37 protein-coding genes are annotated in these 43,425 nt (G+C 69.8%); 7 read left to right on the top strand and 30 right to left on the bottom strand.

The window, feature by feature from the left end:
• Positions 1-64: 64 nt before the first annotated feature.
• The 3 genes from ACFV4K_RS14130 to ACFV4K_RS14120 all read right to left on the bottom strand — a co-directional run bounded on the left by ACFV4K_RS14130 (position 65) and on the right by ACFV4K_RS14120 (position 6,211).
• The gene (locus ACFV4K_RS14130) at positions 65-2,218 is read right to left on the bottom strand and encodes a 3-hydroxyacyl-CoA dehydrogenase NAD-binding domain-containing protein (RefSeq protein WP_379274931.1); all 2,154 of its coding nucleotides are present in this window, start codon (positions 2,216-2,218) and stop codon (positions 65-67) included.
• A gap of 37 nt (positions 2,219-2,255) precedes the next feature.
• A complete protein-coding gene (locus tag ACFV4K_RS14125) occupies positions 2,256-3,467 on the bottom strand; it encodes an acetyl-CoA C-acetyltransferase (protein ID WP_379274929.1) in 1,212 nt (403 codons plus the stop codon).
• Between the two features lie 257 nt (positions 3,468-3,724).
• Positions 3,725-6,211: a DNA polymerase III subunit gamma and tau gene (locus ACFV4K_RS14120; RefSeq protein WP_379274927.1), complete on the bottom strand. Its 2,487-nt coding sequence runs from the start codon at positions 6,209-6,211 to the stop codon at positions 3,725-3,727.
• Between the two features lie 400 nt (positions 6,212-6,611).
• Here ACFV4K_RS14120 and ACFV4K_RS14115 point away from each other — a divergent pair, with 400 nt between their 5' ends.
• Positions 6,612-7,445, top strand: coding sequence for a hypothetical protein (locus ACFV4K_RS14115; RefSeq protein WP_379274925.1), 834 nt, complete (start codon positions 6,612-6,614; stop codon positions 7,443-7,445).
• 105 nt (positions 7,446-7,550) lie between these two features.
• Positions 7,551-8,846, top strand: a complete 1,296-nt coding sequence (locus ACFV4K_RS14110) for an ammonium transporter (RefSeq protein ID WP_379274923.1) — start codon at positions 7,551-7,553, stop codon at positions 8,844-8,846.
• Positions 8,847-8,904: 58 nt separating this feature from the next.
• Here ACFV4K_RS14110 and ACFV4K_RS14105 read toward each other — a convergent pair whose 3' ends face one another.
• A complete protein-coding gene (locus tag ACFV4K_RS14105; protein ID WP_379274921.1) occupies positions 8,905-9,834 on the bottom strand; it encodes a neutral zinc metallopeptidase in 930 nt (309 codons plus the stop codon).
• A gap of 529 nt (positions 9,835-10,363) precedes the next feature.
• Between ACFV4K_RS14105 and ACFV4K_RS14100 the strand changes: the two genes are divergently transcribed.
• On the top strand, positions 10,364-11,965 hold the full coding sequence (locus ACFV4K_RS14100) for a DUF2207 family protein (protein ID WP_379274919.1): 1,602 nt from the start codon (positions 10,364-10,366) through the stop codon (positions 11,963-11,965).
• 210 nt (positions 11,966-12,175) lie between these two features.
• Positions 12,176-12,976 carry an immunity 49 family protein gene (locus tag ACFV4K_RS14095; RefSeq protein ID WP_379274917.1) on the top strand — a complete coding sequence of 267 codons (801 nt, stop codon included), beginning with the start codon at positions 12,176-12,178 and terminating at the stop codon, positions 12,974-12,976.
• Between the two features lie 21 nt (positions 12,977-12,997).
• Here ACFV4K_RS14095 and ACFV4K_RS14090 read toward each other — a convergent pair whose 3' ends face one another.
• From ACFV4K_RS14090 to ACFV4K_RS14065, 6 genes are read right to left on the bottom strand one after another with little or no spacing between them, the layout of a single operon-like run.
• On the bottom strand, positions 12,998-15,694 hold the full coding sequence (locus ACFV4K_RS14090; protein WP_379274915.1) for a fumarate reductase/succinate dehydrogenase flavoprotein subunit: 2,697 nt from the start codon (positions 15,692-15,694) through the stop codon (positions 12,998-13,000).
• Complete coding sequence (locus tag ACFV4K_RS14085; RefSeq protein ID WP_379274913.1) at positions 15,694-16,455, bottom strand: ABC transporter ATP-binding protein; 762 nt, start codon at positions 16,453-16,455, stop codon at positions 15,694-15,696. The genes ACFV4K_RS14090 and ACFV4K_RS14085 overlap by 1 nt, the downstream gene beginning before the upstream one ends.
• Complete coding sequence (locus ACFV4K_RS14080) at positions 16,452-17,315, bottom strand: ABC transporter permease (RefSeq protein WP_379274911.1); 864 nt, start codon at positions 17,313-17,315, stop codon at positions 16,452-16,454. Before ACFV4K_RS14080 ends, ACFV4K_RS14085 begins: the two co-directional genes overlap by 4 nt.
• A complete protein-coding gene (locus ACFV4K_RS14075) occupies positions 17,312-18,700 on the bottom strand; it encodes an ABC transporter substrate-binding protein (protein WP_379274909.1) in 1,389 nt (462 codons plus the stop codon). The genes ACFV4K_RS14080 and ACFV4K_RS14075 overlap by 4 nt, the downstream gene beginning before the upstream one ends.
• A gap of 22 nt (positions 18,701-18,722) precedes the next feature.
• Positions 18,723-18,950: a ferredoxin family protein gene (locus ACFV4K_RS14070; protein WP_379274908.1), complete on the bottom strand. Its 228-nt coding sequence runs from the start codon at positions 18,948-18,950 to the stop codon at positions 18,723-18,725.
• Positions 18,951-19,733 (bottom strand): GntR family transcriptional regulator, encoded by a 783-nt coding sequence (locus ACFV4K_RS14065; RefSeq protein ID WP_379274906.1) that lies wholly within the window; start codon positions 19,731-19,733, stop codon positions 18,951-18,953.
• Between the two features lie 714 nt (positions 19,734-20,447).
• Between ACFV4K_RS14065 and ACFV4K_RS14060 the strand changes: the two genes are divergently transcribed.
• Positions 20,448-21,722 (top strand): ROK family protein, encoded by a 1,275-nt coding sequence (locus ACFV4K_RS14060; protein ID WP_379274904.1) that lies wholly within the window; start codon positions 20,448-20,450, stop codon positions 21,720-21,722.
• Positions 21,723-21,766: 44 nt separating this feature from the next.
• Here the strand turns inward: ACFV4K_RS14060 and ACFV4K_RS14055 are convergent, their stop codons facing one another.
• Complete coding sequence (locus ACFV4K_RS14055) at positions 21,767-24,109, bottom strand: ATP-binding protein (RefSeq protein WP_379274902.1); 2,343 nt, start codon at positions 24,107-24,109, stop codon at positions 21,767-21,769.
• 148 nt (positions 24,110-24,257) lie between these two features.
• Between ACFV4K_RS14055 and ACFV4K_RS14050 the strand changes: the two genes are divergently transcribed.
• Entirely contained in the window at positions 24,258-24,569 is a 312-nt protein-coding gene (locus ACFV4K_RS14050; RefSeq protein WP_379274901.1) for a hypothetical protein, read from the top strand.
• Positions 24,570-24,724: 155 nt separating this feature from the next.
• Here ACFV4K_RS14050 and ACFV4K_RS14045 read toward each other — a convergent pair whose 3' ends face one another.
• The 19 genes from ACFV4K_RS14045 to ACFV4K_RS13955 all read right to left on the bottom strand — a co-directional run bounded on the left by ACFV4K_RS14045 (position 24,725) and on the right by ACFV4K_RS13955 (position 42,479).
• The gene (locus ACFV4K_RS14045; RefSeq protein WP_379274899.1) at positions 24,725-25,861 is read right to left on the bottom strand and encodes an LLM class flavin-dependent oxidoreductase; all 1,137 of its coding nucleotides are present in this window, start codon (positions 25,859-25,861) and stop codon (positions 24,725-24,727) included.
• Positions 25,858-26,667: a DUF1684 domain-containing protein gene (locus tag ACFV4K_RS14040; protein WP_379274898.1), complete on the bottom strand. Its 810-nt coding sequence runs from the start codon at positions 26,665-26,667 to the stop codon at positions 25,858-25,860. The genes ACFV4K_RS14045 and ACFV4K_RS14040 overlap by 4 nt, the downstream gene beginning before the upstream one ends.
• Complete coding sequence (locus tag ACFV4K_RS14035) at positions 26,664-28,028, bottom strand: NtaA/DmoA family FMN-dependent monooxygenase (RefSeq protein ID WP_379274896.1); 1,365 nt, start codon at positions 28,026-28,028, stop codon at positions 26,664-26,666. Before ACFV4K_RS14035 ends, ACFV4K_RS14040 begins: the two co-directional genes overlap by 4 nt.
• 12 nt (positions 28,029-28,040) lie before the next feature.
• A complete protein-coding gene (locus ACFV4K_RS14030; protein WP_379274894.1) occupies positions 28,041-29,117 on the bottom strand; it encodes an LLM class flavin-dependent oxidoreductase in 1,077 nt (358 codons plus the stop codon).
• The gene (locus ACFV4K_RS14025; RefSeq protein WP_379274892.1) at positions 29,117-30,739 is read right to left on the bottom strand and encodes a dipeptide ABC transporter ATP-binding protein; all 1,623 of its coding nucleotides are present in this window, start codon (positions 30,737-30,739) and stop codon (positions 29,117-29,119) included. The genes ACFV4K_RS14030 and ACFV4K_RS14025 overlap by 1 nt, the downstream gene beginning before the upstream one ends.
• Positions 30,739-31,614, bottom strand: a complete 876-nt coding sequence (locus ACFV4K_RS14020; protein ID WP_379274890.1) for an ABC transporter permease — start codon at positions 31,612-31,614, stop codon at positions 30,739-30,741. Before ACFV4K_RS14020 ends, ACFV4K_RS14025 begins: the two co-directional genes overlap by 1 nt.
• Complete coding sequence (locus ACFV4K_RS14015) at positions 31,607-31,780, bottom strand: hypothetical protein (protein ID WP_357087937.1); 174 nt, start codon at positions 31,778-31,780, stop codon at positions 31,607-31,609. The genes ACFV4K_RS14020 and ACFV4K_RS14015 overlap by 8 nt, the downstream gene beginning before the upstream one ends.
• The gene (locus tag ACFV4K_RS14010; protein WP_379274888.1) at positions 31,773-32,732 is read right to left on the bottom strand and encodes an ABC transporter permease; all 960 of its coding nucleotides are present in this window, start codon (positions 32,730-32,732) and stop codon (positions 31,773-31,775) included. Before ACFV4K_RS14010 ends, ACFV4K_RS14015 begins: the two co-directional genes overlap by 8 nt.
• A 4-nt stretch (positions 32,733-32,736) precedes the next feature.
• On the bottom strand, positions 32,737-34,371 hold the full coding sequence (locus ACFV4K_RS14005) for an ABC transporter substrate-binding protein (protein ID WP_379274886.1): 1,635 nt from the start codon (positions 34,369-34,371) through the stop codon (positions 32,737-32,739).
• Complete coding sequence (locus ACFV4K_RS14000; RefSeq protein ID WP_379274884.1) at positions 34,368-35,438, bottom strand: LLM class flavin-dependent oxidoreductase; 1,071 nt, start codon at positions 35,436-35,438, stop codon at positions 34,368-34,370. The genes ACFV4K_RS14005 and ACFV4K_RS14000 overlap by 4 nt, the downstream gene beginning before the upstream one ends.
• Complete coding sequence (locus tag ACFV4K_RS13995; RefSeq protein WP_379103416.1) at positions 35,435-35,938, bottom strand: GNAT family N-acetyltransferase; 504 nt, start codon at positions 35,936-35,938, stop codon at positions 35,435-35,437. Before ACFV4K_RS13995 ends, ACFV4K_RS14000 begins: the two co-directional genes overlap by 4 nt.
• Positions 35,935-36,921: an ABC transporter substrate-binding protein gene (locus ACFV4K_RS13990; RefSeq protein ID WP_379274882.1), complete on the bottom strand. Its 987-nt coding sequence runs from the start codon at positions 36,919-36,921 to the stop codon at positions 35,935-35,937. Before ACFV4K_RS13990 ends, ACFV4K_RS13995 begins: the two co-directional genes overlap by 4 nt.
• A 25-nt stretch (positions 36,922-36,946) precedes the next feature.
• Positions 36,947-37,711, bottom strand: a complete 765-nt coding sequence (locus ACFV4K_RS13985) for an amino acid ABC transporter ATP-binding protein (RefSeq protein ID WP_379274880.1) — start codon at positions 37,709-37,711, stop codon at positions 36,947-36,949.
• A complete protein-coding gene (locus tag ACFV4K_RS13980) occupies positions 37,704-38,585 on the bottom strand; it encodes an amino acid ABC transporter permease (RefSeq protein WP_379274878.1) in 882 nt (293 codons plus the stop codon). The genes ACFV4K_RS13985 and ACFV4K_RS13980 overlap by 8 nt, the downstream gene beginning before the upstream one ends.
• 46 nt (positions 38,586-38,631) lie before the next feature.
• The gene (locus ACFV4K_RS13975; RefSeq protein ID WP_379274877.1) at positions 38,632-39,180 is read right to left on the bottom strand and encodes a flavin reductase family protein; all 549 of its coding nucleotides are present in this window, start codon (positions 39,178-39,180) and stop codon (positions 38,632-38,634) included.
• 112 nt (positions 39,181-39,292) lie between these two features.
• The gene (locus ACFV4K_RS13970; protein ID WP_379274875.1) at positions 39,293-40,006 is read right to left on the bottom strand and encodes a hypothetical protein; all 714 of its coding nucleotides are present in this window, start codon (positions 40,004-40,006) and stop codon (positions 39,293-39,295) included.
• Between the two features lie 205 nt (positions 40,007-40,211).
• On the bottom strand, positions 40,212-40,931 hold the full coding sequence (locus ACFV4K_RS13965) for a hypothetical protein (RefSeq protein ID WP_379274874.1): 720 nt from the start codon (positions 40,929-40,931) through the stop codon (positions 40,212-40,214).
• Between the two features lie 157 nt (positions 40,932-41,088).
• Positions 41,089-41,787, bottom strand: a complete 699-nt coding sequence (locus tag ACFV4K_RS13960; protein WP_379274872.1) for a hypothetical protein — start codon at positions 41,785-41,787, stop codon at positions 41,089-41,091.
• A 116-nt stretch (positions 41,788-41,903) separates the two neighbouring features.
• On the bottom strand, positions 41,904-42,479 hold the full coding sequence (locus tag ACFV4K_RS13955) for an HhH-GPD-type base excision DNA repair protein (RefSeq protein WP_379274933.1): 576 nt from the start codon (positions 42,477-42,479) through the stop codon (positions 41,904-41,906).
• Positions 42,480-42,554: 75 nt separating this feature from the next.
• On the opposite strand from ACFV4K_RS13955, the gene ACFV4K_RS13950 reads away from it, so the two are divergent.
• Positions 42,555-43,397: a methyltransferase domain-containing protein gene (locus tag ACFV4K_RS13950; RefSeq protein WP_379274870.1), complete on the top strand. Its 843-nt coding sequence runs from the start codon at positions 42,555-42,557 to the stop codon at positions 43,395-43,397.
• Positions 43,398-43,425: the final 28 nt, after the last annotated feature.

The following is a 43,425-nucleotide window of genomic DNA, read 5'->3' as shown; positions in this document are numbered from 1 at the left end:
GGCCGCGAATTCCGCGACCCGGGTCTCGGGGTTTCAGTGCGTCAGTGGTCAGACCACCTCGGGATTACTTGCGCAGCGAGGCCGGAACCTCGAAGCGGCTGCCGAACTTGGCGGCCAGCTCGTCGGCGCGGGCCACGAAGGCTTCCTGTCCACCCGGGTAGCCGACGATGAACTGGTGGGTACCACCGGTCCAGGCCGGGAAACCGATGCCGAAGATCGAGCCGATGTTGGCGTCGGCGGTCGAGGTCAGCACGTTCTCGTCGAAGCACTTCTGGGTCTCGATGGCCTCCGCGAACAGCATGCGGTCCTCGAGATCCTGCAGGGTGACGCCCTCGGGGAGGGCGGTCGAGGTGCCGAAGGTGGAGCGCAGCTCCGACCACAGACCGGTGGCCTTGCCATCGGTGTAGTCGTAGAAGCCCGCGCCGCCGGCCTTACCCTTGCGGTCGAACTCGTCCACCATCTTGTTCAGGATCTTGGCGGTCGCGCCCGAGGCGGCGTCGATCTCGCCACCGGCGGCCACGACGGCCTCGGCGGTCTCCTTGTAGATCTTCTGCATGGTCGTGAAATTCAGCTCGTCCGACAGCTTCAGCGGCGCCGCCGGGTAGCCCGCCTGCAGACCGGCCTGCTCGATGGTCTGCGGGTCGACGCCCTCACCGAGCATCATGATGGCCTCGTTGATGAACTTGCCGATCACGCGCGAGGTGTAGAAGCCGCGCGAGTCGTTCACCACGATCGGGGTCTTGCGGATCGCGAGGGTGTAGTCGTACACCCGGGCCAGCGCCTCGTCGGAGGTCTTCTCACCCTTGATGATCTCGACCAGCGGCATCTTGTCGACCGGCGAGAAGAAGTGGATGCCGATGAAGTCCTCGGCCCGCTTCACGCCGTTGGCCAGCAGGGTGATCGGCAGGGTCGAGGTGTTGGAGCCGAGCAGCGCGTCGGCGTCCACGATGTCCTCGATCTCGCCGAAGACCTTCGCCTTGAGCTCCGGGTTCTCGAACACGGCCTCGATCACGAAGTCCACGCCCGCGAAGTCGGCCGGGTCGGCGGTCGGCTTGATGCGGTCCAGGAGGGTCTTCGACTTCTCCTCGGTGGTCTTGCCGCGCGAGAGCGCCTTCTCCTCGAGCTTGACCGAGTAGTCCTTGCCCTTGTTGGCGGCCTCGATGGTGACGTCCTTGAGGACGACGTCGATGCCGGCCTTGGCGGTGACGTACGCGATGCCCGCGCCCATCATGCCCGCGCCGATGACGCCGACCTTCTTGATCTCACGCTTCGGCACGTCCTTGGGACGCGAACCGCCGTTGTTGATGTGCGACAGGTCGAAGAAGAACGCCTGGATCATGTTCTTGGCGACCGGTCCGGTCAGCAGGGACACGAAGTAGCGGGACTCGATCAGCGACGCGTTGTCGAAATCGACCTGCGCGCCCTCGACCGCGGCGGCCATGATGGCCTGCGGGGCCGGCATGTTCTGGCCCTTGAGCTGCTTGCGCAGGTTGGCCGGGAAGGCCGGGAGGTTGGCGGCCAGCGCGGGGCTGGACGGGGTGCCGCCCGGGATCTTGTAGCCCTTGACGTCCCAGGGCTGCACGCCCTTGTCCGGGTTGGCCTTGATCCACGCCTTGGCGGCCGGGACCAGCTCCTCGATGGAACCGACGACCTCGTTGATCAGACCGGTGGCCTTGGCCTTGGCCGGGGTGAACTTGTTGCCCTGCAGCAGGACGCCCATCAGGCCGTTGGCGATGCCCAGCATGCGGGTGATGCGGGTGACGCCGCCACCGGCCGGGAGCAGACCGAGGGAGACCTCGGGCAGGCCCAGCTGCACGCCCTTCACGTCCGCGGCGATGCGGTAGTGGGTGGCGAGGGTGATCTCCAGGCCGCCGCCGAGGGCAGCGCCGTTGATCGCGGAGACGACCGGCTTGCCCAGCTTCTCCAGACGACGCAGATCCGCCTTGATGGTGGTGAGCTCTTCCATGATGTCGGCCGCGTCCGCGGGGGTGGTCTTCATCATGTTCTTGAGGTCGCCACCGGCGAAGAAGGTCTTCTTCGCGGAGGTGATGACGACACCGGTGATGTCGTCCTTCTCGGCCTCCAGGCGATCGACGGTCGCCTTCATGGAGTCCTTGTAGAGCTGGTTCATGGTGTTGGCGCCCTGGTTCGGGTCGTCCATGGTCAGCACGACGATGCCGTCGGCGTCCTTTTCCCAGCCGATCATGTTCTCGGTCATAGTGTTTCGTATCTCCTGAAGAAGTCTCGGGTGGGCGTCAGACGCGCTCGATGATGGTGGCGACACCCATGCCGCCGCCGATGCACAGGGTCAGCAGGGCGTAGCGGCCGTTGCGGCGCTCCAGCTCGTCGACCATGGTGCCCAGGATCATGGCGCCGGTGGCGCCCAGCGGGTGGCCCATGGCGATGGCGCCACCGTTGACGTTGAGCTTCTCGTCCGGGATCTGGAGGTCCTTCTGGAACTTCAGGACGACCGAGGCGAAGGCCTCGTTGATCTCGTAGAGGTCGATGTCCTCCGGCTTCAGGCCGGCCTGGGCCAGCGCCTTGTGCGCGGCCGGGGTCGGACCGGTCAGCATGATGGTGGCGTCGGCGCCGGAGGTGGCGGCGGCGACGATGCGGGCGCGCGGGGTCAGGCCCGAGGCCTTGCCGGCCTCCTCGTTGCCGATCAGCACCAGGGCGGCGCCGTCGACGATGCCGGAGGAGTTGCCACCGGTGTGGATGTGGTTGATCTTCTCGACGTAGGTGTAGCGCTGCATGGCGACGGCGTCGAAGCCGCCCATCTCGCCGATGCCCTCGAAGGCCGGCTTCAGCTTGCCGAGGTCGGCGGCGGTGGTGCCGCGGCGCATGTGCTCATCGTTGTCGAGGACGGTCAGGCCGTTCATGTCCTTGACCGGGACAACCGAGCGGGCGAAGTAGCCGTTGTCCCAGGACTTGGCCGACAGCTCCTGCGAGCGGACGGCGTAGGCGTCCACGTCGTCGCGGGTGAAGCCCTCGATGGTGGCGATCAGGTCGGCCGAGATGCCCTGCGGCACAATGTAAGCGTCGTAGCTGGTCTTCGGGTCCATGAACATGGCGCCGCCGTCGGTGCCCATGGGCACGCGGGACATGGACTCGACGCCACCGGCGATCACCAGGTCGTCGAAACCGGCGCGGATGCGCGCACCCGCGAGGTTGACGGCCTCGAGGCCCGAGGAGCAGAAGCGGTTGAGCTGGACACCGCCGACGGTGTCGGGCAGGCCCGCGGTCAGCACGGTGGTGCGGGCGATGTCCGCGCCCTGGTCACCGACCGGCGAGACGACACCCAGGATGATGTCCGAGATGCGAGCCTCGTCCAGGTTCGGGAAGCGCTTCCGCAGCTCCTGGACCAGACCGGTGGTCAGGTCGATCGGCTTGACCGAGTGCAGCGCACCGCCGCGGTTCTTGCCGCGCGGGGTGCGGATGGCCTCGTAAATGTAGGCCTCTGTGGTCATATCGGAGTTTTCCTCTCTTGGGTGCGCCGTCACCGCGTTGTGCGGGCCGTGCCGTAGCCATACCTCGCCGACCGGCCCCACGACCGATCGCCTTTGACGCTGTACAAACAACGTCCCGAGCCGGTTTGTTGACGCTCCGGTAACCCGTACGCCTGGGCATACCTTAGAACCTCGCGAAACCGATACTCACGGCCACCCGATCATAGTACCGAACTATGCGAACTCCGGTTAACTTAAGTTGGCACCCGAGGGAACTGTCAACCCTCCAGAGGTGTGGCGCCCAACTCCTGCACCAACAACGCTAGGGCCACCTCATCCGGGTCGCGGCGCTCTTCCGGAGGCACCGGCTTGGCCGACTCCTCCAGCATCTCGCGCTCCTCCTCCGGCGTAGTAGCAGGTGGGACGCCGTCATAACCTACCGGCGAGTAGTCCCCCGGCCCCGGATCGTCCGGAAGGTCCGGCCCATCGGGCAGCGGAATATCGTCCTCCGGCGGCGCGAAACGAGCGCTCTCCCGCTCGAACGAATCCCCGCCCGCCGGCCCCGGAGCCGCGGGCGCGGGAGCCGCCGGAGCGGACGCGGGGGCGCTCCCCCACCCGGTCGCCGGAGCCGGTTCGGCGACCGGCTCCGCGGCCGCCTTGGCCTGACTCGGCCGCGAGAACTTCTGCGCCGCCTTCTTCGGCTCCGCGGGCGCGCTGGCGGGCGCTCGTCCCGCCGGGGCCTTGGTGGCCGCGCCGCCCGACCCGGCTCCCCCGACTTCCCACTTCACCCCGTGCTCACGCCCCAGCACCGCCTTGACCGCCGACTGCACGGCCTCCAGGTACTGCGGCTGCGACAACCGCTGCGCCAGCGGCGCGTGCTGATGCGCCAGCACGATCGTCTCGCCCTCGACCCGGGCCACGCTCGCACCGGACAGCAGCGCGTGCACCGCGGCCCCGAACTCCCGCACCTTGGCCCGGATATCCGCCCAGGCCTCCTCGACCTGCTGCAGTACGTCGTCACCGACGGGCCCGGCAGCCGCCGGAGCCGCTTCGGGGGCGGGCGCCGGCGCGGCCACGACGACAGGTTCCGGTGCGGGAACGGGCTCCGGCTCGACGACCGGCGCGGGATCCGGCACCGGCGCAGCCGCTGCCACCGGTTCGGCCTCCGCGGCGGGCTCAGGAGCCGCCTGCGCGGCAGGCCCGGCGGCCGGCGCCACGGATTCGACCGCCGCCGGATCAGGCTGCGACTCAGGGGGCGTCGCCTTCGCGGCGGCCTGAACAGGCTGCGTCACAGGGCTTTCCGCTACCGGAGCCGCCGGAGCCTGCGGTACCGCATTGACCGGAGCGAGCTCGGGCGGACGCACCGCGGTAGCGCCGGACGGGACGGGCACCGCCTGATTCGGCGCGACCTCGGCCACCGGAGCAGGTGTGGGCGGAGTGGGGACGGAAGGCTCTGGGGCGCCGGACTTCTCGGCACGCATGGCGGCCAGGGCGGCGGCCCCGCGGCGGCCGGCAGGAGCGGCTGGCGGAGCCGCGGCCGGGGCCGACGCGGCAGACGCGGCTGCGGGCGCGGCGGCCTGGGGCTGCTGCGATGCGGCGGGGATTGCGCCGCTTGCCATTCGGCGCTCGAGGAGTTCGAGGCGCTGGAGGGTGGCGGTCTCGGCGTCGGAGGCCCCGGGCAGGAGCATGCGGGCCGCGATGACCTCCAGCAGGAGGCGGGGGTTGGTGGCGCCGCGCATATCGCCGAGGCCCTCGTGCAGGAGTTCGGCGTGGCGGGCCAGGGTGGCCGCGCCGAGGCGGTCGGCCTGGGCGCGCATGCGGTCGATGACGTCGCCGGGGCCGGTGACCAGGTTGCGGTCGGTGGCGTCGGGGACGGCGCGCAGCAGGATCAGGTCGCGCAGGCGCTCGAGCAGGTCGGTGGCGAAGCGGCGGGGGTCGTGGCCCGCCTCCACCACGCGGTCGATGGTGCCGAAGAGGGCCGCGCCGTCCGAATCGGCGAGGGCGTCGACGGCGTCGTCGATGAGGGCGACGTCGGTGACGCCGAGCAGGGACACCGCGCGGGGGTAGGTGACGCCTTCCGTGCCCGCGCCCGCCAGCAGCTGGTCCAGCACGCTGAGACTGTCACGCGGGGAGCCGCCGCCCGCGCGAATGACCAAGGGGTACACCGACTCCTCGACCTGCACGCCTTCCTGGTCGCAGATCTTGCCGAGCAGTCCGCGCATGGTGGCGGGCGGGAGCAGCCGGAACGGGTAGTGGTGGGTGCGCGAGCGGATGGTGGGCAGCACCTTGTCCGGCTCGGTGGTGGCGAAGACGAAGATCAGGTGGGCGGGCGGCTCCTCCACGATCTTGAGCAGCGCGTTGAAGCCGGCCGTGGTGACCATGTGCGCCTCGTCCACGATGAAGACGCGGTACCGGGATTCGGCGGGTGCGTAGAAGGCGCGGTCGCGCAGTTCGCGGGTGTCGTCCACACCGCCGTGGCTGGCGGCGTCGAGCTCGATGACGTCGAGATTGCCCGCGCCGCCCGGACCCAGCGCCACGCACGACGAGCACACGCCGCACGGGGTGGAGGTCGGTCCCTGCTCGCAGTTCAGCGAGCGGGCGAGGATGCGCGCCGAGGAGGTCTTGCCACACCCGCGCGGTCCCGAGAACAGATACGCATGACTGATCCGTCCGGTGTCGAGCGCCGTACTCAGCGGATCGGTGACGTGCTCCTGACCCACCACTTCAGCGAACGTTGCCGGTCGGTACTTCCGGTACAGAGCCACGGGGAGAGGTTACCGGTGCGCCCCGACAGGTGGTGACATGCGGCCGAACCACCAAGCGCCCCATGATGTGATGCACATCACATTCCATCCCGAACTCCGGTCAAAACCGACCGACCCGAACTGATGCCCCGTCAAATCGGATAGCAAATTCTCCGCGTTGTTTTGAAACGGTAATTGTCGAACACACATTTCTTGCAACGACACCAGATACAGACCTGCGTTCTGTTTCAACTCCACAGAGCGGACATAACGATCCTGTGAATCGGTGAGGCAAGATCGCAATCCCTTGGCTACCGTGGACATCGGCAACTTCGGTAGCCAAACCTTCATCAGGTTGGTTGCCCCGGCCGGTCCCTCATCCCGACCGGGGCACAACCAAATCCTCCGGAGGACATGCCCCGTGCCTTCGCACGACGACATCGCCACCGCCTGGCTCTCCAGCACCGAATTCGCGGACGACAGCGCCGCCGTCGGACTGCTCAGCCGGGCCATCAGCCCGCACGATTTCGACATCAAGCGTGATTCGCTACCGGTGTCGGCGGCTGCCGATCCGGCCACCGCGGGCGCGATCCTGGAACTGCTGCAGCGCCGCCAGGTGCCGACCCTGGCGGCCATCCGCACCCACATGGTGCAGAACGACATGCGGGCCGAGGCCGAGCGCATCGAGCGGCTGGGCCGCCGGGCGCAGCGCAGCATCGACGATTTCGGGCGGGTCCTGGCCAAGTTGACCGACGAATACTGGACCGCGCACGGCACCGGTCCGACCCGGCGCGACATCCTGCTCACCGAACCGGTGATCGCGCTGATCCGCGACCGGGTCGGTGACATCCCGCCGACCGCCATCAAGCACCTGTGGCTCATCGAGCGCGCGCAGCGGTCGGGCTGGATCGCCTACAGCGCCGAGCCCCGATCCCTGTGTGCCGGAAGGCGCTTCTTCGGCGCCCGCTACGGCAACCGGGTCTCGCTGCGGCCGGTGAACATGATCGGCACCCTGGTGGCGGCCTACCTGCGCGACCAGGTGGCCGAGAACGGGCGCCCGCCACGCTGGTCGGTCATGGCCTATGAGCTGCGCGACGACCGGGGCCGGCGGGTGTTCAACGACACAGCCGACGCCCGCGCCCAGCAGCGGTGGCTCGTCACCGCGGAATGGATGGCGCTGGACGACGGAAATCCGGTGCCCGGCCCGCGCGGATTGCGCGCTCTGGCCAAAAAAGCGAGGGAACAGCGCAGCTGATGCTGTTACGGGGAGGTATCGGACTCCTCATTTTCGTAACAGCGCCTTAACGTGAGTTTTCGGTAACTTCCACGCAACGCGATCACGCGCAGAAGGAGTTACCGCATGACACCCCACATCGACGCGGCGTCGACCGCCTGGCTGCTGGCGGCCACGGCGCTCGTGCTGTTGATGACACCCGGCCTCGCGATCTTCTACGGCGGCATGGTGCGGTCCAGCGGCGTGCTCAACATGCTGATGATGAGCTTCATCTCGATCCCGCTGGTGACGGTGGCCTGGCTGCTCGGCGGGTACAGCCTGGCCTTCGGCGATGACGCGGGCGGCGGAATCATCGGCGACCTGAAGCATTTCGGGCTCGCCGGCATCAACCCGGACACCGTGCATGTGGTGGACAAGACCACCGGCGCGGGTGTTCCCGAACTGTTGTTCGTCACCTTCCAGCTGACCTTCGCGATTCTGACCGTGGCCCTGATCAGCGGCGCGATCGCCGACCGGACCAAGTTCTCGGCGTGGATGATCTTCGTGCCGGCGTGGGCGCTGATCGTGTACGCGCCGATCGCGCACTGGGTGTGGACCTCGGACGGCTGGCTGAGCAAGGTGGGCGCGCTGGATTACGCGGGCGGCATGGTGGTCGAGATCGCCTCGGGCGCTTCGGCTCTGGCGATGGTGCTGGTACTGGGCCCGCGGCAGGGCTTCAAGGTGGACGCGATGCGCCCGCACAATCTGCCGTTCGTGGTGCTGGGCGCGGGCCTGCTGTGGTTCGGCTGGTTCGGCTTCAACGCGGGTTCGGCGCTGACCGCCGACGGCACCGCCGCGGCGGTGTTCCTGAACACGCTGGTGGCGGGCTGTCTCGGCATGCTGGGCTGGCTGGTGGTCGAGGCGCGCCGCGACGGCAAGCCGACCACGTTCGGTGCGGCGTCGGGTGCGGTGGCCGGTCTGGTGGCCATCACCCCGTCCTGCGGTGAGGTGAACACCATCGGCGCGATGGTCGTGGGCCTGGTCGCGGGCGTGGTGTGTTCGTTCGCGGTGGGCTGGAAGTTCAAGGGCAACTACGACGATTCGCTCGACGTGGTGGGCGTGCACTTCATGGGCGGCGTCGTCGGCACGCTGCTGATCGGCTTCCTGGCCTCGGCCGTCATGACCAAGGGCCCGGCGGGCCTGTTCTACGGCGGCGGGCTGGGTCAGCTCGGCAAGCAGGCCGTGGGCGTGGTGACGGTGGCGGCCTTCGCCTTCGGGGTGACGTTCGCGCTGGGCAAGGTGCTGGACAAGGTGATCGGCTTCCGGGTCACCAAGGAGGACGAGCTGGGCGGCGTCGACTTCGCGCTGCACGCGGAGACCGCGTACGCCGAGGGCGTGCACGGACATTCGCCGAACCGGATCGGCAAGCCGCTGGGGCACTGAGCCCGAAGCTGTTTCGAGCCCCGTCGCCTACCGCGGCGGGGCTCGAGTGTTTCGGCGGTCAGTTCACCTTGCTCACGGCGGCGGTGAAGGTGTTGCACTGCATGGCGCGGTCCTTGTCGTAACCGATCTCGAACCAGCCGCCCATGCTCTGCGCGGTGCCGTGATCGCGCATGTCGCCGGGTGCGTCGCCGCGGTGGTAGGCGTCGTTGCGGGCCACCCCGATCTGGGCGCTGGTCAGCGAGCCGCCATTGCCGGAGGACGACAGGTACATGCCGTCGAAGCACTGGGCCTGGAGTTCGGTGCGGCGCGACAGTTCCAGCCCGGTGTCGCTGCGCGATCCGGCGTCGCGGCGCTGCTGGTGCACCTTGCCGAGAATGCCCGACTGCGCCTGGACGTGGTGGCCGTACTCGTGGGCGAACACCGAGAGGTAGACGACCCAGTTGTTGCCGAAGATGTCGGTCTGCAGCTGGCTGATCGGCATGTAGATGGTCATGTCCGCCGAGCAGTAGAAGGCCGCGAAGTTACTGCTGTTGCCGGTGCACAGGGTGGTGATGCCCGCGGTGTCCGCGGACACGTTCAGCTTGGGCGCGGGGAACGGCAGATTGATCTTGTCGAACAACGGTTTCCACGCCGTGTGCAGGCAGTCGGCCGCGGTCTCGAAGAACTTGCGCGCCACCTCGACCTGGGTGCCCCACGGCGAGTACGCGCATTTGGCGGGCAGCAGCGTGTAATCGGGGTTGGTCAGCAGCGGGTTGTCGCCGGTGGCGGCGACACCGTGGTTCTCCCCGGCGTCGTTCGAATAGCCGGTCTTGACGTTCGAGCCGGAGCCCAAGGGGTTCAGGCCGGTGGTGGCGGCGGTGCGCAGCAGCACACCGGACACCAGCAGCACCAGGATCACGACGAGCGTTCCCACCCGGCCGCGTCTCGGCGGCGCGGGCCGGTCCACCGGAATCGCGCCGGTCGGCGGCGCGGCGGTGGGCGGCGGCATGGGCGCGCGATACGCGGGCCGGCCCTGACCGGTGGACGGATATCCGGGTTGTCCGTATCCGGGTGGTGGCGGAAAGCCCTGCTGCGGTGGGTAACCCGGCCGGGCGGGGCCCTTGCCCGGTTGGACCGGATAGCCCGGGCGGGGTGCGCCGGGTTGCTGCGGGTGACCGGAATACGGCGGCGGCTGATGGCCCGGCTGCGGCGAATATCCGGGTGGCCGTTGATATCCGGGCGGCGGCGGATACCCGGGCTGGGGCTGGTATCCGGGCGGCGGCGCGCCTCCGGGCTGACCTGCCGGACGGCGCGGGACCGCCGGGAATCCGGGTTGCTGGACGGGCTGCTGCGGATTGCCGTGCGGCTGTGGGTTTCCAGGAGGCGGCGTGGGCCGGCGACCCGGGGGCGTCGGTCCGTGCTCGGACGGTGGGCGAGTCAACCCCCGCACCCCCTCGTTCCTCAGAGATAGCCTGCCGGCTCCATAGACCTGCGACTTGCCGCTGAGGAAGGATAGCAAGCTGGCTAGAGTGCCAGTCATGCAGATTTTTCGGGGGGCCGCCCTCGTCGCGCTGCTGCTCGCGATGGCGGGTGTGGCGGCGCCGGCCGCGTGGGCGCAGCCGGCCGGTGTGGACATCACCGCGGAGGTGAATCTGGGCGACGACGGTCTGCTGCGGGTCACCGAAACCGTGAAAGTCCCCGAGGGCGGGGAGTTTCGGCAGGTGCTGCCGCTGCGCGTGCAGGTGAGCCCGAGTGTGCTGCGTACGTTCGAGGTGACCGAGGTGTCCGCCGAGGGGGACGGCGAGGCGCATGTCGCGGACGATCTGTTCACCATCTCCGCGCGACCGGGCGCGGCCACCTTCAAGTACACGGTGCACAACACCGTCAGTGACGCTACGGGCGCGCAGGTGTTCCAGTGGACCGGCGTGCTGAACACCGATGTGGCGTCGATCAATGCGACGGTGTCGAGCCCGAGCTTCCGGATGGGCGTCACCAAGTGCACGGTCGGCCCGCCCGGAAATCCGCAGAACTGCGGCGATATCCGGGTCGAGCCGGACGGATTCGCGCATCTGGAGAAGACCGACCTACGCAAGGGCGACATTCTCGATGTGACCTTGCAGTTGCCGCCGAATACGGTGCGGGCCAATGCCGATGTGCGCGACGACAACGCGCCCAACGCGTTCTCGCCGACCGGTCCGGTGTGGGCCGCCTTCGGCGCGCTGCTCGCGGCGGTGGCCGCGGCGGCCGGATACGTGCTGTGGTCGCGGCGTTCGGCGCCGGTCGCCGCCGAGACCCTGGATCCGCTGGTGCGCACCGGCGATCGCGTGCAGTTCACCTCGCCGGACGGTGTGCTGCCGAGCACGGCCGGCCTGCTGCTCGACGGCCACGCCGATGTGCCGGACATGGCGTCGACCGTGGTGGATCTGGCCGTCCGCAACTATCTGTGGGTGACGGTCGCCGGTGACGCGGATTGGCGCTTCTCCCGGGTGAATCCGCCCGACGCGCAGCTGACCGCCTATGAGCGCGCCGTGTATTCGGCGCTGATTCCCGACGGCGCGGACGCGGTGCTGCTGTCCGAGCGTCGCGGGCAGGTGAACGCGAAGGCGGTGCGCGCCGCGCTGATCGACGACGCGGTGACGGCCGGGGTGTTCATCGACCGCACCCGCCGCGGTTTCGAGTTCTGGCTCGGGATCGCGCTGATCGTGGGCGGTCTCGCCGCGACCGCGGCGCTGGCCCTCGGTCCGCAGCGGCACGCCCTGATCGGAATCGCGCTCGCGCTGGGCGGCGTGGCCGCACTGCTGCTCCCCCGCTATCTGCCGTCCCGCACCGCGATGGGCCGGGAGTTGACCGGCCGGGTGCAGGCCATGCAGCGCGGGCTGGACGCGCTTGCGCCGCAGCGCATTCCGGCGGCGGATCAGGAGCTGGCGTTCTCGCGGGCGCTGCCGTTCCTGGTGGCCGCGCGCCGGGGCGATCAGTGGGTGCGCACGTTCCGGGACCTGGATCCGACGGCGGACGGGAGTCCGGGGCTGTACTGGTTCGGCGGGTTCGAGGGCGATCGCAGTCTGCAGCGTTTCGGCGCGCACTTCCCGTACTTCATCACCGCGGTCGAGGGGTTGTTCCGGCCCGGCAATCAGCGGTGACACGCCCCCGGCGACCGATATACCAACCGATGTAGCAGGGTTGTCCATTCGCTATTGTCACGGCGTGAGCAATCGATTGGCAAAATTGGTGGGCACACCGATCATCATCGAAGTCCGATGATCGATCGCCATATCGCACTAACAGCCCAGGAACTTAGTTATCCAACAGCTATTCGACCGACCGATGCGGGTTTCGGCCGCGCCTTCCGGGTGCGGACCACAGCGCTGCAGGCCGAATTCCTGGCCGCGCAACCGCAGGCGGTGCTCGCCGACGTGGCCTGGAGTTCCCGGGCCATCGCCGGCTATCTGAGCCTGGACGATCCGCGCGGCGAGTCGGTCCGGTTGCGCCAGGCCGTCGCGGACACCGCCGCTGCCTACACGGCGCGGCTGCGCTCGGCCGCGCGGCCCGCCGGGCGGGAGCCCGTCACGGTGACGATCGCGCGGACGCCGTGGTCGGTGCCCGCGTGCGGCGGGGTGGTGCCGCCCCCGCCGGTGGCGGATCTGCTGAACGGCCTGTGGGCCGCCGTGATCGACCGCGATCGCGAGCTGCTGGCCTACCTGCTGGGCGCGCCGGGCAGCACCGGCCACCCGCTGGCGGTGACCACGCGTACCGGGCAGCCCGGGGAGCAGTGCCTCTATCTATGGGCCGATGCCTGGCAGCGGGCCTGGACCGGCGATCCGACGGCGGAGACCATCATCGTGGACGGGATCGAAGCCGCGGTGGACGCGCAGCAGTCCGGCGGTGACGACTACGCGCTCACCATCGCCTATTCGGCGTTGTGCCTGCTGGACGCGGTGCTGCGCGGCGACCCGGCCGAATTCGAGACCGCTCTGATCGAGGGTCTCGAATTCCACCGCCGCTTCTGGGACACCCCGCAGCGCGGCCTGGATCCGGAGGGATTCATCGCGTGGCCGCTGCTGGCGGTGGTGTGCCTGGCGGTCGATCGCGGGTTGAGCCCCGGGGTCTCCACCGGGTACCTGCCGACCGGGTTGATGTACCGCACTACGTAACCGGTTCGCCCGCAACCACTCTCACCGTTCGGCGTGCACCGCCAGGGCCCGCCGGGCGTAGGCGCGCACGTCCGCGTCGCTGTCGGCGTGGGCGGTTTCGAGCGCGACGCGGGCCGCTTCGGACTCCGGCCAGACGCTGAGCGTCAGCACCGCGGCCTTGCGGATGTCCGGGTGGATGTCGGTGAGCGCCGCGCTCAAGGCCGTCACGGCGTGCTCCGGGCCGACCCCGGCCAGCCCGCGCGCCGCGCCCTCCCGGATCTGCCAGGCCGAATCACCCAGCGCGGCGGTCAGGATCGCGGTATCGGCATCCCCGCCGAGCCGGGCGAGCGCGGTGAACGCGGCCGCGCGCACCAGCGGATCGCGGTCCAGGGTGAGCGCGCGCACCGTGTCGACACCGCCCTGACCGATGGTGGCCAGGCCGCGGGCGGCGGCGATGCGGACCTCACGGTTGTCGTCGTGCGCGGCCGCGGTCAGCGCGGGCCAGTCGTCCAGCGACACCAGCGCGTGCACGGCCTGGATGCGGACGCGGTGGTCGGCGTCGACCGAGGCCTTGCCGAACAGTTCGGCCGTCCCGGCGCGCAGCGAACGCAGCAGATCCACGACGGCCGCGCGCACGAACGGGTCGGGGGAATCGGCGTGCTCCGCGAGCCCCGTTGCGGTGGGCAGGATTTCGGCGAGTTCGCGCAGGCCCGCCACCGCGGCGGCGCGCACCTCGGCGTCCTCGTCACCGAGTGCCGCGACCAGTTCGCCGGCGAATCCGTCGGGCGTGTTCTCGGTGAGTACCGCGAGGGCGTTCGCCCGCACCCGCGGATCCGGATCGGACAGGAAGGGGCGCAGTTCCGCGACGCCGGGCGCGTCCAGGCTCAGCAGCAGCGCGATCCGGGGCGCGACAACGTCTTTCGCCGTCCGCCCCGCCGGGCCGTGTGAGCGCACCTGGGCCCCGAGGTTGGGCGGGGTGCCGATCAGCGCGGGCTGCTCGACCGGGATGACCGCCGTGTCGGCGCCGGGCAGGTCGTCCAGTCCCGGCACGGGCACGAAATACGGTGCGACGGGCCGCTTCAGGAACTCCATGTCCCCGTCGGCGGTCTTGCGCAGGTTCAGGTGGTACCGCCATTCGACGTCGTCGCGGGCGGGCAGGTCGGCGCGCTCGTGATAGAGCCCCCACCGGGATTCGGTGCGGGTGAGCGAGGAGCGGGCGGCCATCTCCGCGCAGTCGCGGATGAAGCTGACCTCGGCGCAGCGCATGAGTTCGTGCGGGGTGCGCGCGCCCATGGCGGTGAGATCGCCGCGCATGCGGTCGAAGGTCTCGATGGCGAGGGAGAGTTTGGCGGCTGTCTTGGGCGGGGCCACATAGTCGTTCACGAAGCGGCGCAGCTTGTATTCGACCTGCTGCTGCGGCGGCCCGTCGGGTCGGCGCAGCGGCCGGTAGACGAGTTCGTGGGCGGCGGCCAACTGGTCGGCGGGCAGTGCGCCGGGTTCGGGCAGCTCGCCGAGGGTGGAGGCGGCATGCGCTCCGGCGAGGTCGCCGTAGACGAACGCGCCGATCATGTAGTTGTGCGGCACGCAGGCCAGGTCACCGGCGGCGTAGAGGCCGGGCACGGTGGTGCGGGCGTGCTCGTCGACCCAGACGCCGGACGCGGAATGCCCACTGCACAAACCGATCTCGGAGATGTGCATCTCGATGTCGTGGGTGCGGTAGTCGTGGCCGCGATTGGCGTGGAAGGTGCCGCGGGTGGGGCGTTCGGTGGTGTGCAGGATGTCCTCGAGCGCCTCGAGGGTTTCATCGGGCAGGTGCGAGACCTTCAGATAGATGGGCCCGCGCGCGGATTCGATCTCCCGTTTGACCTCGGCCATCATCTGGCCGGACCAGTAGTCGGAGTCGACGAACCGCTCGCCGAGCGCGTTGACCTGGTATCCGCCGAACGGATTGGCGACGTACGCGCAGGCCGGGCCGTTGTAATCCTTGATCAGCGGGTTGATCTGGAAGCATTCGATCCCGGACAGCTCGGCCCCGGCGTGATAGGCCATGGCGTACCCGTCGCCCGCGTTGGTGGGGTTCTCGTAGGTGCCGTACAGGTATCCGGAGGCGGGCAGCCCGAGCCGCCCGCACGGCCCGGTGGCCAGGATGACGGCCTTGGCCCCGACCGCCACGAATTCCCCGGTGCGCGTGTTCAGGGCGGCCGCGCCGACCGCCCGCCCGTTCTCGGTGAGCACCCGCACCGGCATCAGCCGGTTCTCGATGCGGATGCGCTCGCGCATCGTGCGCTGCCGCAGCACCCGGTACAGCGCCTTCTTGACGTCCTTGCCCTCCGGCATGGGCAGCACGTAGGACCCCGACCGGTGGACCCGCCGCACGGCGTATTCGCCGTAGGCGTCCTTCTCGAATTTCACGCCGTAGCGCTCCAGCCGCTGCACCATGGCGAAGCCGCGGGTGGCGGTCTGATAGATGGTGCGCTGGTTGACGATGCCGTCGTTGGCGCGGGTGATCTCGGCGACGTAGTCCTCGGGTTCGGCCTTGCCGGGGATGACGGCGTTGTTGACGCCGTCCATGCCCATGGCGAGTGCACCGGAGTGGCGGACGTGCGCCTTCTCCAGCAGCAGCACGTTCGCGCCGGCTTCGGCGGCGGTGAGGGCGGCCATGGTGCCGGCGGTGCCGCCGCCGATGACCAGCACGTCGCAGTCGAGGCGGAGGGTGTCGTCGAGATCGGGGATTTCCATTACTTTGTTGCCTCCATGAGCTCGCCCGAATGGTTCAGGTCGGCAATGATTTCGGACCGTAGGGCGGTGCGGTCGACGCCGGTCTCGCGCGGCCGGGGGACCTCCAGCAGGGCGCGCAGGGGTTCGCCGGCGCGGCCGAGGACGGCGATGCGGTCGCCGAGCAGCAGGGCCTCGTCCACGTCGTGGGTGACGAAGACGACGGTGGTGGGGTGGCTGTCCCAGGTGTCGACGAGCAGGCGCTGCATGGTCTCGCGGGTCTGGGTGTCGAGGGCGCCGAAGGGTTCGTCCATCATGACCGCGCGTGGCGCGCCCGCCAGGCCGCGGGCCAGCTGCACGCGCTGGCGCATGCCGCCGGACAGCGATTTGGGCAGGAAGTCGGCGAAGCCGGTGAGCCCGATCTCGGCGATCCAGCGGTCGGCCAGTTCCCGGCGTCCGGCGCGCGGCGCGCCCCGCAACCGCAGTGCCAGTTCGATATTGGCGCGCACGGTCTTCCAGGGCAGCAGCGCGTTGTCCTGGAAGACGACGGCGCGGTCGCGGTCGGTGCCGGTGACCTCGGCGCCGTCGGCGAGCACCCGGCCCGCGTCGGGGCGCAGCAGTCCGGCGAGGGCGCGCAGCACCGTGGACTTCCCGCAGCCCGAGGGGCCGGTGAGGACGAGGATCTCGCCGGGCCGCACGGTGATCGACAGGTCGTCGATGATCGGGGCTCCGGTGTAGGAGAGCCGCACTCGGTCCAGGGTCAATCCAATGCCGGCCGTGCTCATTTCGCCTCCTCGTCCCCGCGCGGCAGCCAGTGGGTGACGCGCCGCCCGAGCAGTTCCACCGCGGCGGAGGTGGTGTAGCCGAGCACGCCGATGGTGATGATGCCGACGAATACGCCCGGGTAGTCGACGATGGTGTACGCCTGCCAGGTGCGGTAGCCGACACCCAATCGCCCCGAGATCATCTCGGCCGACACCACGCAGATCCAGGCCACGCCGATGCCGACGGAGAGCCCGCCGAACACGCCGGGCAGGCTGCCCGGCAGCACCACCCGCCACAGCACGTCCCAGCGATTGCCGCCCTGGGTGCGGACGGATTCCTCCCAGATGGTGGGCAGCGCCCGCACCGCGTGCCGGGTGGCGACCAGGATCGGGAACAAGGCGGCCAGGAAGGTGATGAACACGATTCCGGCCTCGTCGTCGGGGAACAGCAGGATGGCGACCGGCACGATGGCGATGGCCGGAATGGGCCGCGCCAGTTCGGTGAGCGGTCCCACCGTGTCGGCGAACCAACGGGAACGGCCCAGTGCCACACCGGCGCTCACGCCGATCACGGCGGCCAGGCCGAAGCCGCTGAGAATCCGGATCAGCGACTGCCCGAGGTCCAGGTAGTAGGCGTCGGTGCCGAGCTGATGCCGGAAGGCCCGCACGATCCGGGTGACGGTCGGCAGCGTGTCGAACCGGACCCAGAGGCGAATGTGGTTGGCGGTCAGGAACTCCCAGGCTCCGATGGCGGCCAGCACGGACAGCGCCCGCACGATCCGCGACCGCCACACCGTCCGCCCGGCCCGCGGGCGCGTCACCCGCGGTGCGGCCCGGGCGAGGACCGGGGCCGCCGGCGCGGCGACCGCCGGGGCGCTCATACCCGGACCTCGTTCACGGCCTGGTCGAAGCCGACGATCGCGCCCGCGGCGTGCTTTGCGAGGTACCGCTGCGCGGCGGCCGAGGTGGTAAAGGGCAGATAGTTGTCGCCGTCGCGCACCCAGATCGCCTTGTCCGCGAACCAGCGGGTGCCGAGCTCGGCGTCCGGCACATAGGCGGCACGCACCGTCTTGCCCTGTGCCCGAGCCTGTTTCACGGCCCGAAGCAGAGCGGTCGGGTCGGCGAGGGACTGCGTCGTGTCCTGCCCGGTGAGCCAGAGCTCACCGCCGGACCCGGGCAGCGGGTTGGCGTTGTTCGCCAGCTCGGCGTCGTAGTTCAGCCCGCGTTCCTGGTACGCCTGCTTCAGCGCGGCCGGGTCGACGAACTTGTCGATGTCCAGTTCGGCGAAGTCGCCGATCGACTTCAGATACGGCACATCGCCTTTGAAGGCGGCCAGCAGCGACGGCTTCAGCGTGGTGTCGAAGGAGGTTCCGCCCGGCCCGTTGTAGAGGTACACGACCTCCGGGGCCAGCCCCGCGTTGTCCGCGACGGTCTGCGCCGCCTCCAAGGGGTGCTGGTGGATGAAGTCGGTGGCGTCGAGCTGGGCTTGCAGGAAGGCATCGAGCACCTCCGGGTGCTGCTTGGCGTAGTCGCGGCGGGCGACCACGCCGTGGAAGGTCGGGACGTTCAGTTCCGCACCGTCGTAGAGCAGCTTGGCTTTGTTCTGGAAAACCAGCAGGCCGGGCCAGGCCACGAACTGCGACAGCGCCGCCACCTGACCGGATTCCAGTGCGGAGGAACCGATCTGGGGCTGCTGGTTGAGCACCTCCACCCCGGACTTGGGGTCGATGCCCGCCCGGGTGAGCGCCTGGACCAGGGTGCCGTGCCCGGCCGAGCCGACGCTCGCCGAGATCTTCTGCCCGGCCAGGTCATTGATGGACTGCGCCTTGGAGTCGGGTGCGACGACCACCATGTTCAGCGCGCCCTTCGGGTTGTAGCCGGTGATGGACACCAGCTCGGTGCGGGACCGCTCATTGGCCTGGGTGCGGGAGCCGTTGATGAGCAGCGGGTAGTCGCCCATGGAGCCGATGTCGATCTTCTCGGCCACCATCTGCGCGGTGATCGGCGCGCCGGTGTCGTAGTCCTGCCACTCCACCTGGTACTTCGCGCCGCCCTTGACGCTCAGCGCGTTCAGGCGTTGCTCCAGAAAGCCCTTGGCCTTCAACAGGGTTCCGGCGGTGACGGTATTGATGGTCTTGGACTGGTAGCCGATGACGACCTTGACGGTGTCGCCGTTGCCGGCGTTCTCGAGCGAGCAGCCGGACACGGTCAGGGCGAGGGCGGAGGCGAGGGCCGCGGCGATGACGCGGGCGGGGCGGTACTTCATGGGTTTCCTCAGCGGGTCGGTCTCAACGCAGCAGGTAGGGCATGTTGACGATGACGGCGCCGGTGGGACAGCGGGCCGCGCAGGGGCCGCAGTACCAGCACTCGTCGACGTGCATGTACGCCTTGCCGTTGTCGGGGTTGATCGCCAGCGAGTCCAGCGGGCAGATCTCCACGCAGAGCGTGCAACCCTGGATGCACAGCGATTCGTCGATGGTCACCGGGACATCCGCCCGGTTCTCGGCCAAAGCCATCTAGGTCAACCTCCAGTCGGTGCCCGGGTCGGCATCGGGTGAGCGCTCCGGCGGCCGGATGAGGCTGCCGCGCATGGTGATCCGGTCGCCGCGCATGCGGATGTACTCGAGGTCGACCGGGCGGCCGTCCTCCAGCGAGGTGAGGCGCTCGAGCAGCAGCAGCGCGCCGCCCTCGGGCATCTGCAGGGTCATGGCCGAGTGCGCGTCCGCGGTGATGGCCTCCAGGGCCAGTTCCGCCGAGCCGAGTGGGCCGCCGCTGATCTGCTCGATGAGCGCGAACACGTCATTCGTCTCGAGGTCGCGGGTGACGACCTCGTCGCCGATGTCGGGGACCAGGTAGGTGAGGTCCAGGCTGAGCGGCAGATCGCCGAACCAGCGCAGCCGCTCGATGTAGACGGCCTGCTCGCCGGGTTCGAGTCGCAGCTTGCGGGCGACCGCGGGCGGCGGGGTGACCCGGCGGGCGGCCCGCACCTCGTTGCGGACCTCGCCGTGGCCGCGCAGCGTCTCCTTCAAACCGAGCAGGGCATCGAGGCCGTGGTCGTATTTGCGCCGGGCGACGTGCGTTCCGATCTTCGGGGCGCGCTCGATCAGGCCTTCGTCCTTGAGCAGCGTGAGCGCGTCGCGAACAGTGTTGCGGGACACGCCGAATTCCGCGGACAGCGCCGCCTCGGCGGGCAGTGCGTTGTCGAAGGCGCTCGCGTGGATCTGCTGACGCAGCACATCCGCCACTTGGCGGGCGCGATCCGCCCGGCGTTCGGGGGCGCGCAGCGGTACCGGTTCCATCGACACCTCGACTCCTTTCTACGCCGTTGACCTGCGGTTTCAGAACTGTAGCGGCGAAAATGAGGCCGTCCGGACCGCTCACCGCGCCCCGGCGCCGGCGCTGCGGTTCTGCGCCGCCCGCCCGAACGCGCGGCCTGCCGGAATGCGGTCGAATCGGGGTATTGCGCCACCCGTGCCGGGAGTGCGCGCCTTGGAATCACACTGAGCGGAATGCGTGTGCGCGACAGCGGACTCGAGTGGGGTGGGGGTGCGGGCAACTTCTCGAGATATGGGACGAGAATGTGTCGTGCGCCACTCGCCCGAACTGCCTCGGGCCACACCCGCCTGGCGTGAAATATCAACAGGCGCAAAAGATTCGGCAAGACTGGAGGTTGCCCGGAGGGTTTCGCGCCGACGCGCCGCGACAGGCCCGGGACTGCCGGGAGGATCGCGCTTACCTTCCGTTCCCCGTGATCGGAATGATACTTTGATCCTATGTCTGCCAGCCGCCCCTCTTCCGCGCCGCGGGTCACCTACGTGACCGTCGCGCTGGGCGTTCGGCTGCCGCGGCAACGGGAACTGTGTTGTCCCTGCCGTCGCGCAGTCGAGTTCTGACCGGATCGTCCAGGCATCTCCGCCCGGTCGTAATCCGGGTTCCTCGCTGCACCGCTGAAACCTTCATGTAGGCATTCGTCCACCCGTCGACCGGGTGGACCGCAGCAAGGATTCGACACAGTGTCCAGCCCCACGCTCGACCGCACCCATACCGCCGTCTCCACCGCGACCGCGCGGCCCGCCCCGGCGCGCCCGGCCGTGCCCCCGGAGTTGCGGATCACCGACAACCCGGCGGCCGCCGTACTGCGCGCCGCCACCCGCGGCCCGATCTTCCGCGATGTCGCCGCGCAGACCACCGGTCTGAGCATCGCCACCGTGAATCGCCAAGTGTCCGCGCTGCTTACGGCCGGACTGCTGCGTGAGCGCGCCGATCTGACCGCGTCCGGCGCGGTGGGCCGCCCCCGGGTGCCGTTCGAGGTCGACACCGACTCGTACGTGACGCTGGGCGTGCACATCGGCTTCACCGTGACCCGCATCGTGGCCGCGGACCTGTCCGGCCGCATCCTCGGCGGGCTCGAAATCGCCACGCCCCAAACGGGTCAGGACGCGGCGCTGACCATCGTGGCCCGCAGCGCCAAGGCCTTCCTGGACCGGCTGCCGCGGCGGCGGCCGCTGTGGACCGGCGTCGCGCTGGCCGGTCGGGTGGATCCGGCGGCCGGGGTCGTGGACCATCCCCGCCTGGGCTGGCAGGCCGCGCCGGTGGCGGCGGTCTTCAGCAGCGTGCTGGACCTGCCGGTCTCGGTGTCCGCGCACGTCGAGGCGATGGCCGCGGCGGAGCTGCTGCTCACCCCGCGCGACCCGGCCGAGGAGAACCGGCCCGGCAGCAGCCTGTTCGTGTACGCCCGCGAAACCGCCGGTGTCGCAGTCACTCTGCACGATCGCGTGCACACCCCCACCAACGGCCCGGGTTCGATCGCGCATCTCCCGACCGGCTCGGACGTCGATTGCACCTGCGGCCGGCGCGGCTGCTTGGAGGCCACCATCGGTGAGCGCGCGCTGTTGGAGCGCGCCGTGCGCAAGGGCATTCTGCCCAAGCCGGAGGCCCCGCACCGCCCGGCCGTCACCGATCTGTACCGGGCCGCCGACGCGGGCGATGCCGATGCTCGCGACCTGCTCATCGAGCGGGCCGAAATCCTCGGCCGCACAGCGGCTCTGGTGCGCGACATGTTCAACCCGGACCGGGTGGTGCTGGGCGGCCAGGCGTTCACCGGCTGGCGGCCGGGCATGGAGCGGGTCGCCAAGGCCTTCGCCGAGTCGACCACGCTGCCCGCGGCGGATCTGCGGATCAGCCGATTCGGCGGCCGGGTGCAGGAATTCGCGGCGGCGGTCACCTCGGTGAGCGCGTTCTATGCCGACCCGCTCTCGGCCATGCGCCGGGCGACGCGGACCCGCTAGCCCACCGAACTCGAAGTCCCCGCCGGGGTGATTCCGGCGGGGACCTACGTCGTATCCCCGCCCCGGAGAGCGTGATCCGTGGCGAACCACACGGCCACCTCGGCCCGGCCGCTCGCTCCGAGCTTGCCCGCGATGTTGTGCACGTGCACCTCGGCCGTCCGCTCGGAAATCCCCAGCGCCCGGGCTATCTGGCGGTTCGTCCGGCCGCGCGCCACCAGCGCCGCCACCTCGTGCTCGCGCCTGGTGAGCAGCGGCTTCCCGGCTCGGTGCGGAATCGAGACGTCGAGATCGTCGAGGACCTCGGCGAGGTATCCGGCGGTGTCGGAACGCACCCCATCCGCACCGATCCGACGGTGTTCCTCGAAGGCCGCCGGGCCGAGCGTGGCGACCGCGTTGCCGAATGTCTGGGTCAGCCAGCGCATCCCGAACGGCACCGTCATGGCGCCGATCGTGGCGGCGAGGGCCTCGGCGGCGCCGAGCAATTCGGCCATGCGCGTGAGTCTGGAACTGCTCAACGCGACCGCGGACGCCACCATCAGACCGACGCTGGCCCCGTACAGCCCGCCGGCATCGAGGAAGGCGACCAGGCAAGCTCGTGCCTCGGTCCTGGCCTCGTCGATCCGATCGGTGCGCCACGCCGCGACCGCGCGGATCAGGGCCGCCCAGCCCAAGGCCTCACGATCCCCGATCACCCGCATGATCCGGTCGGCCGCCTCGGCATCGCGGGCGGCCGCGACATGGTCTTCCTTCCCGAGTTCGACGCCCGCCAGCATGATCAGGCCCCAACCGTGGGCCAGCCCCCCGGTCTCACCGGCCGCCGTGATGAGCGCCAGGGACTCGTGGATCAGACTCTCGGCGGGGGCCAGCTCGTCGTCGAATGCTGCTGTGAGCCCTCGATATTGCAGTGCGCGGGCAAGGCCGCGATCGTCGTCGAGCCCTCGGAATGTCGCCGCCGCGACCTCGAGCGCCGTCGCGGCGGCCGCCCGGTCGCCATGGATCATCGCCAGGTCACCGACCCCGACGTGGGCCCAGGCCGTGAACCACTCGTCGACCTCACCGGACATCGCGAGGGCGGTCGCGAGCCACCGCAATCCCTCCCGGAAATGACCGTGCAGCTGCCAGAAGTGCGGCAGCGCGCCGGCGAGCCGGATCGCGGTGCCGGCATCACCGGATTCGATGCTGTGGGACAGCGCGGCGCGCAGGTCGGGGTGCTGGGCCTCCAACCGGTTCGCCCACGCGTGTTCCGCATAGGTTCGGAAGGCGGCGCCGGCGCGCTCGGCGAGATCGCGGAAGTAGGACGCGTGGGCATTCCGCAGTTCGTCCAGGTCCCCCGATTCGCGCAGATGCGCGCGGCCGTAGCTTTTCACCGTCTCCAGCAGGCGATAGGGCGCCGGTCCCGCGGCGGGGTCGAACGAAACCAGCGATTTGGCGACGAGACCGGCGAGGAGTCCCGCGCAGTCCCCGTCGGACAGTGCGCAGCCGACTCCGTCCACCTCCTCGATTCCGAAGCTGCCCGCGAAGATCGCGAGTCGGTCGAAAAGTGTCTGCTCTGCAGGACTCAGCAGTCGGTAACTCCAGTCCATGGTGGCGACGAGCGTGCGATGGTGCCGGATGGCGGCCCTGTTTCCACTGGTCAGCAACCCGAACTGATCGTCCATGAGGGCCGCGATCCGCTCGACGTCGAGCGCTGCGGCTCTCGACGCGGCCAGCTCGATCGCCAGCGGGAGGCCGTCGAGATAGCGGCAGATCCGCGCGGCGCCGGCAGCGGTCGCCGCGGTCATCGTCAGGTTCGGCTGCACCGCCCGAGCCCGCTCGAAGAACAGCGCGACGCTCTCCACGCCGGTCACGCCCGCGAGATCCTGCTCGCCGGTCGCGGACGGCAGCGCGAGTCCTCCGACGCGCAGGACGCCCTCACCCGGTATCTCGACGAGTTCCCGGCTCGTGGCCAGAATCCGCAACAGGCCGCAGCGCTCGAGCAGCTCGGTCACCACGGTCGCCACGGACTCGACGACGTGTTCGCAATTGTCGAGCACGATCAGTGCCGCCGACGCCTCGAGGCGGACCGCCAGGGAATCGGTGAGGGAACGCCGGCGATGCTCCGGAACCCCCACGGCCCCGGCGATGGCGTGCGGTACGAGCGCGGGGTCGGTGATCGAGGCGAGTTCGACCAACCAGCAGCCGTCCACGAAATCATCGCTGCGCGCCAGCGCCGCCTCGAGCGCGAGCCGGCTCTTACCGGCGCCACCCGGCCCCGTGATGGTGACGACTCGATAGGTCTGGAAAAGCTCCTGGATCCTCGCGAGATCGGCATGACGTCCGACGAAGCTCGACAGCGGCGTCGGGAGATTGTTCAGCGGAGGAGCGAGCTCCCAATCGCTGGGCGTCACTGTCGGAGCCTACGCGTACCCCACCGGTGCCCGGAAGTACGTGATTCCCCCAATAGCGGTCCGATGCGGTCCGGACCGATTCTGATCTGGAGAGCCGGTCACAGCCCGGCGATCGTGACGGCATCGACAATCGATCGAGGTGAGAGCAATGAGTTGGGACAGCACACACGAATGGTGGCGGGCACTGCACGACGTGGCCGCGGAGATCGAGAACCGACGCGACGGCGAGCTGCCCTGGCGCGCCGAACACGCCGCGGTGTTCGGCGATCCGGGCGGACTGATCGCGGCGCTTCGCTACCGCTGGAATCTGATGGTGCAAGCACATGAGGACGAACTCGCCGGCGCGGACGGTGAGGCGCGCGAGCGCGAGCTGATCGACGCCAATCAGGGTGTGTTGCAGGTCTTGCGGGCGGCCGGGCATCACGAACCCGCCGCCGTGCCCGCGTTCGCCGCGGCCTGACTCCGTCGAACCTCGGTTGGTACCCGGGAGGCCGGGCCGGATGGTCCACGATCCGGCCCGGCCCCGGGTCCCGCCCCACGCGCGAGGCCGATTGCGCGCGGTGCGGGGTGCCGCCACCCGCCCCGGAGTCCCCTTCCAGCCGGGCGGCGGTGGTCTCAGGCGGCGCGCACCTGCGGGGTCAGCCCCCACTCGCGCGCCAGCAGGCGGTGCGACCGCACCCGGTCCTCGAGATCGAAAGCCACACTGGTGACCAGGATTTCGTCCGCGCCGGTCAGCTTGCGCAGGGCGTCGAGGCGTTCGGCGACGGTGGCCGGGGAGCCCACCAACTGGGTGGTCACCCGGTCGTCGACCAGCCGTTGCTGCGGACCCGACAGCGCGGGCGCGGTATCGGGGTCGAGGTAGTCGGCCGCTCCCGCGCCGCTGCGGATCGAGTACACCCAGTGCCCGTAGCTGGAAGCCAGGTGCCGGGCGGTGGCGTCGTCCTCGGCGACCAGCACATCGGCGGACACCACCAGGTACGGCCGCGGGAAGCGGGCCGAGGGCCGGAACGCCGCCCGGTACGCCTCCACGGTCTCGACGATGGTGCCCGGCGAGACGTGGTAATTTGCCGCGAACGGCAGCCCGAATCGCCCTGCCAGTTGCGCGCTTTCGCCGCCGCTGCTGCCGAACAGCCAGGGCTGCACATCCGCGCCCTCGCCCGGGACGGCGTGCAGTTCCACGCCGTCGCCGGTTACGAAGCTGCCGTCGAGCAGCGCGAGGATCTCCTCGACCTGCTCGGTGTACGGCAGTGGCCGCGCCCCCGGGAGGTGCAGGGTCTCCAAAGCCGCCTTCACCCTGGTGAAATCGAGCAGCTGGCCGGGGTAGAACGGCGGCGGAAGCACCACGCCGTCGCGGACCTCGGTGGGCCGCGACGGGGCGGGCACCGGCGGCACGCCCGCCGATCGCAACTGTTCGCCGCGTTGTCCCGAGCGGCCCAGCCCCAGGTCCAGCCGGCCCGGGTAGAGGGCGTCGATGGTGCCGAACGCCTCCACCACGGAGATCGAGGTGTGGTGACCGAGCTGCACGGCCGCCGAGCCGACCCGGATGGTGTCGGTGGCGGCGGCGATCAGTCCGATGAGTGTGGTCGGCGCGGCGCTGGCCACCCGCACGAAGTGATGTTCGGCGACCCAGAACCGGTGATAGCCCAGCTTTTCCGCGTGCCGGGCCAGGTCGACGGTATTGCGGAGGGCCTGCCGAGGCGTCGAGCCGGTGCTGATCGGCGACAGGTCCAGCACGGACAGCGGGATGGTCATAGCGACCGCCCCCGCCGCGGATCCTGTTCGCCCGCTTCGACGGCCAGCGGCAGCCGGTTCTCCGCCGGGGCGATCGGGCAGGTCGCGTAGTCGGTGAAGGCGCACGGCAGGTTGACCGCGCGATTGAAGTCGAGCAGCACGCTGCCGTCCGCCGCGGGCCGGGACAGATCCAGTCGCCGCGCGCCGCCGTAGGTGGTGACGCCGCTGGTGCCGTCGGTGAACAGGATGTGCAGGCCGAGGGCCTCGCTGCCGAACACCACCAGTTCGCGCCGCTCACCGTCCAGGTCGAAAGTGACCGTGCCGGTGGCGGTGTGGTGATGCTCGAGGCCCTCCACGACCGCGCCGGTGGTGACGGCACGGGTCTGTGCGAAGGGCTCGAAATAGCCGGTCACGATCCACCGCTGCCGCGGTTCGTAGACGGGGATCTCGGTGAACGCCGCCAGGGTCGGCGCGGCGGGATCGTGCACGCGCAGCGCGAACTGCCCGGTCCGCCGGATCACCTCGATGATGCGGTCACCGGTGTGGACCTGGAGACCCGGCGCTCCCTTGCCGGGCGTGATCGCGGTCTCGCCGCTCAGCGCCACCCCGTCCAGCAACAGCTCGGGCTGTTCCGAATCGACCGTGACATAGACGTTCTCGCTGTCCGCGTGCCACCGGCCGGGCAGCCCGTCGACCGTCTCCGGATCGGCCCCCAGCCAGTGCAGCCCGGTGAGGCTGAGCCAGCCCAGGGGTTGGCGCGCCCAGGCGGCGCGTTCGGTGCGGAAGGCGGCCCATTGCTGGTCGTAGGTGGTTTCGATGGCGGTCATGAGGCGCGTACTCCTTCAGTGCCGTGATGGGGGTGGCGCAGGCCCAGGTGTTCGCGCAGGGTCGCGCCGGTGTACTCGGTGCGGAAGCTGCCCAGGGACTGCAACTCCGGGACGACCTTGTCGACGAATTCGTCGAGCCCGGTCGGGGTCAGATGCGGGACCAGGACGAAGCCGTCCGCGGCATCGGACTGCACGTAGCGGTCGATCTCGGCGGCCACCTGCCGGGGCGTGCCGACGAACTGCTGGCGGGCGGTGGTGGCGATGATGAGGTCGCGGATGGAGAGCTGCTCGGCGGCGGCCTTGGCCCGCCAGGCCTCGGCGACGGCGAGCGGATCGCGGGCGTGGCGCACCCGTCCGCGGGTGATGTTCGCGTCGTCCACGGGGTCGATGTCGGGCAGCGGTCCGTCCGGGTCGTAGGCGGAAAGGTCACGGCCCCAGACCTGTTCGAGGAAGCCGATGGCGGTCTGCGGCGTCACCTGCTGCCGCCGGATGTGCCGGGCGCGTTCGGCGGCGTCCTCGGCGGTGTCGCCGAGCACGAAGGCGGCGGCGGGCAGGATCTTCAGGTCGTCGCGGGCCCGGCCGTACTTGGCGAGCCGGTCCTTCACGTCGCGGTAGAAGCGCTGACCGTCCTCGAGTTCGCCGTGCGCGCTGAAGATGACATCGGCCTTGGCGGCGGCGAATTCGCGGCCTTCGTCGGAGTCGCCCGCCTGAATCTGCACCGGGTAGCCCTGCGGGCCGCGCGGCAGCACGAACCGGCCTTCGATCTCGAACTGGTCGCTGCTGAACCGGGCCTGCGGTACGGGCTGGGCGAAAACGCCGCGCTCCCGGTCGATCACGAGGGTGTCCGCGGGCCAGCTGTCCCACAGCGCCCGGGTGGCCTCGACCACCTCGTGTGCGCGGGTGTAGCGCTTGGCGTGCTCCAGGTAGCCGCCGCGCCGAAAGTTCTCGCCGGTGAAGGCGTCCGAGGAGGTGACCGCGTTCCAGGCCGCGCGACCGCCGGACAGGTGGTCGAGCGAGGCGAATTGCTTTGCCAGTTCGAATGGTTCGTTGAAGGTCGTGTTGATGGTCCCCGCCAGCCCGAGATGGGTGGTGACGGCCGCCAGCGCGTTGAGCACCGTGAAGGTGTCGGGCCGGCCGACCACGTCGAGGTCGTGGATGCGGTCGCGGTGTTCGCGCAGCCGCAGCCCCTCGGCGAGGAAGAAGAAGTCGAACAGGCCGCGTTCGGCGGTGCGGGCCAGGTGCACGAAGGAGTCGAAGTCGATCTGGCTGCCCGAGTTCGGGTCGGTCCAGACGGTGTGGTGGTTGACGCCCGGGAAGTGGGCGGCGAGGTGAATCTGCTTGCGTATCCGATGATCCGGCATGGCGGTGACTCCTCAGGCGTGGGCGTAGCGGCCGGCGGGCCGGGGCAGGCCCAGCCGCTCGCGCAGGGTCGGAGTGAGGGCGGGCAGCTGCGACAGTGCGGCGGCGAGCGCGAGCGGGCGCAGCACCACACCGTCGGCGGCGCAGTCGGTTTCGATGCGGCGCAGGATGTCGCGCAGTTCCGCGGGGGTGCCAATGTGGAAGACGGTGGCCGGGGCGGGCGAGGCGGTCCAGTCCTCGAGCTCGGCGACCTCGAAGGCGGCGGCGTCCGCGGTGTCGGCGAGATGGATGTCGAGGTCGAGCAGCACCCGCACCCGGTTCGGGTCGCGTCCGGCGGCGGCGATGGCGGACCGCAGTTCGGAGCGGGTGGCGGCGGCGGTCGCGAGATCCGGTGCGGCGATCCGGATCAGGTCGGCGCGGTGCACGGCGACGCGGGTGCTGTGCGGGTCGGCGGCGCGCACCGCGACCGGCGGCTGTCCCTGCGGCGGACGCGGGGTGATGGACGGTCCCTTCACCGAGAAGTGCTCGCCCGCGAAGTCGATGTAGTGCAGCCGGTCGCGGTCGATGAACCGGCCGGTGGCCTGGTCGCGGATCTCGGCGTCGTCGTCCCAGCTGTCCCACAACCGGGCCACCACCTCGACGGCCTCGTCCGCCTCCGCCCAGCGGGAGCGTTCGTCCTGTTCGGGCTTGCGGCCGAACAATCGCGCCTCCCCCGCCCCGACGGCCACCTCCCAGCCCGCCCGGCCCGCAGCCGCGAAGTCCAGGCTGGCAATGGCTTTGGAGAGGTGGAAGGGCTCGGTGTGGGTGACCGAGGCCTGTGGGATCAGGCCGATGCGCCGGGTCTCGGCGGCGGCGCGCGCGGCCACCGCCACCGCGTCCAGGCGGCCGATGGCCCCGGCGGATTGCAGGGTGAAGGAGTCCGGCAGGAACGCCAGCTCGATGCCCGCGTCCTCGGCGGCGCGCAACGCGTCCACCCAGTACCGGGCGTCGAAGAGGTCCTCGGCGCGGGAGTCGGCGCGCCGCCAGGAGGCGGGGTGCGCGCCGGTGCCGGACAGTTCCAGGCCCAGCAGCAGCGGAGTCGGATGCGGCATCAGGCTGTCCTTTCGAGCGGTAGCGGGTGATCGGGGGTGGCCGCCCGGGGGACGGCCGCGAGCAGTTCACGGGTATAGGTGTGTCGCGGTCGGTCGAAAACCTCGGCGGTGGCGCCGGTTTCGACGACACCGCCCTGACGCATGACCGCGACACGATCGGCCAGGCGACGAACCACGCCCAGGTCGTGGGAGATGAACAGGTAGGCCAGGTCCAGTTCGGCCTGGAGTCGTTCGAGCAGGTCGAGGATCTGCGCCTGCACCGAGACGTCCAGGGCCGAGACCGGTTCGTCGAGCACGAGCAGCTCGGGGCGCGGGGCCAGCGCGCGGGCGATGGCGACCCGCTGCCGCTGCCCACCGGACAACTCCGCCGGGCGGCGATCCAGGAAGGCGGCGGGCAGCGCCACCTGATCCAGCAGCTCGGCCACCGCGGCACGTCGTCCGCGCCGATCGCCGATCCCGAACGCCTGCAAGGGTTCCGCCACGATTCGTCCGACCGTCAGCTTCGGGTTCAGCGAGACGTACGGGTTCTGGTAGACGACCTGGACGCGACGGCGCAGTGCCCGCAGGTCCGAACCGCGCAGGGCGGTGACGTCCTGCCCGTCGAACGTGACGGCGCCCTCGTCGGGCGCGGTCAGCCGGGCGATGATGCGGGCCGCGGTCGACTTGCCCGAGCCGGATTCGCCTACCACGGCCAGGGTTTCACCGCGATGGACCTCCAAGGACACGTCGTTCACCGCGTCGACGGTGAAATCCCTGGTGACGCGGAAGGACTTGCGCAGACCGGTCGCCGCCAGCAGCGGAGTCCCGTGTTCGCGGACCGGACGCGCGGGCTGATCCGCACCGAGGCTCGGCACGGCGGCGATCAACCGCCGGGTGTACTCGTGCTGCGGATTGCCCAATACCTCCGCCGCCGTGCCGGTCTCGACGATCAGGCCGTCCCGCATCACCGCGATGCGGTCCGCCCGTTCGGCCGCGACGGCCAGGTCGTGGGTGATGAGCAGCACCGCCGTCCCCGATTCCGCGGTCCGCGCGGCCAGTAGATCGAGAATGCGGCGCTGCACGGTGACGTCCAGCGCGCTGGTCGGCTCATCGGCGATCACCAGTTCGGGCCCGCAGGCCAGCGCGATCCCGATCAGTACCCGCTGCCGCTGTCCGCCCGACAGATCCTGGGGATACTGGCGGGCCCGCAGCTCGGGGCGGTCCAGCCCGGCCTGCTCGAGGATCGCGACCGCCTCGAGGTCGGCGGTGCGGCGATCGGCCCGGCCATGGATGCGCAGCACCTCCCCCACCTGCCGTCCGATGCGCAGCACCGGATTGAGCGAGGTGCCAGGATCCTGCGGAACCAGTCCGATGCGCGCGCCCCGAATCCGTTGCAGCGCGCGCGGAGATGCCCGGTCGATCCGCTCTCCGTCGAAGGTGATCTCCCCGGCGGTGATCACGCCACCCTGCAGCAGCCCGATCACGGCGTGCGCGAGAGTGGATTTGCCCGAACCGGATTCGCCCACCAGCGCGAGCGTCTCCCCGCGCCGGACCTGGAGCGAGACGCCGCGCACGGCGGGTGTCGCTCCGCCGCGGCCCCGATACTCGACCTGTAGCCCCTCGATGTTCAACAGCTCGGTCATCAGGCCTCCTTCTGCAAGGCGCGGGCGATCCGCTGGGTGGACAGCACCAGCACGACGATGACCAGCCCCGGCAGGGTGGTCAGCCACCACGCGGTGGCCAGGTAGCCGCGGCCCTCCGACACCAGCGAGCCCCATTCCGGTGTCGGCGGCACCGCGCCGTAACCGAGGAAGCTCAGCGACGCCACGAACAGGGTCACCACGCCGAAATCGACGGCGGCCAAGGCCGCCACCGGCCCGTACGCATTGCGCAGGATGTGGCGGAACAGCACGGTGTGCCAGCGCACGCCGGACGCGAACGCGGCCTCCACGTAGGGGGCGTTGCGCACCCGCAGCACCTCGCCGCGCATCACGCGCGCGAACCTGGCGATCAGCGAGATGCCCACGGCGATGGCCACATTGCGGGTGCCCAGCCCCAGCACGGTGATGGTGGCCAGGGCGAGCAGCATGTCGGGAATCGAGAGCACCACGTCGACCGCGCGCATGATCGCGGTGTCGATCACGCCGCCCGCCGCACCCGCGACCAGCCCGATCAAGGCGCCGGTCACCAGCCCGATCAGCACCGCGAACACGGTCGCGCTCAATGACAGTGCCGCGCCGTGCACCACCCGGGTGTAGAGGTCACGCCCGAGATTGTCGGTGCCGAACCAGTGCTGGAGGCTGGGGCCGCGCAGCTTCTGCGCGGGCACGCCGCGCAGGGGATCACCGCTCGCGAACACGGCCGGGGCGACGGCCCAGGCGCACGCCAGCGCGACGACCGCGCACGCCGCGACGGTTCCCGGATTGCGCCGCGCCCACGACGCGGCCGCGGTCCCGCCGGCGAGGGCCTCGCGTCGGAACGTCCGGTCGGACTCGGGCCGGATTGCCAGGTCAGACATCGGACCACTCGTCATCCGCGTCCCAGAACGCGATGCCCGGGTCGAGCAGGGGGTGGGTCAGGGTGATGACCCGCAGCGTCGATCGCGGGCCGCCGGAATAGGCGCGCAGCCGCGCGCGCAGATCACGGATCACATGCCGGGGCGGGGTCGGCGAACGGTCAGGCATGAGCACGCTCCTTCGTCGAGTTCCTGTGCACCACACGGGGGTCGAGCAGGGGGTAGGCGAGATCCACCAGCAGGTTGACGGTCACGAAGGCCAGGGCGGCGAACACGACGATGCCCTGGACAACCGGGATGTCCTGGCGCAGTACGGATTCCTGCGCCAGTCGGCCGATGCCCGGGCGGGAGAACACCGTCTCGGTGACCACCGCCCCGGCCAGCACGGTGCCGGTCCACAATCCCGACACGGTCAGTGCGGGGGCGGCGGCCGGGCGCAGGACGTGGCGCAGCTGCACCCACCAGCGGGACGCGCCCTTGGCGAAGGCGACCTCGACGAACGGCTGCCGCCAGGTCGCGGCCAGGCTCGCGTGGAGGACCTGGGCGATGACCGCGCCCACCGGGATGGCCAGGGTGATCGCGGGCAGGATGGTCCCGCCGAATCCGGTGCCGCCGAACGCGGGCACCAGTTTCAACCGGAACGAGAACAGCTGCAGGAGCAGCAATCCCACCCAGAAGCCCGGCATCGACGCCCCGACGGCGGGCAGCGAGGTGAGCAGCCCGCGCAGCCGGGGACGTTCGGTGTACGCGGCCGCCAGGGCCAGCGCCGCGCCGGCCGCCACGGCCAGCAGCAGGCCGGTCGCCGCCAGCGCCAGCGTCGAGGGCAGGGCCTCGCCCAGCGCCCCGGTGACGGTCTGACCGGTGGAGATGGAGTGGCCGAGGTCGCCGCGCACCGCATGCGACAAGGCCGTCCAGTACTGGGCCCACAACGACTGGTCGAGACCGTAGCGCGCCCGCATCTCGGCGACCGCCGCGGCGTCGACGGGCGTGCCGGTGGCCGCGTCGGCCGCCAGCGCCACCGGGTCGCCGGGCAGCAGGTACAGCCCGGCGAAGGACAGCGTGAACGCCGCCCACAGCACGCCGACGGCCTGCAGCACCCGTCCGATCACGTAGCGGCCCATGGGTTTACCGCGCCAGCCAGGTGTCGTGGAACTGCAGTCGCGCCGAGGCCTCGAACTTCACCCCGGCCACCGTCTTGCCGACGCCGATGGCCTGCGAGAGTTCGATGGTCGGAATCCACAGGCCCTGGTCGAGGACCGCGGTCTGGGCGTCACCGATGATGCGGGCGCGCGCGGCCGGGTCGGTGGCCGACAGCTGCTGGGCGAGCAGGGCGTCGAGGGGTTCGGCGGGGCCGCGGGCGTTCAGATTGCGCTGGTCCACCGCGAAGGTGGTGCGCAGGATGTCGCCGTCGGCGCGGGTCGAGTTGTAGTAGTTGAAGTCGAAGTCCTTGCTGTTCTGGCGCACGGTCGATTCCGCCACCGACAACGGCTCCAGCCGCAGGTCGAAGCCGACCGCCCGCAGCTGCTGCTGGGTCAGCTCGAGAATGGGCTGGTTGGCGGAAAACACGGGGGCGAAGATGACGCCCGCGCTCAGCCGCTGCCCGTCCTTGACCCGGATACCGTCCGCGCCCGGCACCCAGCCCGCCTGGTCGAGCTGCTTCTTCGCGGCATCCGGGTCGTATTTCACCCGGGCCGAAAGATCCACATAACCGGGCGTTTTGGAGGCGAGCACGCTGCTGGCGGTCTTGAACTGCGGCCCGAGCACGGTGTCCACCAGTTCCTTGCGGTTGATGGCGGGTAGCAGTGCGGCCCGGACCGCCGGATCGCGCAGCACGCCCCGGGTCACATTGGCCTGCAAGCCGAACGGGACGCCCGGGTTGGCGGTGAACTGCACGCGACCGCCGCCGCCCTCGATCTGCGCCACATCCTGCGGCAGCGCGTCGCTGATGGCGTCGAGCTGGCCGGAGACGAGACTGCCGGTCCGCACCCCGGATTCGGGGACCACGGTGAACACGATCTTGTCCAGATGCGCCTCGCCCTGGCTCGCGAAAACTGCGGAGCCCCAGGCATACCCGGCCCGCTTGACCAGGGTGGCGGAGGCGTTCTGCTTCCACTCCGCGTAGGTGAACGGGCCGCTGCCGACATTGGTCCCCAGGCACCGCTCCTCGGCGGCCTTGGCGGCGGTGGCCTCGGACTGGATGCCCAGCTGCGGGGTCGAGGTCGCCTGCAGGAACTGGGCGTTCGGACCGGCGAAGTCCACCCGCACGGTGCGCGGATCCAGCACCGTGCTGCCCGCGTACCCGGCCAGGTAGCTCGCGGCCAGCGGCGCCTTCGCACCGCCGAGCGCGACGATCGAATCGAAGTTCCGGCGCACCGAGTCCGCGGTGAGCGGGGTGCCGTCGCTGAAGGTGACGCCGTCGCGCAGATGGAAGGTGAACGACCTGGCGTCCGGGGAGACGGTCCAGGTGTCGGCCAGCCACGGCTTCAGCTGACCGGTCTCCAGGTCCTGATCGACCAGCGAGTCCACGACCTGCCGGATCACATAGATCGTCTGGTTGGTCGACGACTGCGCGGGATCGGAGCAGGTCGGGGCCGAGGACAGGCCGTAGCGGAGGGTGCCGCCCGCCTGCGGCGGACCCGACGGCTCACCACTGCCGGTGGCGGCGTCCCCGCCACCGCACCCGGCGAGCGTGACGGCGGCGGCGAACACTCCCGCCAGGGCCACGGGTCGGGTGGTGCGCGCGAGCAGGGAACGGGTCATCGGGGATCTCCAGCGGGGTAACGGTCGGCGCCGAGCGGTCGGCTCGAAATGCGGCGGCGCAGTTCGGGAGCGACCTCGGCCTGGAACAGTTCGAGGCTGTCGCGGTGCTCGGCCTCGGTCCGGCCGTCCGCGTCAGCGCTGAGGTGGATGACCTCGTGGCCGAAGCGCTCGTGATACCGGCTCACCTTGTCCAGCACTTGTTCCGGGCTGCCGATGAGCGCCGAGGACCGGGCCGCGAAGTCCTCGACGGAGTCGAACACGATGGGCACGTCGAACTTCCGCGCCACCGCCTGCCGCGCCTCGAAGACCGGTCGATACCGATCGAGCGCCTCCTGCGAGTTCCGGGTCACCAGGAACCCCGCCGTGCCCGCGCCCACCAGCGCCTCGGCCGGGTCGTGGCCGTAGGCCGCCCAGCGTTCCCGGTAGTGGTCGATCAGTTCGGCGTACGGCTCGATCGGGTAGGTGACGTTCGCGGAGAACAGCGGATCCCCGTGCAGCGCCGCGTAATCCGCGGATTCACGACTGGTGGCGCTGCCGTGCCAGATGCGCAGCCGCGGCTGCAGCGGCCGGGGCAGCGCCTTGGCCTCGGTCAGCGCGGGCCGGAACCGGCCCGACCAGGTGACGCTGTCGCTGTCCCACAGCTTCCGGAACAGTTCGTAACCTTCGCGATTGCGATCCCACTGGTCGTCGGTGGTGACGTGGAACAGCTTGGCCTGCGCCGCGCCGTTGCCCTTCCCGATGATCAGTTCCAGCCGGCCGTCGGAGAGATTGTCCAGCGTCGAGTAGTCCTCGAAGGCGCGCACCGGATCCAGCAGGCTGAGCGTCGTGACACCGGTGAACAGGGCCAGGCGCGAGGTGACGGCCGCGAGATGACTGAGCACCACGGGCGGGGCCGCGGAGATGAACGGATCCTCGTGCCGCTCCCCCACCGCGAAGCCGTCGTAACCGAGCTCCTCGGCCAGGCGCGCGCCGTCGACGACCCGCCGCAGCCGCTGCCGGGGCGACTCGGTCCCGCCGGTCACCGGGTCCGGAGTGTGGGTGATCAAGGTCAGCAGCAGGAATTTCATGCCGGGATCGCCTGCTCTCCGGCCTCGATGAACTTCTCGAACGGGTGCACGTAACCGACTTCCTTGCGAACGTCACGCGGCAGCGCGGTGTATCCGGCCGCCGTGTACAGGGCGACGGCCTCCGGCTGACGCGGCCCGGTGGTCAAATAGATGCGCGTGTAGCCGCGCCGCGCGATCTCGGCTTCCAGTTGATCGAGCACGAAGCGCCCCAGCCCTTTTCGCCGGTGCTCGGCGGCCGTCCAGATCCGCTTGAGCTCGGCGGTCTCGGCGTCGTACCGCTGGAACGCGCCGCCCGCCACCGTTTCCCCGTTATCCACAACTATCAACAGGTCGCCCTGTGGAGGAGCGAAGTGACTGGCCGAATACCCGGTCAGATCCGCGTGCACCTCCCCCGGCGTCCCGCCGTACCGGCTGCTGTACTCGATGGCCAGCTCCGCCAGCAGCGGCGCGGCCAGGGGATCGTGTTGCCCGACATGGAAAACCCTGCGCGACATGCTCATCCCTTCTTCTTGGGCAGTCCGGGCGGATTGATCCGCGACTGCGGCACGGCCTCGCCGCCCAGGCCCCAGCGGTCCAGCACCTGCTTGTAGAGCCCGTTGTCGATGGCGTACTGGATGGCGGCCCGCAGCGGACCGGCCAGGCCGTTGTCCTTCTTGGTGAGGACCCCGATCTCGGCCTGGAGCGCGTCGCCCGCGCCGGAGAGGGTGGTGACCACCTTGGTCTGGCCGGCGGAGGCGGCGTGATACTGCGCCGACGGGTTGGGGCCGAGGTAGCCGTCCAATCGGCCCGAGGACAGCGCCAGGTAGTAGTCGCTGGTCTTCTCGTAGTAGGCGAGATCGATCTTGGGCAGGCCCGCGGCGATATTGTCCTCGTTCCACTTCACCAGCAGCTGCTCCTGGTTGGTGGCGGTTCCGACGCCGATCGTCTTGCCCGCCAGCGACTTCCGGTCCTGATAGGTCCAGGTCGCGTCCTTGGGCACTTCCAGCGCGATATTGTCCAGGCGGTAGGTGGCGAAGTCGTACTTCTCCTTGCGCTCCTCGGTGACGGTGACATTGCTGACGAAGACATCCGCCTCACCCGAGTCGACCTTCACGAAGTTCTGCGCCCAGTCCCCGATGCGGGTCTCCACTTTCAGGCCGAGCAGGTCGGCGAGCAGGTAGGAGATGTCGGCGTCGGAACCGATGGGGGTGCGGTCGTCGGTGGCGTAGAAGCGCAGCGGCGGTGTCGCGCCCACCGATCCGGTCACCACCAGGGTGCCGCGATCCCGCACGGCGGCGGGCAGCTGCGCCGCGAGAGCGTCCACCTTGGCGGCGTGCACCCGGCCGGACTGCGCCGGGGACAGGTCGTAGCTCAGTCCGTTGACGGTATTGGAGGAGGGAGCGTCACTGTCGCCGTCCTTGCCACAGGCGCTCGCCGCGAACAGGCCGAGCACGGCGAGTGCGGCGAGTGCGGTGATCCGTCTGCGACGGTGCGCCTGAGGCATGGGAGGTTCCTTCGTGGTCGATCGGTCAGAGGACGTGTGCGAGAAAGGCTTTGGTGCGCGGATGCGCCGGGGCATCGAGCACCTGCGCGGGCGGGCCCTGCTCGACGATGCGGCCGGCGTCCATCAGCACCACGGTGTCGGCGACCTCGCGGGCGAAACCGATCTCGTGGGTGACGATCACCAGGGTCGAGCCGGCGCGCGCGAGATCCCGGATCACCTCGAGCACCTCGCCGACCAGCTCCGGATCCAGCGCCGAGGTGGGCTCGTCGAACAGCACCACCTCCGGCCGCAGCGCGAGCGCCCGTGCGATGGCGACCCGCTGCCGTTGCCCGCCGGACAGGCGGCTCGGGTACTCGTCGGCCTTGTCCGCCAACCCGACTCGCGCCAGCAGGTCGAGCGCCTCGGTGTTCACCTCGGCCTTGGCGCGCCGCTGGGCGGCCACCGGCGCCAGCGCGACGTTCTCCCGAACCGTCAGGTGTGGAAAGAGATTGAAGTTCTGGAACACGAAACCGATGCGCGCCCGCTGCCGCAGAATGTCGCGCTCGCGCAGTTCGTAGAGCTTGCGGCCCTTGCGGCGGTAACCGACGAGCTCGCCGCCCACGCGCACGGTACCGGCGTCCACCTGTTCGAGGTGATTGATGGTGCGCAGCAAGGTGGACTTGCCCGAACCCGACGGGCCCAGGATGACCGTGACCTCGCCGGGACGGACCGTCAGATCGATGCCGGACAGCACCTCGGTACGACCGAAAGACTTTCGGATGCCGCGCAATTCGATCGCGTATTCACTCATCGCCGGTCCCTCTCGCGAAGCGCCGCTCGATAGAGAACTGAATGACGCTGAGCACCGTGGTCAGCAGGATGTACCAGGCGGTTGCCACCATCAGCATCGGCACCACGCGGCCGTTGCGGCCGTAGATCACCTGGACCTGATAGAACAGCTCGGCGATCGCCATGGTCGAGACGATCGAGGTGCCCTTGAAGAGACTGATCACCTCATTGGCGGCATTCGGCAGAATTCCGCGCATGGCCTGCGGCACCACGATGGTGAAGAACTGCCGCCGCCACGGCAGCCCGAGCGACCGCGCCGCCTCCCATTGCCCGGCGTCCACCGAGATGATGCCGGCCCGGATGATCTCCGCCGAATACGCCGCCTGATGCAATGCCAAACCGATGACGGCCGCACTGAATCCGCTGATCACGCCATTGGTCCGAAAACGCACGAACTCGGGGCCGAAGGGAATTCCCAGCGACAGTGTTTTGTACAGATAGGCCAGGTTGAACCAGAACAGCAGCTGCACGATCAGCGGAATCGAGCGGAACGCCCAGACATAGGTCCACGCGATCGCCTTCAGCACCGGATTCTTCGACAGGCGGCCGACAGCCAGCCAGACGCCGAGGAAGAACCCGAGCAGGGTGCCCCAGAAAGTCAGTTCCAGGGTCACTTTCAGCGCCGACAACACCGATTTCGCGGTGATGTACCGCGCGAACGTGCCCCAGTCCCAGCCCGGATTCGTGATCAGCCCGTGCGCGAACTGCGCGACCAGCACCAGCGCGACCACCGCCGTGACCCAGCGCCAGGGGTGGCGGGTGCGGACGACGGGCAGATCTCCGTCCTCGGCTCCGGTGGCCGCCACCGTCTGCGCGGATACCGCCAGGGTGCTCATGGACAACGACGATACGAAGCCCGGCACACCCTGTCGCCGGTCCGGCTCAGGCTGAATTCAATTGCGCCTCAATCGATTTCCTGGAAAGTGCGCGGAAATCACTGCGATGGAAGACCAGGGGCTCCGACTCCGGGCTGACGCTCACCCGGTGCACCCGCAGCAGCACCACGGCGTGATCGCCCGCCGGAACCTGCTCGTACACAGAGGTTTCCAGCCAGGCCGTCGCCCCCGCCACGAACGCGGCGTTGCCGTTCCCGCCCCGCAGCTCCACATCCCGGAACCGATCCCCGCGCTTGGAGCTCAGACCGCGCGCCGCGCTCTCCTGGTCGCTGCTGAGCAGACTCAATCCCAATCGGCTCGCCCGCTCCAGCCGCGGCCAGGTCTCCGACGAGTACTGAATGCACACCGACACCAGCGGCGGATCCAGCGATACCGGCACGAAAGTGCTGGCCACCAGCCCGTGCGGCGTTCCACCCAGCCGGGTGCAGAGCGCCACCACACCGCTGGGGAAGTGCGCGAAGGTCTTCCGGAGATCGGTCCCGTCGACCGGAGTGAGCGCGGCTGCCGCGCCGTGAATCGAGGTCAGGTCACCCATCGATCCACTCCAGCATCGGCGTCGGCGCGGCGACAGGGTTGGGCTCACGCCGATTACAACGACGAACCCCCGCCCGGCGGGTACCGGACGGGGGTTCGGGGTGCTGTGCGACCTACTTGGGCGCGACCACGTGGGGCTGGTTGATGGTGACGAAGTAGTTGTAGGCGGAGGCGATCGCGACCGGGGCGGTCACGAGCAGGTTGCCCGCGATGGTGCCCAGGAAACCGACGGTGCTCGCGCCGATGAAGCAGCCGGCCAGCGGGCCGACACCGAACATGGTGGCCAGCGGAGCCGTCGCGGCGGCGAAGACGACCGCGCCCATGGCGCAACCGACGGCCGCGCCGCCCAGGCCACCGACCAGGGTGCCGACGGTGGCGCCCAGGGAGATGGTGTCCTTCATGCGGTTCCAGGCGGCCTGCTCACGGTCGTAGTCCGACTTCCACGGAGCCTGGTCCTCGTAGGGCAGGTTGACGTCCTTGGCCTCGGTGACCGGCTTGTAGGTCGCGTGGTCCATGTCGTACTGCGGGGTCAGGGTCGCGGTGTGGTCGGAGATCTCCGCGGCGATCGGGAACTCGAAGTCGTCCACGCGGAAATTCAGCGGCATACCGGCCACGACGGTGCCGTCGACGGCCTTGATCTTGAAGACGCCGTTCTCGACGACCAGCGAGCCGGAATCGGTCCGGATGACGCTGTTGGTCTCGGAAGTGGTTGCGGTGTAATTGATCACGCCGTTGTCGGCGGCCGGAGCGGCGTTGACGGTACCGGCGGTGACGCCCATGGCAGCGGACAGCAGGGCCGCGGTCACGGCAAAAGTCTTGAAGCGCATTTCTCGGTTTTCCTCATCAGGCAGTCCGCGTAGTTGGACCGCATGATCGAAACGGGCCGACGCGAACGAAATATGTCGCACGGGTGCTCAAACGGTGAACTCTCCCGAATTGCGAAACCCGCCCGGCCGAATGACCGAGCGGGCTGTCCCGATGAGGTGATCGCTGATGCCTGTTGTGCCCCTTGCTCTCTAGTCGGACCGGGTATTACTTGGCCGGAGCCGGAGCGGTGATGTGCGGGCCGTTGATGGTGGTGAAGTACTGGATCGCGGCGGCGATGGCGACCGGCGCGGTGATCAGCAGCTGACCCGCGATGGTGCCCAGGAAGCCGACGGTCGCGGCGCCCACGAGGCAGCCGATGACCGGGCCGGCGCCGAACAGCGCGGCCAGCGGGGCCGAGGCCAGACCGGCGACACCGAAGCCGAGGACGCAGCCGACAGCCGCGGCGCCCAGGCCACCGACCAGGGTCGCGACGGTGGCGCCCAGCGCGATGGTGTCCTTCATGCGGTTCCAGGCGGCCTGCTCACGGTCGTAGTCCGACTTCCACGGAGCCTGGTCCTCATAGGGGAGGGCGACATCCTTGGCGACCGGCGCGTAGGTGGCGTGGTCCATGTCGTACTGCGGGGTCAGGGTCGCGGTGTGGTCGGAGATCTCCGCGGCGATCGGGAACTCGAAGTCGTCCACGCGCACCTTCAGCGGCATGCCGGCGACGACATTGCCGTTGGCGGCCTTGATGACGAAGTTGCCATTCTCGACGACCATGGAACCGGCATCCGTGCGGATGATGGTGTTGGTCTCGGAGTTGGTGGCGGTGTAGTTGATCACGCCGTTGTTGTCGGCGGCGGGCGCGGCGTTCACGGTGCCGGCGGTGACGCCCAGCGCGGCGATGACCAGCGCGGAAACCGCGGTGATGTTCTTGAGACGCATGTGTTTCGAAATTCCCTCGTGAGATGAGCGGTGTGCCCCGGGGAAACCAGATCTGGCGTTTCCCCGGGGCCCAGTGATGGAAACCGGCCTGTACAAACGCCACGTGGCAGCTTGGTTCCGGCGCGGTGAACCTTTGCCCATCGGTTGCCGAAAAGGCCTATTTGGGCGCGGTAAACGGCTGGTTGGTAGTGGTGAAGTACTGCACCGCAGCGGCGATCGCGATCGGCGCGGTGACGAACAACTGACCGGCGATGGTGCCCAGGAAGCCGACCGTGCTGGCTCCGATCAAGCAACCCGCCAGCGGTCCGACGCCGAACAGAGTGGCCAGCGGGGCCGTCGCCGTCGCGAAGGCGACGCCGCCCAGGACGCAGCCGAGTGCCGCGCCGCCGAGGCCGCCGACCACGGTGCCGATAGTCGCGCCCGCGGAGATGGTGCTGGTCAAGCGGTTCCAGGCGGCCAGCTCGCGGTCGTACTGCGTCTTCCACGGGGCCTGATCCTCATAGGGCAGAGCGACCGGCTTGTACACCGCGTGCGCCAGATCGGCCTGCGGCGTCAGGGTGGCCGTCCGATCGCTGATCTGCGCCGCGATCGGGAACTCGAAATCGTCGATCCGGAACTTCAATTCGGTGCCGGCGACGGTGGTTCCATTCGCCGCCTTGACCTTCAGCGCACCGTCCTCGACGACCAGCGAACCGGCGTCGGTGCTGACCACCGTGTTGCCCTGCTCGGTGACCCGGGACGTGTAGTTGATCGTGCCGTCGTCGGTCTTGGCCGGACCGGCGTACGCGGTGCCGGCGGTGACCCCCGTCGCCGCGACCAGCAATGCCGCGATCCCGGCGAATTCCCTCATCTTCATTTTCTTTACTGCTTCCACTGCCGAGAACTGAACTGTCGGCGGCAAGCATCTGTGAACCCCCTGTGAATCTGGAGGTTAAAAACCAGCTTGATTCGATGCTGGGGAAGTGAGGGAGATTACTTCGCCTTGGCGGCGGCCTTGGCCTGCTTCTTGAATTCCCGCACCTGGGTGAGGGATTCGGTGTCGGTGACGTCGGCGACCGAGCGGCGGGAGCCGTCCTCGCCGTACGCGCCCGCCGCCTCACGCCAGCCCGCGGCGGCCAGACCACGCTGTTTGCCCAGCAGGGCGAGGAAGATCCGGGCCTTCTGGTCACCGAAACCGGGCAGTTTCTTGAGCCGTTTCAGGACTTCCTTGCCGTCCGGATCGCCGTCGGTCCACAGGCCCGCGGTATTGCCGCCGTAGTTGTCCAGAATGTACTGAGCCAGCTCCTGGACCCGCCGCCCCATCGAACGGCCGTAGCGGTGAATGGCCGGCGGCGTGGCGGCCAGCTCCTCGAATTCCGCGGGATCGGCGGCGGCGATCCGGTGGATATCGAAGCCGCCCATGCGGTCGGCCAGTTTCCACGGGCCACGGAATGCGTGTTCCATCGGAAACTGCTGATCGAGCATCATCCCGACCAACAGCGCGAAATCATCGGTCGAAAGCAGCTCGTCGGCATCGGATTCCTGCGCAATACACAGCGTGCGGCTCACCATGCGTCGATCATCCCATTCATCTTGCGTTGCGGTGACGCGGGTCACGACTAGGCTCGGCATATGCCCGACACCATGGCTAATTCTTCAGTGCGAACCGTGCCGCAACCTGGTGCGGACTCAGGACTGCGACCGGACCGCTTCGACCGTGCCGGACAGGACCAGCTCGTCGACGTCCAGGATCTACAGGCAGCGCTGCCGGGCATCCGGCGCCTGCGGGCCTGGGCCCATGAGGCCCTGGCCACCCGCCCCGGCGAGAGCGCCGTCGACATCGGCTCCGGCACCGGGTCGGAGGTGCTGACCCTGGCCGAGCTGGTCGGGCCGACCGGCACCGCGCTCGGCGTCGAACCCGACCCCCACCTGCTGGCCGCCGCCGAACGCCGCGCCGCCCAGGCCGGCTCCACCGCCACCTTCGTCAGCGGCGACGCCTACGGCCTGCCCGTCGGCAGCGAGAGCTTCGACGTGGCGCTGTGCGAACGCGTCTTCCAGCACCTCACCGCACCCGCCCGTGCGGTCGGGGAGATCGCCCGCGTGCTGCGGCCCGGCGGCCGGGTCGTGGTGATGGACACCGACTGGGGCTCGGCCATCGTGCACCCGGGTGACCGCCACGTGGTGCACGAGGTGATCGAGACCATGATCGCGGGCACCACCAACCCGTACGCGGGCCGCCGCCTGTCAGGGCAGCTGGCCGCGGCCGGACTGGTCGTCGACGACATCGGCTCGCACGCCCTGATCCAGGACGGCAGCGTCGGCGCGGGGGCACTGGTCGCCCGGGTCGCGGATCGGGCGGTGGCGCGGGGCTCGATCAGCGAGTCGCAGCGCGATCAGCTGCTCGCCGACCTGGAGGCCGGCGCCGCCAGCGGCGACATCCACCTGTCGGTGACCATCTTCGCGGTGCTGGCCCACAAGCCGAACTGAAACAACTCGGGCGCGCATCGATTCGATG

Origin of the sequence: Nocardia sp. NPDC059764, from assembly GCF_042732555.1 — a bacterium.
Taxonomy (GTDB): domain Bacteria; phylum Actinomycetota; class Actinomycetes; order Mycobacteriales; family Mycobacteriaceae; genus Nocardia.
The sequence above is the reverse complement of the archived record's forward strand: the minus strand, read 5'-3'. Positions and strand labels throughout refer to the sequence as shown.

Bases quoted from the DNA above. Each gene is read 5' to 3' on its own strand.
- ACFV4K_RS14130 (WP_379274931.1), bottom strand. From the start codon at position 2,218: ATGACCGAGAACATGATCGGCTGGGAAAAGGACGCCGACGGCATCGTC.
- ACFV4K_RS14125 (WP_379274929.1), bottom strand. From the start codon at position 3,467: ATGACCACAGAGGCCTACATTTACGAGGCCATCCGCACCCCGCGCGGC.
- ACFV4K_RS14110 (WP_379274923.1), top strand. From the start codon at position 7,551: ATGACACCCCACATCGACGCGGCGTCGACCGCCTGGCTGCTGGCGGCC.
- ACFV4K_RS14105 (WP_379274921.1), bottom strand. From the start codon at position 9,834: ATGCCGCCGCCCACCGCCGCGCCGCCGACCGGCGCGATTCCGGTGGAC.
- ACFV4K_RS14100 (WP_379274919.1), top strand. From the start codon at position 10,364: ATGCAGATTTTTCGGGGGGCCGCCCTCGTCGCGCTGCTGCTCGCGATG.
- ACFV4K_RS14090 (WP_379274915.1), bottom strand. From the start codon at position 15,694: ATGGAAATCCCCGATCTCGACGACACCCTCCGCCTCGACTGCGACGTG.
- ACFV4K_RS14085 (WP_379274913.1), bottom strand. From the start codon at position 16,455: ATGAGCACGGCCGGCATTGGATTGACCCTGGACCGAGTGCGGCTCTCC.
- ACFV4K_RS14080 (WP_379274911.1), bottom strand. From the start codon at position 17,315: ATGAGCGCCCCGGCGGTCGCCGCGCCGGCGGCCCCGGTCCTCGCCCGG.
- ACFV4K_RS14075 (WP_379274909.1), bottom strand. From the start codon at position 18,700: ATGAAGTACCGCCCCGCCCGCGTCATCGCCGCGGCCCTCGCCTCCGCC.
- ACFV4K_RS14070 (WP_379274908.1), bottom strand. From the start codon at position 18,950: ATGGCTTTGGCCGAGAACCGGGCGGATGTCCCGGTGACCATCGACGAA.
- ACFV4K_RS14065 (WP_379274906.1), bottom strand. From the start codon at position 19,733: ATGGAACCGGTACCGCTGCGCGCCCCCGAACGCCGGGCGGATCGCGCC.
- ACFV4K_RS14050 (WP_379274901.1), top strand. From the start codon at position 24,258: ATGAGTTGGGACAGCACACACGAATGGTGGCGGGCACTGCACGACGTG.
- ACFV4K_RS14045 (WP_379274899.1), bottom strand. From the start codon at position 25,861: ATGACCATCCCGCTGTCCGTGCTGGACCTGTCGCCGATCAGCACCGGC.
- ACFV4K_RS14040 (WP_379274898.1), bottom strand. From the start codon at position 26,667: ATGACCGCCATCGAAACCACCTACGACCAGCAATGGGCCGCCTTCCGC.
- ACFV4K_RS14035 (WP_379274896.1), bottom strand. From the start codon at position 28,028: ATGCCGGATCATCGGATACGCAAGCAGATTCACCTCGCCGCCCACTTC.
- ACFV4K_RS14030 (WP_379274894.1), bottom strand. From the start codon at position 29,117: ATGCCGCATCCGACTCCGCTGCTGCTGGGCCTGGAACTGTCCGGCACC.
- ACFV4K_RS14025 (WP_379274892.1), bottom strand. From the start codon at position 30,739: ATGACCGAGCTGTTGAACATCGAGGGGCTACAGGTCGAGTATCGGGGC.
- ACFV4K_RS14020 (WP_379274890.1), bottom strand. From the start codon at position 31,614: ATGTCTGACCTGGCAATCCGGCCCGAGTCCGACCGGACGTTCCGACGC.
- ACFV4K_RS14015 (WP_357087937.1), bottom strand. From the start codon at position 31,780: ATGCCTGACCGTTCGCCGACCCCGCCCCGGCATGTGATCCGTGATCTG.
- ACFV4K_RS14010 (WP_379274888.1), bottom strand. From the start codon at position 32,732: ATGGGCCGCTACGTGATCGGACGGGTGCTGCAGGCCGTCGGCGTGCTG.
- ACFV4K_RS14005 (WP_379274886.1), bottom strand. From the start codon at position 34,371: ATGACCCGTTCCCTGCTCGCGCGCACCACCCGACCCGTGGCCCTGGCG.
- ACFV4K_RS14000 (WP_379274884.1), bottom strand. From the start codon at position 35,438: ATGAAATTCCTGCTGCTGACCTTGATCACCCACACTCCGGACCCGGTG.
- ACFV4K_RS13995 (WP_379103416.1), bottom strand. From the start codon at position 35,938: ATGAGCATGTCGCGCAGGGTTTTCCATGTCGGGCAACACGATCCCCTG.
- ACFV4K_RS13990 (WP_379274882.1), bottom strand. From the start codon at position 36,921: ATGCCTCAGGCGCACCGTCGCAGACGGATCACCGCACTCGCCGCACTC.
- ACFV4K_RS13985 (WP_379274880.1), bottom strand. From the start codon at position 37,711: ATGAGTGAATACGCGATCGAATTGCGCGGCATCCGAAAGTCTTTCGGT.
- ACFV4K_RS13980 (WP_379274878.1), bottom strand. From the start codon at position 38,585: ATGAGCACCCTGGCGGTATCCGCGCAGACGGTGGCGGCCACCGGAGCC.
- ACFV4K_RS13975 (WP_379274877.1), bottom strand. From the start codon at position 39,180: ATGGGTGACCTGACCTCGATTCACGGCGCGGCAGCCGCGCTCACTCCG.
- ACFV4K_RS13970 (WP_379274875.1), bottom strand. From the start codon at position 40,006: ATGCGCTTCAAGACTTTTGCCGTGACCGCGGCCCTGCTGTCCGCTGCC.
- ACFV4K_RS13965 (WP_379274874.1), bottom strand. From the start codon at position 40,931: ATGCGTCTCAAGAACATCACCGCGGTTTCCGCGCTGGTCATCGCCGCG.
- ACFV4K_RS13960 (WP_379274872.1), bottom strand. From the start codon at position 41,787: ATGAAGATGAGGGAATTCGCCGGGATCGCGGCATTGCTGGTCGCGGCG.
- ACFV4K_RS13950 (WP_379274870.1), top strand. From the start codon at position 42,555: ATGGCTAATTCTTCAGTGCGAACCGTGCCGCAACCTGGTGCGGACTCA.